This is a genomic window from Longivirga aurantiaca (assembly GCF_042660085.1).
GTDB lineage: Bacteria > Actinomycetota > Actinomycetes > S36-B12 > CAIYMF01 > Longivirga > Longivirga aurantiaca.
Map to the genome: position 1 here is coordinate 223,931 of NZ_JBHSTI010000008.1, position 56,149 is coordinate 280,079.

General features: G+C 71.9%; 55 protein-coding genes (2 of these 55 cut by a window edge). 43 read left to right on the forward strand and 12 right to left on the reverse strand.

Annotation, left to right across the window (positions count from 1 at the left end):
- The 7 genes from arcC to cspE all read left to right on the forward strand — a co-directional run.
- A protein-coding gene (arcC, locus tag ACFQGU_RS04945; RefSeq protein WP_386764317.1) for a carbamate kinase crosses the window boundary here: on the forward strand, positions 1-128 show its 3' end. 838 nt of this gene lie to the left of the window's left edge; the window shows 128 of its 966 coding nt (coding positions 839-966); the start codon falls outside the window, past its left edge; it ends in the stop codon at positions 126-128.
- A 128-nt stretch (positions 129-256) separates the two neighbouring features.
- Entirely contained in the window at positions 257-1,936 is a 1,680-nt protein-coding gene (locus ACFQGU_RS04950; protein ID WP_386764319.1) for an ABC-F family ATP-binding cassette domain-containing protein, read from the forward strand.
- A 251-nt stretch (positions 1,937-2,187) separates the two neighbouring features.
- Positions 2,188-2,631: a 50S ribosomal protein L13 gene (rplM, locus tag ACFQGU_RS04955; protein ID WP_386764321.1), complete on the forward strand. Its 444-nt coding sequence runs from the start codon at positions 2,188-2,190 to the stop codon at positions 2,629-2,631.
- A gap of 44 nt (positions 2,632-2,675) precedes the next feature.
- Positions 2,676-3,179, forward strand: a complete 504-nt coding sequence (gene rpsI / locus ACFQGU_RS04960; protein WP_386764323.1) for a 30S ribosomal protein S9 — start codon at positions 2,676-2,678, stop codon at positions 3,177-3,179.
- A 210-nt stretch (positions 3,180-3,389) separates the two neighbouring features.
- Positions 3,390-4,745: a phosphoglucosamine mutase gene (glmM, locus tag ACFQGU_RS04965; protein WP_386764325.1), complete on the forward strand. Its 1,356-nt coding sequence runs from the start codon at positions 3,390-3,392 to the stop codon at positions 4,743-4,745.
- 104 nt (positions 4,746-4,849) lie between these two features.
- A complete protein-coding gene (gene glmS / locus ACFQGU_RS04970; protein WP_386764327.1) occupies positions 4,850-6,700 on the forward strand; it encodes a glutamine--fructose-6-phosphate transaminase (isomerizing) in 1,851 nt (616 codons plus the stop codon).
- A 229-nt stretch (positions 6,701-6,929) separates the two neighbouring features.
- Entirely contained in the window at positions 6,930-7,133 is a 204-nt protein-coding gene (cspE, locus tag ACFQGU_RS04975) for a transcription antiterminator/RNA stability regulator CspE (protein ID WP_386764329.1), read from the forward strand.
- A gap of 57 nt (positions 7,134-7,190) precedes the next feature.
- Here cspE and ACFQGU_RS04980 read toward each other — a convergent pair whose 3' ends face one another.
- Positions 7,191-7,766: a GNAT family N-acetyltransferase gene (locus ACFQGU_RS04980; RefSeq protein WP_386764331.1), complete on the reverse strand. Its 576-nt coding sequence runs from the start codon at positions 7,764-7,766 to the stop codon at positions 7,191-7,193.
- 37 nt (positions 7,767-7,803) lie between these two features.
- On the opposite strand from ACFQGU_RS04980, the gene ACFQGU_RS04985 reads away from it, so the two are divergent.
- The 10 genes from ACFQGU_RS04985 (at position 7,804) to mmuM (ending at position 15,982) form a co-directional block, all read left to right on the forward strand.
- Positions 7,804-8,175 carry a holo-ACP synthase gene (locus ACFQGU_RS04985; protein ID WP_386764333.1) on the forward strand — a complete coding sequence of 124 codons (372 nt, stop codon included), beginning with the start codon at positions 7,804-7,806 and terminating at the stop codon, positions 8,173-8,175.
- The gene (locus ACFQGU_RS04990; protein WP_386764335.1) at positions 8,172-9,713 is read left to right on the forward strand and encodes an NAD(P)H-hydrate epimerase; all 1,542 of its coding nucleotides are present in this window, start codon (positions 8,172-8,174) and stop codon (positions 9,711-9,713) included. Before ACFQGU_RS04985 ends, ACFQGU_RS04990 begins: the two co-directional genes overlap by 4 nt.
- Before the next feature lie 52 nt (positions 9,714-9,765).
- Positions 9,766-10,929 carry an alanine racemase gene (gene alr, locus ACFQGU_RS04995; protein ID WP_386764337.1) on the forward strand — a complete coding sequence of 388 codons (1,164 nt, stop codon included), beginning with the start codon at positions 9,766-9,768 and terminating at the stop codon, positions 10,927-10,929.
- Positions 10,926-12,041: an alpha/beta fold hydrolase gene (locus ACFQGU_RS05000; protein WP_386764339.1), complete on the forward strand. Its 1,116-nt coding sequence runs from the start codon at positions 10,926-10,928 to the stop codon at positions 12,039-12,041. The genes alr and ACFQGU_RS05000 overlap by 4 nt, the downstream gene beginning before the upstream one ends.
- A gap of 29 nt (positions 12,042-12,070) precedes the next feature.
- Complete coding sequence (gene tsaE / locus ACFQGU_RS05005) at positions 12,071-12,541, forward strand: tRNA (adenosine(37)-N6)-threonylcarbamoyltransferase complex ATPase subunit type 1 TsaE (protein ID WP_386768153.1); 471 nt, start codon at positions 12,071-12,073, stop codon at positions 12,539-12,541.
- Complete coding sequence (gene tsaB / locus ACFQGU_RS05010) at positions 12,541-13,209, forward strand: tRNA (adenosine(37)-N6)-threonylcarbamoyltransferase complex dimerization subunit type 1 TsaB (RefSeq protein ID WP_386764341.1); 669 nt, start codon at positions 12,541-12,543, stop codon at positions 13,207-13,209. The genes tsaE and tsaB overlap by 1 nt, the downstream gene beginning before the upstream one ends.
- On the forward strand, positions 13,206-13,667 hold the full coding sequence (gene rimI / locus ACFQGU_RS05015; protein ID WP_386764343.1) for a ribosomal protein S18-alanine N-acetyltransferase: 462 nt from the start codon (positions 13,206-13,208) through the stop codon (positions 13,665-13,667). Before tsaB ends, rimI begins: the two co-directional genes overlap by 4 nt.
- Positions 13,667-14,719 carry a tRNA (adenosine(37)-N6)-threonylcarbamoyltransferase complex transferase subunit TsaD gene (gene tsaD, locus ACFQGU_RS05020; RefSeq protein WP_386768155.1) on the forward strand — a complete coding sequence of 351 codons (1,053 nt, stop codon included), beginning with the start codon at positions 13,667-13,669 and terminating at the stop codon, positions 14,717-14,719. The genes rimI and tsaD overlap by 1 nt, the downstream gene beginning before the upstream one ends.
- Before the next feature lie 10 nt (positions 14,720-14,729).
- Positions 14,730-14,996, forward strand: coding sequence for a hypothetical protein (locus tag ACFQGU_RS05025; RefSeq protein WP_386764345.1), 267 nt, complete (start codon positions 14,730-14,732; stop codon positions 14,994-14,996).
- A 68-nt stretch (positions 14,997-15,064) separates the two neighbouring features.
- The gene (gene mmuM / locus ACFQGU_RS05030; protein ID WP_386764347.1) at positions 15,065-15,982 is read left to right on the forward strand and encodes a homocysteine S-methyltransferase; all 918 of its coding nucleotides are present in this window, start codon (positions 15,065-15,067) and stop codon (positions 15,980-15,982) included.
- Positions 15,983-16,025: 43 nt separating this feature from the next.
- Here mmuM and ACFQGU_RS05035 read toward each other — a convergent pair whose 3' ends face one another.
- Positions 16,026-17,027 carry an LLM class flavin-dependent oxidoreductase gene (locus ACFQGU_RS05035; RefSeq protein WP_386764349.1) on the reverse strand — a complete coding sequence of 334 codons (1,002 nt, stop codon included), beginning with the start codon at positions 17,025-17,027 and terminating at the stop codon, positions 16,026-16,028.
- A 168-nt stretch (positions 17,028-17,195) separates the two neighbouring features.
- On the opposite strand from ACFQGU_RS05035, the gene ACFQGU_RS05040 reads away from it, so the two are divergent.
- Positions 17,196-17,723 carry a DUF4396 domain-containing protein gene (locus ACFQGU_RS05040; protein ID WP_386764351.1) on the forward strand — a complete coding sequence of 176 codons (528 nt, stop codon included), beginning with the start codon at positions 17,196-17,198 and terminating at the stop codon, positions 17,721-17,723.
- 41 nt (positions 17,724-17,764) lie between these two features.
- Here ACFQGU_RS05040 and ACFQGU_RS05045 read toward each other — a convergent pair whose 3' ends face one another.
- Both ACFQGU_RS05045 and ACFQGU_RS05050 read right to left on the reverse strand, forming a co-directional pair.
- Positions 17,765-18,910 (reverse strand): acyl-CoA dehydrogenase family protein, encoded by a 1,146-nt coding sequence (locus ACFQGU_RS05045; RefSeq protein ID WP_386764353.1) that lies wholly within the window; start codon positions 18,908-18,910, stop codon positions 17,765-17,767.
- Positions 18,911-18,946: 36 nt separating this feature from the next.
- A complete protein-coding gene (locus ACFQGU_RS05050) occupies positions 18,947-20,269 on the reverse strand; it encodes a THUMP-like domain-containing protein (protein WP_386764354.1) in 1,323 nt (440 codons plus the stop codon).
- Between the two features lie 282 nt (positions 20,270-20,551).
- Between ACFQGU_RS05050 and groES the strand changes: the two genes are divergently transcribed.
- Together groES and groL are read left to right on the forward strand one after the other, a co-directional pair.
- On the forward strand, positions 20,552-20,845 hold the full coding sequence (gene groES / locus ACFQGU_RS05055; RefSeq protein ID WP_386764355.1) for a co-chaperone GroES: 294 nt from the start codon (positions 20,552-20,554) through the stop codon (positions 20,843-20,845).
- A 117-nt stretch (positions 20,846-20,962) separates the two neighbouring features.
- A complete protein-coding gene (gene groL, locus ACFQGU_RS05060) occupies positions 20,963-22,600 on the forward strand; it encodes a chaperonin GroEL (protein ID WP_386764357.1) in 1,638 nt (545 codons plus the stop codon).
- Positions 22,601-22,772: 172 nt separating this feature from the next.
- Here the strand turns inward: groL and ACFQGU_RS05065 are convergent, their stop codons facing one another.
- The gene (locus tag ACFQGU_RS05065) at positions 22,773-23,078 is read right to left on the reverse strand and encodes a WhiB family transcriptional regulator (protein ID WP_386764359.1); all 306 of its coding nucleotides are present in this window, start codon (positions 23,076-23,078) and stop codon (positions 22,773-22,775) included.
- A gap of 388 nt (positions 23,079-23,466) precedes the next feature.
- Between ACFQGU_RS05065 and ACFQGU_RS05070 the strand changes: the two genes are divergently transcribed.
- The 7 genes from ACFQGU_RS05070 to ACFQGU_RS05100 all read left to right on the forward strand — a co-directional run bounded on the left by ACFQGU_RS05070 (position 23,467) and on the right by ACFQGU_RS05100 (position 32,561).
- Complete coding sequence (locus ACFQGU_RS05070) at positions 23,467-24,477, forward strand: MerR family transcriptional regulator (protein WP_386764361.1); 1,011 nt, start codon at positions 23,467-23,469, stop codon at positions 24,475-24,477.
- A gap of 113 nt (positions 24,478-24,590) precedes the next feature.
- Positions 24,591-25,496, forward strand: coding sequence for a hypothetical protein (locus tag ACFQGU_RS05075; protein WP_386764362.1), 906 nt, complete (start codon positions 24,591-24,593; stop codon positions 25,494-25,496).
- Positions 25,497-25,703: 207 nt separating this feature from the next.
- Positions 25,704-26,315, forward strand: a complete 612-nt coding sequence (locus ACFQGU_RS05080; protein ID WP_386768157.1) for a response regulator transcription factor — start codon at positions 25,704-25,706, stop codon at positions 26,313-26,315.
- A 118-nt stretch (positions 26,316-26,433) separates the two neighbouring features.
- On the forward strand, positions 26,434-27,945 hold the full coding sequence (gene guaB, locus ACFQGU_RS05085) for an IMP dehydrogenase (RefSeq protein ID WP_386764364.1): 1,512 nt from the start codon (positions 26,434-26,436) through the stop codon (positions 27,943-27,945).
- A 72-nt stretch (positions 27,946-28,017) separates the two neighbouring features.
- Positions 28,018-29,142 carry a GuaB3 family IMP dehydrogenase-related protein gene (locus tag ACFQGU_RS05090; protein ID WP_386764366.1) on the forward strand — a complete coding sequence of 375 codons (1,125 nt, stop codon included), beginning with the start codon at positions 28,018-28,020 and terminating at the stop codon, positions 29,140-29,142.
- A gap of 87 nt (positions 29,143-29,229) precedes the next feature.
- Positions 29,230-30,849 carry a succinic semialdehyde dehydrogenase gene (locus tag ACFQGU_RS05095; protein WP_386764368.1) on the forward strand — a complete coding sequence of 540 codons (1,620 nt, stop codon included), beginning with the start codon at positions 29,230-29,232 and terminating at the stop codon, positions 30,847-30,849.
- Entirely contained in the window at positions 30,846-32,561 is a 1,716-nt protein-coding gene (locus tag ACFQGU_RS05100; protein WP_386764370.1) for a GMC family oxidoreductase N-terminal domain-containing protein, read from the forward strand. The genes ACFQGU_RS05095 and ACFQGU_RS05100 overlap by 4 nt, the downstream gene beginning before the upstream one ends.
- Before the next feature lie 70 nt (positions 32,562-32,631).
- On the opposite strand, the gene ACFQGU_RS05105 is transcribed toward ACFQGU_RS05100, so the two are convergent.
- Together ACFQGU_RS05105 and ACFQGU_RS05110 are read right to left on the reverse strand one after the other, a co-directional pair.
- Positions 32,632-33,186 (reverse strand): dihydrofolate reductase family protein, encoded by a 555-nt coding sequence (locus ACFQGU_RS05105; RefSeq protein ID WP_386764372.1) that lies wholly within the window; start codon positions 33,184-33,186, stop codon positions 32,632-32,634.
- A gap of 73 nt (positions 33,187-33,259) precedes the next feature.
- A complete protein-coding gene (locus ACFQGU_RS05110; RefSeq protein WP_386764374.1) occupies positions 33,260-33,895 on the reverse strand; it encodes a hypothetical protein in 636 nt (211 codons plus the stop codon).
- A gap of 187 nt (positions 33,896-34,082) precedes the next feature.
- Between ACFQGU_RS05110 and ACFQGU_RS05115 the strand changes: the two genes are divergently transcribed.
- Together ACFQGU_RS05115 and ACFQGU_RS05120 are read left to right on the forward strand one after the other, a co-directional pair.
- The gene (locus ACFQGU_RS05115; protein ID WP_386764376.1) at positions 34,083-35,231 is read left to right on the forward strand and encodes a sensor histidine kinase; all 1,149 of its coding nucleotides are present in this window, start codon (positions 34,083-34,085) and stop codon (positions 35,229-35,231) included.
- Positions 35,228-35,869 carry a response regulator gene (locus ACFQGU_RS05120; RefSeq protein WP_386764378.1) on the forward strand — a complete coding sequence of 214 codons (642 nt, stop codon included), beginning with the start codon at positions 35,228-35,230 and terminating at the stop codon, positions 35,867-35,869. The genes ACFQGU_RS05115 and ACFQGU_RS05120 overlap by 4 nt, the downstream gene beginning before the upstream one ends.
- Before the next feature lie 88 nt (positions 35,870-35,957).
- On the opposite strand, the gene ACFQGU_RS05125 is transcribed toward ACFQGU_RS05120, so the two are convergent.
- Positions 35,958-37,703, reverse strand: a complete 1,746-nt coding sequence (locus ACFQGU_RS05125; RefSeq protein ID WP_386768159.1) for an ABC transporter ATP-binding protein — start codon at positions 37,701-37,703, stop codon at positions 35,958-35,960.
- Between the two features lie 32 nt (positions 37,704-37,735).
- Positions 37,736-39,475 (reverse strand): ABC transporter transmembrane domain-containing protein, encoded by a 1,740-nt coding sequence (locus tag ACFQGU_RS05130; RefSeq protein ID WP_386764380.1) that lies wholly within the window; start codon positions 39,473-39,475, stop codon positions 37,736-37,738.
- 150 nt (positions 39,476-39,625) lie between these two features.
- Here ACFQGU_RS05130 and ACFQGU_RS05135 point away from each other — a divergent pair, with 150 nt between their 5' ends.
- The 3 genes from ACFQGU_RS05135 (at position 39,626) to ACFQGU_RS05145 (ending at position 42,293) form a co-directional block, all read left to right on the forward strand.
- Positions 39,626-40,144: a hypothetical protein gene (locus tag ACFQGU_RS05135; RefSeq protein ID WP_386764382.1), complete on the forward strand. Its 519-nt coding sequence runs from the start codon at positions 39,626-39,628 to the stop codon at positions 40,142-40,144.
- 92 nt (positions 40,145-40,236) lie between these two features.
- Positions 40,237-41,811 carry a glutamine-hydrolyzing GMP synthase gene (gene guaA, locus ACFQGU_RS05140; RefSeq protein WP_386764384.1) on the forward strand — a complete coding sequence of 525 codons (1,575 nt, stop codon included), beginning with the start codon at positions 40,237-40,239 and terminating at the stop codon, positions 41,809-41,811.
- Positions 41,812-41,876: 65 nt separating this feature from the next.
- A complete protein-coding gene (locus ACFQGU_RS05145) occupies positions 41,877-42,293 on the forward strand; it encodes a (R)-mandelonitrile lyase (RefSeq protein WP_449280325.1) in 417 nt (138 codons plus the stop codon).
- A 183-nt stretch (positions 42,294-42,476) separates the two neighbouring features.
- On the opposite strand, the gene ACFQGU_RS05150 is transcribed toward ACFQGU_RS05145, so the two are convergent.
- Positions 42,477-42,683, reverse strand: a complete 207-nt coding sequence (locus ACFQGU_RS05150) for a hypothetical protein (protein WP_386764388.1) — start codon at positions 42,681-42,683, stop codon at positions 42,477-42,479.
- Positions 42,684-42,973: 290 nt separating this feature from the next.
- Here ACFQGU_RS05150 and ACFQGU_RS05155 point away from each other — a divergent pair, with 290 nt between their 5' ends.
- From ACFQGU_RS05155 to ACFQGU_RS05165, 3 genes are read left to right on the forward strand one after another with little or no spacing between them, the layout of a single operon-like run.
- Positions 42,974-44,302, forward strand: coding sequence for a fatty acid desaturase (locus tag ACFQGU_RS05155; RefSeq protein WP_386764390.1), 1,329 nt, complete (start codon positions 42,974-42,976; stop codon positions 44,300-44,302).
- Positions 44,303-44,311: 9 nt separating this feature from the next.
- Positions 44,312-45,319: an alpha/beta hydrolase fold domain-containing protein gene (locus ACFQGU_RS05160; protein ID WP_386764392.1), complete on the forward strand. Its 1,008-nt coding sequence runs from the start codon at positions 44,312-44,314 to the stop codon at positions 45,317-45,319.
- Positions 45,303-45,497: a ferredoxin gene (locus ACFQGU_RS05165; RefSeq protein ID WP_386764394.1), complete on the forward strand. Its 195-nt coding sequence runs from the start codon at positions 45,303-45,305 to the stop codon at positions 45,495-45,497. The genes ACFQGU_RS05160 and ACFQGU_RS05165 overlap by 17 nt, the downstream gene beginning before the upstream one ends.
- Before the next feature lie 311 nt (positions 45,498-45,808).
- Here the strand turns inward: ACFQGU_RS05165 and ACFQGU_RS05170 are convergent, their stop codons facing one another.
- A complete protein-coding gene (locus tag ACFQGU_RS05170) occupies positions 45,809-46,264 on the reverse strand; it encodes a hypothetical protein (RefSeq protein ID WP_386764396.1) in 456 nt (151 codons plus the stop codon).
- A gap of 186 nt (positions 46,265-46,450) precedes the next feature.
- Between ACFQGU_RS05170 and ACFQGU_RS05175 the strand changes: the two genes are divergently transcribed.
- Together ACFQGU_RS05175 and ACFQGU_RS05180 are read left to right on the forward strand one after the other, a co-directional pair.
- Positions 46,451-47,413 carry an alpha/beta hydrolase gene (locus ACFQGU_RS05175; RefSeq protein ID WP_386764398.1) on the forward strand — a complete coding sequence of 321 codons (963 nt, stop codon included), beginning with the start codon at positions 46,451-46,453 and terminating at the stop codon, positions 47,411-47,413.
- Positions 47,414-47,683: 270 nt separating this feature from the next.
- A complete protein-coding gene (locus ACFQGU_RS05180) occupies positions 47,684-48,919 on the forward strand; it encodes a substrate-binding domain-containing protein (protein ID WP_386764400.1) in 1,236 nt (411 codons plus the stop codon).
- A 112-nt stretch (positions 48,920-49,031) separates the two neighbouring features.
- On the opposite strand, the gene ACFQGU_RS05185 is transcribed toward ACFQGU_RS05180, so the two are convergent.
- Positions 49,032-49,676: a bifunctional 4-hydroxy-2-oxoglutarate aldolase/2-dehydro-3-deoxy-phosphogluconate aldolase gene (locus ACFQGU_RS05185; RefSeq protein WP_386764402.1), complete on the reverse strand. Its 645-nt coding sequence runs from the start codon at positions 49,674-49,676 to the stop codon at positions 49,032-49,034.
- Between the two features lie 70 nt (positions 49,677-49,746).
- On the opposite strand from ACFQGU_RS05185, the gene ACFQGU_RS05190 reads away from it, so the two are divergent.
- From ACFQGU_RS05190 to ACFQGU_RS05215, 6 genes are all read left to right on the forward strand, one after another.
- Positions 49,747-50,472 carry an SDR family NAD(P)-dependent oxidoreductase gene (locus tag ACFQGU_RS05190; protein WP_386764404.1) on the forward strand — a complete coding sequence of 242 codons (726 nt, stop codon included), beginning with the start codon at positions 49,747-49,749 and terminating at the stop codon, positions 50,470-50,472.
- A gap of 63 nt (positions 50,473-50,535) precedes the next feature.
- Positions 50,536-51,936: a YhfT family protein gene (locus tag ACFQGU_RS05195; protein ID WP_386764406.1), complete on the forward strand. Its 1,401-nt coding sequence runs from the start codon at positions 50,536-50,538 to the stop codon at positions 51,934-51,936.
- A 37-nt stretch (positions 51,937-51,973) separates the two neighbouring features.
- A complete protein-coding gene (locus tag ACFQGU_RS05200; protein WP_386764408.1) occupies positions 51,974-53,698 on the forward strand; it encodes a GMC family oxidoreductase in 1,725 nt (574 codons plus the stop codon).
- Between the two features lie 14 nt (positions 53,699-53,712).
- On the forward strand, positions 53,713-54,150 hold the full coding sequence (locus tag ACFQGU_RS05205; RefSeq protein WP_386764410.1) for a hypothetical protein: 438 nt from the start codon (positions 53,713-53,715) through the stop codon (positions 54,148-54,150).
- Positions 54,147-55,241, forward strand: a complete 1,095-nt coding sequence (locus tag ACFQGU_RS05210; protein ID WP_386764412.1) for an Ldh family oxidoreductase — start codon at positions 54,147-54,149, stop codon at positions 55,239-55,241. Before ACFQGU_RS05205 ends, ACFQGU_RS05210 begins: the two co-directional genes overlap by 4 nt.
- Positions 55,238-56,149 carry the 5' portion of a mandelate racemase/muconate lactonizing enzyme family protein gene (locus ACFQGU_RS05215; RefSeq protein WP_386764414.1) on the forward strand. The gene runs 177 nt beyond the window's last position, so only the first 912 of its 1,089 coding nucleotides appear in the window; its start codon is at positions 55,238-55,240; its stop codon lies off the right edge, out of view. The genes ACFQGU_RS05210 and ACFQGU_RS05215 overlap by 4 nt, the downstream gene beginning before the upstream one ends.

Below are 56,149 nucleotides of genomic sequence, written 5' to 3' on the forward strand. Positions count from 1 at the left end.
GCGAGTTCGCGCGGTCGGCGCCCGGGCGGTTCGCCGCGATCGGGGCGCTCACCGACATCCGCGGGATCCTCGCCGGCACCCACGGGACGAGGATCAGCACCGACACCGACGGCCTCACCCTCCGCTGAGCTCGATTCGGTAGTGGTTTCTCGCGCCCTGCTGCGAGAAACCACTACCGAATCGGCGGCTGGGGGTCTGGGGGCCGCGCAGTAACCGGTTAGGCGGCGGGGCGGCGTACGGGCGAGAATCGCCCCTCGTGGGTCACGTCGAGGTCGCCAAGGTCACGCACACGCTCCCGGACGGGCGCGTGCTGCTCGACGAGGTGAGCTTCCGGGTCGCGGACGGCGCGAAGGTCGCGCTGGTCGGCGCGAACGGCGCCGGCAAGACCACGCTCATGCGCCTCGTGTCCGGCGACCTCGACCCGCAGGAGGGCGCGATCGTCCGCTCGGGCGGTCTCGGCGTCATGCGCCAGTTCATCGGCCAGGTGCGCGACGAGTCGACCGTGCGCGACCTGCTCGTGTCGGTCTCCCCGCCCGCGGTGCAGGCCGCGGCCAAGGAGCTCGAGGCCGCCGAGCTGCGCATGATGGAGGCCGACGACGAGGCCACGCAGATGGCGTATGCGCAGGCCATCTCCGACTGGTCCGATGTCGGCGGCTACGACTCCGAGGTGCTCTGGGACGTCTGCACCGTCGCGGCGCTCGGCATCCCGTTCGACAAGGCGCAGTACCGCGAGACCCGCACGCTGTCGGGCGGCGAGCAGAAGCGGCTCGCGCTCGAGGCGCTGCTGCGCGGCCCCGACGAGGTCCTGCTCCTCGACGAGCCCGACAACTACCTCGACGTGCCGGGCAAGGAGTGGCTCGAGCAGCGCCTCGCCGAGTCGAGCAAGACGGTGCTGTACGTGTCGCACGACCGCGAGCTCCTCGCCCGTACGGCGACGCAGGTCGTCACGGTCGAGCTGGGTGCGGCCGGCAACACGGCCTGGACGCACGGCGGCGGCTTCGCGACGTACCACCAGGCGCGCGCCGACCGCTTCAGCCGGCTCGAGGAGCTGCGCCGCCGCTGGGACGAGGAGCACGCGAAGCTCAAGGCGCTCGTGCTCATGTACAAGACCAAGGCGAAGTACAACGACGGCCTCGCGAGCCGCTACCAGGCCGCCAAGACCCGACTCGCGAAGTTCGAGGAGGCCGGGCCCCCGCAGGAGATCGCGCGCGAGCAGACCGTGAAGATGCGGCTCATCGGCGGTAGGACGGGCAAGCGGGCGGTGATCTGCGAGCAGACCGAGCTCACCGGTCTCATGAAGCCGTTCGACCTCGAGGTGTGGTTCGGCGAGCGCGTCGCCGTCCTCGGCGCCAACGGCTCGGGCAAGTCGCACTTCCTGCGGCTGCTCGCCGCCGGGGGCAGCGATCCGGACGTCGAGCACCGCCCGGTGGGGGAGGTGCCGATCGCACCGGTCGCGCACAGCGGCGTCGTACGCCTCGGGGCACGCGTGCGCCCGGGCTGGTTCGCCCAGACGCACGAGCACCCGGAGCTGATGGGGCGCACGCTGCTCGAGGTGCTGCACCGCGGCGACGCCCACCGGGACGGCATGGGCCGCGAGCTCGCCGCCCGCAAGCTCGACCGCTACGAGCTCGCGCACGCCTCCGAGCAGACCTTCGAGAGCCTGTCCGGCGGCCAGCAGGCGAGGTTCCAGATCCTGCTCCTGGAGCTCTCAGGGGCCACGCTGCTGCTGCTGGACGAGCCCACCGACAACCTGGACCTCGCCAGCGCCGAGGCGCTGGAGGAGGGCCTCCTGGCCTTCGAGGGCACGGTGCTGGCGGTGACGCACGACCGCTGGTTCGCCCGCGGGTTCGACCGGTACGTCGTCTTCTCGGCCGACGGCACCGTGCGCGAGGTGGACGAGCCGGTCTGGGACGAGACCCGGCCGGTCCGCCGCTGAGGCGTCGTCGCAGGTCAGGGGCCTCCCTGGGCCCGGATCGGGCGATTTGGAGGCTCCCGCCGCACCCGGGTACCCTGGACCGCTTGCTGTGCGCGCCCGTACGACGTCCGTGAGGACCCGTCGGGCACAAGTGCAGCCTGGATGTCAGGGATGGCATCCAGTACGGCGCCCCGCCACCCACGGCCGACCGGCCGCGGATGCGGAGCGCGCAGAGTCCACGTCCCGACGAGCGAGAGAACAGGTGCCGCTTCATGCGCACGTACAGCCCCAAGGCCGGTGACCTGAGCCACGAGTGGTTCATCATCGACGCCACCGACGTCGTCCTCGGCCGACTCGCCACCCAGGCAGCGACGCTGCTCCGTGGCAAGCACAAGCCCACCTTCGCCCCGCACGTCGACGGCGGTGACTTCGTCATCATCATCAACGCCGAGAAGGTCGCCCTCACCGGCAACAAGCGCGAGCAGAAGATGGCGTACCGCCACTCGGGTCACCCGGGCGGCCTCACCGCGACCTCGTACGTCCAGCTGCTCGAGAGCAACCCGCGTCGTGCGGTGGAGAAGGCCGTGAAGGGCATGCTCCCGCACAACAAGCTGGGGCGTCAGGTCATCAAGAAGCTCAAGGTCTACGCCGGCCCGGAGCACCCGCACGCTGCGCAGCAGCCGAAGCCGTTCGAGATCTCGCAGGTCGCGCAGTAAGCGCCGCGGAACCCACAACAGACTTTCTAGAAAGGAACCGTGGCGTGAGCGAGACCGTCGCCGAGACCACCGAGAACGAGATCGACGCCGAGGAGCTGACCAGCTACACCTCGGAGACCACCACCAGCGCCGTGGCGGTGACCCACCGCGAGGTGGTCGCCCGCCCCGCCGGCGCCACCGGCCGTCGCAAGGAGGCGATCGCCCGCGTGCGCATCGTCCCCGGCACCGGCCGCTGGACCGTCAACGGCCGCACCCTCGAGGGCTACTTCCCGAACAAGGTGCACCAGCAGCTCGTGAACGAGCCGTTCGCCACGCTCGGCATCAACGACACGTACGACGTCATCGCCCGCATCAGCGGCGGCGGCTCGTCGGGTCAGGCCGGCGCCCTGCGTCTTGGCATCGCCCGTGCGCTGAACGACATCGACGCCGAGGCCTACCGCCCGGCGCTCAAGAAGGCCGGCTTCCTCACCCGTGACGCGCGGGTCAAGGAGCGCAAGCACTACGGCCTCAAGAAGGCCCGCAAGGCGCCGCAGTACAGCAAGCGCTAGCGAGCGAAGAGGACGAGCCCGCTCTTGGCTCGTCCTCTTCCGAGCGGCGCGCAGCTGTTGACGAGGGCCCCCTCGGGCCCGAGGAGAACTCGAAGCGCTAAGCGAGCCGCGGGCAACCGCCCGCACCTGCTCATCGCACGATGCCCCGGGGCTACGCTCCGGGGCATCGGCATGTACGGGCCCCACGTGGGCGGGACGGAAGAGGCACCTGTGGGTCGACTGTTCGGCACGGACGGCGTCCGCGGCCTCGCCAACGCCGATCTCACGGCCGAGATCGCCCTCGACCTCGCCGTGGCTGCCGCGCACGTGCTCGGCGACGCGGGCCAGCTCTCCGACCACGGCGAGGGCCGCCCGGTCGCCGTCGTCGGCAACGACAGCCGCGCGAGCGGCGAGTTCCTCGAGGCCGCGGTCGTCGCGGGCCTGCTGTCGGCAGGTGTCGACGTGTGGCGCGTCGGCGTGCTCCCGACCCCGGCCGTCGCGTACCTGACCGCGGCGCTCGACGCCGACCTCGGCGTGATGCTGTCGGCGTCGCACAACCCCATGCCCGACAACGGCATCAAGTTCCTCGCCCGCGGCGGCCACAAGCTGCCCGACGACGTCGAGGACGCCATCGAGGGACGCATCCGCGAGGACTGGACGCGCCCCACCGGTGCCGGCGTCGGACGCGTGAGCCGCCACGACGAGGGCGCCGAGCTGTACGTCGGCCACCTGCTCTCCACGCTGCCGCACCGCCTGGACGGGCTCACCGTGGTCGTCGACGGCGCGAACGGCGCGGCATCCGTCGTCGGGCCCGAGGCGCTGCGCCATGCGGGCGCGCGCGTGATCGAGATCCACACCTCGCCCGACGGCCTCAACATCAACGACGGCTGCGGCTCCACCCACCTCGGCGACCTGCGCGCGGCCGTGGTCGAGCACGGTGCGGACGCCGGCGTCGCGTTCGACGGCGACGCCGACCGCTGCCTCGCGGTCGACGCGTCCGGCGCGGTCGTCGACGGCGACCACGTGCTCGCGATCCTGTCGATCGCCATGCGCGAGCGAGGCACCCTCGTCGCGGGCACCGTCGTCGCCACCGTCATGGCCAACCTGGGCTTCAGGCTCGCGCTCGAGGACGCCGGCATCGCCGTGATCGAGACCGGCGTGGGCGACCGCTACGTGCTCGAAGCCATGCGCCACGGCGGCTACGTCCTCGGCGGCGAGCAGAGCGGCCACGTGATCATGTCCGAGCACGCGACCACCGGCGACGGCGTGCTCACCGCGCTGCATCTGCTCGCGCGCGTGGCCGAGACCGGCCGCTCGCTCACCGAGCTGGCCGCGGTCGTGCAGAAGCTGCCGCAGGTGCTCATCAACGTGCGCGGCGTCGATCGCACGCGGGCGTCGTCCGAGCCCACCCTGGCGGCCGCGGTCACCGAGGCCGAGGCCGAGCTCGGCAAGACCGGTCGCGTGCTGCTGCGGCCGTCGGGCACCGAGCCCGTCGTACGCGTCATGGTCGAGGCCGCCACGCCCGAGCAGGCCGCAGCCGTCGCCGAGCGCCTCGCCGACGTCGTCCGCGCCACCCTCGCCCAGTAGGCCCCCGCTCGCACTGATCGAACCGTTGCCTCCGGTCCGTGGAGCGACGGTTCGATCAGTTTCAGCGGCGGGGTGGGGGCTTCGGCCCGGGATACGCTGGCGTCATGTGCGGAATCGTCGGGTACGTCGGTGAGAAGCAGGCGCTGTCGGTCGTGGTCGAGGGCCTGCGCAGGCTGGAGTACCGCGGCTACGACTCCGCCGGCGTCGCCGTCGTCGCCGACGGGCGGCTCGACACGCGCAAGAAGGCGGGCAAGCTCGCCAACCTCGAGAGCCTGCTCGGCACCGACCCGCTGCCGCAGTCGACCATCGGCATCGGCCACACCCGCTGGGCCACGCACGGCGGACCGACCGACGCCAACGCGCACCCGCACGTGAGCGAGGACGGCAAGGTCGCCGTGATCCACAACGGCATCATCGAGAACTTCGCCGAGCTGCGCGCCGAGCTCACCGCCGCCGGCGTCACGCTGTCGTCCGAGACCGACACCGAGGTCGTGGCGCACCTGCTCGCCGCCGTGCTGCCCGAGACCGACCACGACCTCGCCGAGGCCATGCGCCGCGTGTGCCGCCGCCTGTCCGGCGCCTTCACGCTCGTCGCCGTCCACTCCGACATCCCGGACGTCGTCGTCGGCGCGCGCCGCAACAGCCCGCTGGTCGTCGGCCGGGGCCAGGGCGAGAACTTCCTCGCCTCCGACGTCGCCGCGTTCATCGCGCACACGCGCTTCGCGACCGAGCTCGGCCAGGACCAGGTGGTCGAGCTGCGTCGCGACACCGTCGTCGTGACGACCTTCGACGGCGACCCCGCGGACGTGACCGAGTACGAGGTGACGTGGGACGCGTCGGCGGCCGAGAAGGGCGGCTACGACACGTTCATGGCCAAGGAGATCGCCGAGCAGCCGAAGGCCGTGAGCGACACGCTCCTCGGCCGCATCGGCACCGACGGCCGGCTCAAGCTCGACGAGATGCGCCTCACCGACGCCGAGCTGCGCGAGGTCGACAAGGTCGTCGTGATCGCGTGCGGCACGGCGTACCACTCGGGCATGGTCGCGAAGTACGCCATCGAGCACTGGACGCGCATCCCCACCGAGGTCGAGCTCGCCAGCGAGTTCCGCTACCGCGACCCGGTCGTCGGGCCGCGTACGCTCGTCATCGCGATCTCGCAGTCGGGCGAGACGATGGACACGATCATGGCGCTGCGGTTCGCGCGCGAGCAGGGCGCGAAGGTGCTCGCCATCTGCAACACCCAGGGCTCGACGATCCCGCGCGAGAGCGACGCCGTGGTCTACACGTACGCCGGCCCCGAGGTGGCGGTCGCCTCCACCAAGGCCTTCCTCACGCAGATCGTGGCGTGCTACCTCGTCGCGCTGTACGTCGCGCAGGTTCGCGGCAACAAGTACGGCGACGAGATCGCGGCTGTGGTGCGCGAGCTGCAGGACATGCCGCGCAAGGTCGACCTCGTCCTCGACACGACCGAGGAGATGAAGCGCATCGCCGACGAGCTGAAGGACGCACCGTCGGTGCTGTTCATCGGTCGCCACGTGGGCTTCCCGGTCGCGCTCGAGGGTGCGCTGAAGCTCAAGGAGCTCGCCTACATGCACGCCGAGGGCTTCGCCGCCGGCGAGCTGAAGCACGGCCCGATCGCGCTGCTCGAGGACGGCGTCCCCGTGATCGTGGTCGTGCCGTCGCCGGCCGGGCGCAGCGTGCTGCACGAGAAGATCATCAGCAACATCCAGGAGGTCCGCGCCCGCGGCGCCCGCACGATCGTGATCGCCGAGGAGGGCGACGAGGCCGTCGTCCCGTACGCCGACACCATCGTCCGTATCCCCGCGTGCCCCACCCTCCTGCAGCCCCTCGTCGCGACCGTGCCGCTGCAGGTGTTCGCGGCCGCGATGGCGACCGCCAAGGGGCTCGATGTCGACCAGCCGCGCAACCTCGCCAAGAGCGTCACGGTCGAGTAGTCGGGTGACCCTGCGCGGGGTCGCCGGGGGTCCGGGAGTCGCACCGCGTCGGGGGTGGTAGCCTGGTCACGGTTACTACAGCGGTTCCACGTACGTTCTTCGGACGCTCGCGGATCTACTTCGCCCGGCGTCCTCGCCTCCCCCTGGATCTCAGGGGTTGAGGACACCTCGGCTAACTCGTGGGCAGCGACTTCGCTCCCGCGCCGTGCTTCCCAGAACAGGAACAATCATGGTCAACGGCACCGTCAAGTGGTTCAACGGCGAGAAGGGCTTCGGCTTCATCGCCCCCGAGGACGGGAGTGCCGACGTGTTCGTGCACTTCTCGGCCATCGCGTCGTCGGGCTACCGCTCGCTCGAGGAGAACCAGAAGGTCACGTTCGACGTCACGCAGGGCCAGAAGGGCCCGCAGGCGGAGAACGTCACGCCTCTCTAGGTCTCACCAGGCCTTCGACGTGGACCGTCCCCTTCGGGGGGCGGTCCACGTCTGCGTCTACGGCCGGTGCGACGCCGACCCGGCGTCGAACCACCAGGCGCAGTACTGCATGAGCAACGTGTCGTGCCAGCCGCGGCGGTCGGTGCTGCGCTCCCGGCCGTGCAGGATGCCGACCGGCTGGAAGCCGCACGCGGTGTAGCAGGCGATCGCCGCGGTGTTGGACGCCGCGGGGTCGATCGTCACGAGGTGGTGGCCGCGGATGTCGACGAGCCAGTCGCGCACGGTCGTGACGACGTCCCGGCCGAGGCCGCGGCGGTGCATGCTCGGCGTCAGGAAGATGTCGATGCCGCTCTCGTCGTAGTCGGGGTCGTCTCCCTCGTACGCCTGCACCATGCCCACCACGGCGCCGGCGGGCCCGGGCCCGGGCGGGCCCAGCAGCTCCACCGCCCAGCGCACGGTGCCTGCCTCGTGGTCGAACGGGAAGCCGTCCTCCGGCGGGTGCCACCACTGCGACACTGCCGGAGTCGCGAGGATCGCGCGCAGCGTGGCCTCGTCGTCCGCCCCGATCGGCCGCAGCCTGACCAGGGACGTGACGAGCGTCGGCACCGCGGACGCGGCGTGGGTGTCGGCCATGGCCACATCCTCACCCGAGGGGTGGCAGGCTGGCGGGGTGATCATCGGGATCGGGATCGACGTCGTCGACGTGCCGCGGTTCGAGGCGACGCTCGCGCGCACGCCCGGGATGGTCGACCGGCTCTTCACGCCCGAGGAGCGCACGACCGACCTCGGGCACCCGCGCACGCCCACCTCGCTCGCCGCGCGGTTCGCGGCCAAGGAGGCCGTGGCCAAGGCGCTCGGCGCACCCACCGGGATGCTGTGGCACGACTGCCAGGTGATCGGCGACTCCGACGGCCGGCCGTGGCTGGCCATCAGCGGCACGGTGCAGGCCGCCGCCGAGGCGCAGGGCATCGAGCGCTGGCACCTGTCGCTCTCGCACGACGGCGACGTCGCCGTCGCGTACGTGATCGCGGAGGCGGGATGACCGGGCACGGGCTGCGTCCCGCGACCGCGGTGCTGACGGTCGCGGCGGTACGCCGTGCCGAGGCGGCGGCGATGGCGGAGCTGCCCGAGGGCGCGCTCATGCAGCGCGCCGCGACGGCGCTGGCGGTCGTTGCCGGCTCGATGCTGCGGGAGATCTGCGGCCGCGTCACGGGATCGCGGGTCGTGCTCCTCGTCGGCGCCGGCGACAACGGCGGCGACGCGCTGTACGCAGGCGCGCGCCTCGCCGCGCGCGGTGCCCGCGTCGACGCGCTTCTCGTCGCCGACCGTCATCACGTCGGGGGCGCGGACGCCCTGCGACGCAACGGTGGTCGCGTGCAGGTGGTGGCGCTCGGAGACCTCGTGGCAGCAGAGCTCGTCGCTCGTGCCGACCTCGTCGTCGACGGCATCCTCGGCATCGGCGGACGCGGTGCGCTGCGGGAGCCGGCCGCGTGGCTCGCGGCCGTGGCGCGCGAGACCGACGTCGCCGTCCTCGCGGTCGACCTGCCGAGCGGCGTCGACGCCGACACGGGGGCCGTGGCCGATGCCGATGCCGTGGTGCACGCCGACCGCACGGTGGCCTTCGGGTGCCTCAAGGCCGGGCTGCTTCTCGGCGACGGCGCGCTGCGCACGGGCGAGCTCGCGGTGGTCGACATCGGTCTGTCCTTCGACGACGTCGCCACGAGCGAGCTCGTCGTCCGGATCGACGACGACTCGGCCGCCCCTCTGCTGGCCGGCCCTGGTGCGCGCGACGACAAGTACACGCGCGGCGTCGTGGGAGTGAGCGCGGGCTCGGAGGCGTACCCCGGTGCCGCGGTGCTCGCGACGGCCGGTGCGCGGCACGGCCTCGCCGGATACGTGCGGTACGCCGGCCACGCGCACGAGCAGGTCGTGGCGCACTGGCCCGACGTCGTCGCCCGGCCGGGCAGGGTGGCCGACGCGGGGCGGACGCAGTGCTGGGTGGTCGGCTCCGGACGTGGCCTCGACGAGGACGCGCGCGGCGCCGTCCTCGACGCCGCGGCGCTCGACGTGCCGCTCCTGCTCGACGCCGACGCCCTCACGCTCATGGCGGACGACGCCGACGTGCGCGCCGCTGTCGTCGCCCGCAGCGGCGTCACCGTGCTGACGCCGCACGCGGGGGAGTTCGCGCGGCTCGCGGGCGTGCCGGTCGGCGAGGATCGTGTCGCCGCCGTGCGGTCGCTCGCCGCAGACCTCGGCGCCGTCGTGCTGCTCAAGGGCTCGGCGACGGTCGTCGCCGCGCCTGACGGGCACGCGTACGTCGCGGCATCGGCGCCCCCCGAGCTCGCGACGGCCGGATCGGGCGACGTGCTCGCCGGGCTGCTCGGCTCGCTGCTCGCCCACCACGAGGCCCATGCGCCGCTCGACCCCGCGCGGGCCGCTCTGCTGGCTGCCGTCGCCGCGCACGTGCACGGAGCAGCAGGAGCGGTCGCGGCGGACGACGGCCGCACGGTGACCGCGCTGGACGTGGCCGCCGCACTGCCAGCGGCGGTCGCGCGCGTGCGGCGTTCCTCACCGGAGTGACGGCCGGCAGCCGGATGAGCGGCCTCGGCGGGCGGTGGGGGAGACTGTGGGAGTGAGCGTCGACCAGCAGGCCGGATGGACTCCGCGCGCCCTCGCGCGCGGTGCGGTGGCCACCGTCGACCTCGACGCGCTGCGTCACAACCTGCGGGTCGTGGGCGAACGAGTGGGCACCGACGTCATGGCCGTGGTGAAGGCCGACGCGTACGGCCACGGCCTGGTCGAGTGCGCTCGCGCCGCGCAGGAGGCCGGGGCCACCTGGCTCGGCGTGGCGCTCCCGACCGAGGCGGTCCGCCTGCGCGAGGCCGGCGTCACCGGCCGCGTGCTCACGTGGCTCGAGGTGCCGGGCTCCCCGTTCGACGACTGCGTCGCGCGCGACATCGACGTCACCGTCTCCGCACCGTGGGCGCTCGACTCCGTGCTCGCAGCGGCCAGGCGCCTCGGCGTGACCGCGCGCGTGCAGCTCAAGCTCGACAGCGGCCTGTCGCGCAACGGCTCGACCATGGCCGACTGGCCTGCGCTCGTCGCAGCGGCGCGGGCGGCCGAGGTCGACGGCGCGCTCGCCGTGACCGGCATCTGGACCCACTTCGCCTGCGCCGACGAGCCGGACCACCCGAGCGTCCGCCGCCAGCTGGACCAGTTCGACGAGGCGCTGGGCCTCGCCGACGTCGCCGGCCTGCGCCCCGAGGTGAGGCACGCGGCCAACTCCGCCGCGGCTCTGGCGATCCCCGCCGCGCGCTACGACCTCGTGCGCATCGGCATCGCGATGTACGGCCTCTCGCCGGGGCCCGAGGTCGGCACCGGCACAGAGCTCGGCCTCCGCCCCGTGATGTCGCTGCGCGCCCGCCTGGCGTCGGTGAAGCGGGTGCCGAGCGGGTCCGGCGTCTCATACGGGCACCTGTACTCGACGGCGCACGAGACCACGCTCGGCGTGGTGCCCGTGGGCTACGCCGACGGCATCCCGCGCAACGCGTCGAACCTCGGGCCGCTCCTCGCCGCAGGCACCGAGCGCACGGTGGCCGGGCGCGTGTGCATGGACCAGGTGGTGGTCGACCTCGGCGACGACGACGCCGTCGTCGGTGACGAGGTGGTGATCTTCGGCTCGGAGGGCCCCTCAGCCGACGTCTGGGCCTCGGTCTGCGGCACCATCGGGTACGAGATCGTCACGCGGATCGGACCGCGTGTGCCGCGGGAGCACCTGGGGGTGAGCGAGCAGTGAGCGGGACCGATCCGCTGCGAGACCTGAGCCCGGGGCGTGTGGCCGGGGTGGTCGGCGCGCTGGGCGCCGCCGCTGCCGTGGGTGCCGCCGTCGGCGTCGCGGCCGAGCGCATGCTCGTACGCCGGGCCCTGCGGCCCGACCCGGAGCGCGACGAGCCGTTCGGCGGGCTGCGTGGCCGCGTCGTGCCGGTGATCGCCACCGACGGCACACCGCTGCACGTCGAGGTCGAGGAGCCCCCGGAGGGCTCGCTGGCCGATCGGCTGGGCGACGGTCTCACCATCGTGTTCTCGCACGGCTATGCGCTCGAGGAGGACTCCTGGCACTACCAGCGCCGCGACCTGCGCGCGCTCGGGCGCCTCGTGCTCTGGGACCAGCGCAGCCACGGCCGCAGCGGCCGCGGCTCGGCCGAGAACGCCACGATCGACCAGCTCGGGCGCGACCTCGAGTCGGTGATCGCCGCCGCGGCGCCCACCGGACCGCTCGTGCTCATCGGGCACTCGATGGGCGGCATGACCGTGATGTCGTACGCCGCGCACCACCCCGAGATGTTCGGCGACCGCGTGCGCGGGGTCGGCCTCATCGCCACGAGCAGCGGCGGTCTGGCCGAGGTGCCGCTCGGGCTGCCCGCGCCCCTCGCCAAGGCGTTCCACAACGTCGCACCGCAGGTGGCCGGCGTGCTCGCGCGCCGCAAGGACCTCGTCGAGCGCGGTCGCCGCGCCGGCAGCGACGTCGCCTACCTGCTCACCAAGGTCTACTCGTTCGGGTCGAACGTGCCGCCGTCGCTCACGCAGTTCGTGCACCGCATGCTGTCGGCGACACCGATCGACGTGGTGGCGGAGTTCCTGCCCACGCTCGAGGCGCACGACAAGAAGACCGCGCTCGACGCCATCGGCCGTGTCGACACCCTCGTGCTCGTGGGCGCGTCCGACCTGCTGACGCCGAGCGCGCACAGCGACGAGATCGTGCGGCACGTGCCCGGCGCCGAGCTCGTGCTGATCCCCGACAGCGGCCACATGGTGATGCTCGAGAAGTACCCCGAGGTCAACCAGCACATCCGTGAGCTCGTCGGCCGCGTCCGCGCGGGCCTCGCGCACACGGAGGAGACGGCGTGACCTCGGTCGCCGTGCCCGACCGCGATGCCATGCACCGGTTGGGTGCGCTCCTCGCGTCCCTGCTGCGGGCGGGCGACCTCGTCGTCCTCTCGGGCGGTCTCGGCGCAGGCAAGACGACGCTCGCGCAGGGCGTCGGCCGCGGCCTCGGCGTACGCGGCGACGTCACGTCGCCCACGTTCGTGATCGCGCGCGTGCACCCGTCCACCGTCGGCGGGCCCGCGCTGGTGCATGTCGACGCCTACCGCCTCTCGTCGCTCGACGAGGTGGACGACCTCGACCTCGACGCGTCGCTCGAGGACTCCGTCACCGTGGTCGAGTGGGGCGAGGGCAAGGTCGAGGGCCTCGCCGAGGACCGGCTGCTCGTGCACATCGCGCGGCCCGTCGGGGGCGACGTTCCGAGCGGGTCGGACGTCGACGAGCCCCGCACGGTGACCGTGACGACGACCGGTGCCCGCTGGGACGGCGTCGACCTCGACGTGCTCGCGACGGCGGTGGCCTGATGCTGCTGCTCGTGATGGACACGTCGTCCGCCGTGATCACCGCGGCGGTGCACGACGGCGACAGCGTGGTCGGGGCCGCGGTCGAGCACGGCGCCCAGTCGCACGGTGAGCTGCTCGCACCGGTGATCGCCCGCGCGCTGGCCGAGGCGGGGGCGCGCCCGTCCGACCTCACGCGCGTCTGCACCGGCGTCGGTCCGGGACCGTTCACCGGTCTGCGCGTGGGGATCGTGACCGCGCGGGTCATGGCCGAGGCGCTCTCGATCCCGGTTCACGGCATCTGCTCGCTCGACGTGCTCGCGTTCCAGGCCGCGGCCGAGTCGGGCTTCACGCTCGGCGGGTTCGCCGTCGCGACCGACGCGCGCCGCAAGGAGGTCTACCTCCGCACGTACGACCGCGGCGGACGTCCGGCGTCCGACCCCCTGGTCGTGAAGCCGGGCGATGTCGACACCGCGCTGGCGGAGGGACCTGTCGCAGGCCCTGGCGCCTGGCTGTACCCCGAGGTCTTCGCCGACGCGCGCGAGCCGCGCGAGCTCGACGGCGCCGCGATGGCCGAGCTCGTCGCGGCCCGCATCGAGCTCGGCTCCCCGCTTCTCGACCCCGAGCCGCTCTACCTCCGGCGCCCTGACGCCGTCGCGAACACCGGCCGCAAGCGGGTGACGCAGCCGTGAGCCTGCGACCGATGCGGTGGTGGGACGTCGCCGCCTGCGCCGCGCTCGAGCGCGAGCTGTTCGAGCACGCGCCCTGGAGCGAGGAGCAGTTCTGGGGCGAGCTGGCGCACGTGCCCGAGACCCGCTGGTTCGCCGTGCACGAGGACGACGCCGGGATCGACGGCTACGTCTGCCTCGCAGCCGTGCCGCCCGAGGGCGACGTGCAGACGATCGCGGTCGCGCCGCGCTCGCAGGGCCGGGGGCTCGGACGCTCGCTGCTCGAGGCGCTGCTCGGCGAGGCCGAGCGTCGCGGCTGCACGCAGGTGTTCCTCGAGGTGCTCGACACGAACGAGCCCGCGATCGCGCTGTACGAGAAGCACGGCTTCGAGCGCCAGGGCCGGCGACGCGACTACTACGGCCCCGGCGTCGACGCGCTCGTGATGCGCCGGCGGTTCCGCGACGCGGAGGTGCCGGCGTGATGCGCGACGAGCCGCTGGTGCTCGGCATCGAGACCTCGTGCGACGAGACGGGCATCGGCGTCGTACGCGGCACGACCCTGCTGGCCGACGCGGTCGCCAGCAGCGTGGAGGAGCACGTGCGGTTCGGCGGCGTGGTGCCCGAGGTGGCGAGCCGTGCGCACCTCGAGGCGATGGTGCCGACGATCCGTCGGGCGTGCGCCGATGCCGGCATCGCGCTGTCGGACGTCGACGCGTTCGCCGTCACCGCCGGCCCCGGTCTCGCGGGTGCGCTGCTCGTCGGCGTCGCGGCGGCGAAGGCGCTCGCGCTGTCGTTGGACAAGCCCATCTACGGGATCAACCATCTTGCGGCGCACGTGTGCGTCGACCAGCTGCAGCACGGTCTGCTGCCCGAGCCGACGATGGCGCTGCTGGTGTCAGGCGGCCACTCGTCTCTGCTTCTCGTGCCGGACGTGACCAGCGACGTACAGCCGCTCGGCGCGACGATCGACGACGCTGCGGGCGAGGCGTTCGACAAGGTGGCGCGTGTGCTCGGGCTGCCGTTCCCCGGCGGCCCGCACATCGACCGAGCGGCGGCCGACGGCTCGGTCGTCATCGACTTCCCGCGCGGCCTCACCTCCGGGCGCGACATGCAGCGGCACCGCTTCGACTTCTCCTTCAGCGGGCTCAAGACCGCGGTCGCCCGATGGGTCGAGGCCCGCGAGGCGAGCGGCGAGCCCGTGCCCGTCGCCGACGTCGCGGCGTCGTTCCAGGAGGCTGTCGTCGACGTCCTGACGCGCAAGGCGCTGCTGGCGTGCGCGGAGAACGGCGTCGAGCACCTCGTGCTCGGCGGGGGCGTCGCGGCGAACTCACGGCTGCGGGTGCTGGCGCAGGAGCGCTGCGACGCAGCCGGTGTGACGCTGCGCGTCCCCCGTCCGGCGCTGTGCACCGACAACGGCGCCATGGTCGCCGCGCTGGGCTCGGAGATGGTGCGGAGGGGGCGGTCGCCGGGCCGGTTCGACCTCCCGGCAGACTCGTCGATGCCGGTCACGCAGGTGAGCACGGCACCGGCGTAGGGAGGGCTCGATGATCGTCCGCATGTGGGAGGCCACGGTCGTCCCCGGCCAGTACGACGCCGCGGTCGAGTGGGTGCGTCACGACCTCGTGAAGCGCGCGCTGTTCACCGCCGGCTGCATGGCGGCCGAGATCCTCGTGCACGAGGGCACCCCGGAGTCCGTCGTCCTGCTGACCCGCTGGGACGTCGCGCCGGTGTTCGAGGAGGGCCCGCCCGACGACCTCTTCGTCCGCGCCCGCGCCCAGCACTTCCAGACCCTGCGCCCCGAGATCACCTGACCCTGAGGCCCGGACGCTGCCTGGGATCGGCGCGCCTCCGCATGCGGGCCTCGGGATAGCGTGCTCGCATGACCGCGTTCGACGACCTGCTCGCTGCCGGGCCCGCCGCCATCGACGGCGGGCTCGCCTCCGAGCTCGAGGCGCGCGGCCACGACCTCACGGGGATCCTGTGGTCCGCGCGGCTGCTGCGCGACGACCCCGACGCCATCCGCGACGTGCACCGGTCGTACTACGAGGCCGGCGCGACCGTCGGGATCTCGGCGTCGTACCAGGCCTCCCGCTCGGGTTTCGCCCGTCAGGGTCTCGACGCCACCGACGCCGACAGGCTGCTCGCGCTGTCGGTGAAGCTGCTGCGCGAGGCGCGCGACGCCTCGATCGGCGACCACCCGATGCTGGTCGCCGCATCCGTCGGCCCGTACGGCGCGACCCTGCACGACGGCAGCGAGTACCGCGGCCATTACGGCGTCCCGCACGCCCGGCTCGTGGACTTCCACGTCGAGCGCCTGCGCGTGCTGCTCGACGCCGAGCCCGACCTGCTCGCGATCGAGACGGTGCCCGACGTCGCCGAGGCCTGGGCGTTGATCGCCGCGCTCGACGAGGTGGGCAGCGACGTCCCCGCCTGGCTGTCGTTCTCGTGCGCCGACGACTCCACCACGTGCGCCGGGCAGCCGATCGAGGACGCCGTGGCGGTCGTGGCGTCGTCGTCGCGCCTGTCGGCGATCGGCGTCAACTGCACCAAGCCCGAGCACGTCGGCGGCCTCGTGGCGCGCATCCGCGCATCCGCTCCGCAGCTGCCGCTCGTCGTCTACCCGAACGCCGGCCGCGTGTGGGACGGCGAGGCCTCGATCTGGCTCGGCGACGGCACCGACGTTCTGCCGGACCCTGCGGTGCGCTCGTGGTTCGACGCCGGCGTCGGCCTCGTCGGCGGGTGCTGCGGCCTCGGCCCGGCCGCCATCGAGCGCGTCGCGGCGGTCGCGGCGAGCTGACCGACCCCGGGCGGCCGGCACGCGTCGTGCCCCGCCGATCGCGTCAGGCGCTCGCGGCCGTCAGGCTCATCGCGTCGGCGAGGATGTCGAGCGAGCGCAGGCGCGAGGCCACGCTGCTCGCCTGGTGCACCACCATGAGCTCGTCGGCGTCGGCGTGCTCGCGGAACTGCTCGAGGTAGTCGCGCACGACCTCGCGCGTGCCGATCGCGGCGTAGGTGAGCATCTCGTCGATGTGCGCCATCTGCGGCGACGCGAGGACCAGGTCGATCTCGTCCTCGGTGAGCGGCGCGCGCCCGCGCCCGAAGAACGTCTGCACGCGCATCCGGCGTACCGCCTGCAGCTCGGCGTCGGCCTGCGCCTGGGTGTCGGCCGCGATCACGGTGACGCCGGCGACGACGTACGGCGAGTCGAGCTGCTCCGACGGCTGGAACGTCGATCGGTAGATCGCGACCGCCTGCTGCAGCGAGTGCGGCGCGAAGTGCGACGCGAAGCCGAAGGGAAGCCCGAGGTGCGCCGCGAGCTGGGCGCCGAACAGCGACGAGCCGAGGATGTAGAGCGGCACGTCGGTGCCGCGGCCGGGGGTGGCGTTGACACCGGGGATGCGGGTGCGGTCGGTGAGATAGCCCTGCAGCTCGACGACGTCCTGCGGGAACGTCTCGGCCGCGGCGGGGGAGCGGCGCAGCGCACGCAGGGTCTCCTGGTCGGTGCCGGGCGCGCGGCCGAGGCCGAGGTCGATGCGGCCGGGGTGCAGCGTGGCGAGGGTGCCGAACTGCTCGGCGATCACGAGCGGCGAGTGGTTGGGCAGCATGACGCCGCCCGCGCCGAGCCGGATCGAGTCGGTGTGCGCGGCGACATGCGCGATGAGCACGCTCGTGGCCGAGGACGCGATCGACGCCATGTTGTGGTGCTCGGCGTACCAGATCCGGTGGTAGCCGAGCCGCTCCGCACGGCGCGCGAGGGCGACGCAGCCGTCGAGGCCGTCACGGACGGACTCGCCCGGTGCGACCACCGCGAGGTCGAGCACGGAGAGCGGTACGGCGGACAACGGCGGCCTCTCGTCGGGGCGGGTGCCTCACGAGCATCGCACTTCATGCCGCTGTCGTGGCGGCCGGGCCGGCGCGCCTCGCAGCCGCGGGAATGGATGGTGGGGAGGCGTCGTTGCAGCGAATATACCCCATGGGGGTATATTCGCTGCAACGTACCGGAGGTCCTCATGGCACTCGACGCACTGACCCGCACGGCCGTCACGGCGACCCTGCACTGCCTCACCGGCTGCGCGATCGGCGAGGTGCTCGGTCTGGTCCTCGCCACCTGGTGGGGCTGGGCGACGGCGCCGAGCATCGCCCTGGCCGTGGGCCTCGCGTTCGTGTTCGGCTACGCCTTCACCCTTGTCCCCGTGCTCCGCTCGGGGATGTCGGTGCGGCGCGCGGTCGGTGTCGCGCTCGCCGCGGACACGGTCTCCATCGTCACGATGGAGGTCATCGACAACGGCGTGATGCTCGCGGTGCCGGGGGCGATGGACTCCGGTCTGGGTGACCCACTCTTCTGGGGCGCCCTCGTCTTCGCGCTGGTGGTCGCCTTCGTCCTCACCGTGCCGGTGAACCGGTGGCTCATCGCGCGGGGCAAGGGCCACGCCGTCGTCCACGGCATGCACCAGGGGCACCGGGAGAACTCCGCGCACGACGACCACTCCGCGCACGACGACCACTCCGCGCACGACGACCACTCCGCGCACGTCTGACCGGTCTCACCGGGGTTCGCCGCGTACGGCGGACCGCGCGGCTAGAGGCCCAGGTCGCGGCCGATGAGCTCCTTCATGATCTCGTTCGATCCGGCCCAGATCTTGGTGACGCGGGCGTCGCGCCAGGCGCGGGCGACGCGGTACTCGTTCATGAAGCCGTAGCCGCCGTAGAGCTGCACGCACGCGTCGAGCACGTCGTTCTGCACCTGGGCCGACCACCACTTGGCCTTCGCGGCGTCCACAGCGCTGAGCTCGCCGTCGCAGAACGCGAGCACGCACTGGTCGACGAACGCCTGCGACACCTCGATCTGCGTCGTCAGCTCGGCGAGCAGGAACTTGTTGTGCTGGAACGAGCCGATCGACTGGCCGAACGCCTTGCGCTGCTTCACGTACTCGAGGGTCTCCTCGAGGATCGCGGCGGCGTGCGCGATGTTCGACACCGCGGCGCCGAGCCGCTCCTGCGGCAGGCGCTCCATCATCGAGATGAAGCCGCGGTCGACCTCTCCGATGCGGTTGGCGTCGGGCACGCGGACGTCGGTGAAGAAGAGCTCGGCGGTGTCGGACTCGGTCTGGCCGACCTTGTCGAGCTTGCGGCCGCGGGTGAAGCCCTCCATGCCGGTCTCGATGCCGAACAGGGTGATGCCCTTCGCGCCCTGGCCCGGCGACGTGCGCGCGGCGACCACGACGAGGTCGGCGCTGTATCCGTTGGTGATGAAGGTCTTCGAGCCGTTCACGATCCAGTCGTCGCCGTCGCGGACCGCCGTGGTCTTGAGCGCCGCGAGGTCGGAGCCGCCGCTCGGCTCGGTCATGCCGATCGCGGTCACGATCTCGCCGGTGCAGAAGCCGGGCAGCCAGCGCTGCTTCTGCTCCTCGGTGCAGAGGTCGCGGAGGTACGGCGCGACCACGTCGCCGTGGATGCCGAGGCACGACGACACCGCGGCCGAGACGCGCGACATCTCCTCGCCGAGGACGGCGTTGAACCGGTAGTCGCCGGCCTCGCTGCCGCCGTACTCCTCGGGGATCTCGAGGCCGAGGAAGCCCTGCTTGCCGGCCTCGATCCAGACGTCCCGGGGGATGGCCTTGGCCTCGATGAACTCCTCGAGGCGCGGGGTCACCTCGCGCTCGAGGAAGGCGCGAGCCGAGGCCCGGAAGGCCTCGTGGTCCTCGTCGAAGATCCTGCGCTTCACGTCGTCCTCCGGGCTGTGGGCTGCGTCGATCCGATGCTACTGGCCGGTAGCATCCCCCGCTCGACCGAGGCCCGCCGGCACTCGGGTGCGTGCCACGTACGCCCAGGGGTCGTCGCCGACGCGGGCGAGGAGCACCACGGCCGTGCCGTCGGCGGGCGGCAGGCGCAGCCGTCGGCGTACGTCGTCGACGTCGAGCGAGGTGGCGCGCTTCTTGACCACGACCGTGCCGACGCCGTCCGCGACGAGGAGCGTCCGGAGGCGGTCGAGGTCGTAGGGGAGCGCGTGGCGCACGGCGAAGCGTGCGGACAGCGCGCCGAGGTCGGTGTCGTGGTCGGTGCTCACGTAGGCGACGTGCGGGTCGAGCAGCCGTCCGGCGAGCCGGTCGACGACCTCCCCGACGAGCCCGGCACGGATGACGGCGTCGTCCGGCTCGTGCAGCCACGCGCCGACCGGGCCGACGGGCGGCGGCGTCTCGGCGTCGAGGTCCTGCGCCGACTCGAGGATGACGACGTCGTCGCCGCGCACGACGCGGGCGCGGCGACGAGCCCGCCCGTCAGCGAGTGCGGGCCAGGCGATCTCGGCCTCGACCAGCTGGCCGTCGACCGACGTCCAGGTGGTGCACCCGCCGTCCGGCGTCATCGCGTGCGGCACACCGGGTGCGACCTTCGCGGCCGTGCGCGGCACGCGGGCCGCGACGGCCTCCACCCACGACCATGGCGGCGACCACTGCTGCGGCTCGGTCACCCGGGCGCTGCGTCCGCCGCGGCTGCGGGAGGTGTCGCGCCGCGCGGGATCGACGTACGCCGCGTCCGCGTGCCTCAGCGCTGCGGTGAGGACGACGTCGTCCGTGACGTCGCCGTCGAGCACCTCGATGTGCGCGGCGAGGCCGAGGGCCGCGACGTTGGCGCGGGCGAGGGCGGCGACGCCCGGGTCGCGCTCGACGGCGGTGACGGCCAGGCCCGCGCGGGCGAGGGCGAGGGAGTCCAGACCGAGCCCGCAGCCGAGGTCGGCCACGTGGGTGGCGCCGGCCGCGGCGAACGACGCCGCGCGCAGGTCGGCCACGACGGTGCGGGTGGCCTGCTCGGCGCCGTCCTCGGTGAGGAGCAGGTGCCCGACGACGTCGCCGAGCCGCGGCCGGGCGCGGCGGCGCAGGCGCACCTGGGTGAGGACGGCGGCGATCTGCGCGGGGCCGGCGTCGGGGGTCGTCCGGCGCAGGGCGGCCGAGGCGCGCAGCGGGTCGACCGCGCCGGCCTCCCCGGCCGCCGCACGCTCGTGGGCGTCGTCGTCGTACGCCGTGGCCGCGGCGAGCGCGGCGCGTCCGGCGTCCGACGTCAGCCAGGCGACGGTCTCAAGGTCCACGCCGGACACCCTCTCAGGTGTCGCGCGGTGCCCGGTGAGGGCCGACTTCGTTGCGTTCTGAGCCGCGAAGGGCCCCGTCATCGCGAACGGGAGGGGGCTGGGGGTTGGCACTCGGGTTGACCGAGTGCCAGCACCTTCCTAGAGTGGTCCCGTTGGCACTCTCCCCCCGAGAGTGCCACGCGACCGGCACCGGAGCGGCACCCGCGACGACGCCTCGGACACCCCGGTCATCGCACTGACAGCGCACCACGACTCACATTCACTGCACGTGGAGGACAGACCGTGTCGGTCAGCATCAAGCCGCTCGAGGACCGCATCCTCGTCAAGAGCATCGAAGCCGAGCAGACGACGGCTTCCGGCCTCGTCATCCCGGACACCGCCAAGGAGAAGCCCCAGGAGGGCGAGGTCCTGGCCGTCGGCCCCGGTCGCTTCGAGGACGGGCAGCGCCTGCCCCTCGACGTGAAGGTCGGCGACAAGGTCATCTACTCGAAGTACGGCGGCACCGAGGTCAAGTACGACGGCCAGGAGTACCTCCTGCTGTCGGCTCGCGACGTGCTCGCGATCGTCGAGAAGTGATCGTCGCTCCTACAGCGACCAGCACCTGACGTGATCCGCCCCGGCGGCCTCCGGGCCCCGGGGCGGACCCGTCCCGAAACGCCACAGCACGACTAGACGAAGGAACGGCACACACCCATGGCCAAGACCCTGGAGTTCGACGAGAACGCCCGCCGCGGGCTCGAGAACGGCGTCAACGCGCTCGCCGACCTGGTCAAGGTGACGCTCGGCCCGAAGGGCCGCAACGTCGTCATCGACAAGAAGTGGGGCGCCCCCACGATCACCAACGACGGTGTGACCATCGCGCGTGAGGTGGAGCTCGAGGACCCGTACGAGAACCTCGGGGCCCAGCTCGCCAAGGAGGTCGCCACCAAGACCAACGACGTCGCGGGCGACGGCACCACCACCGCCACCGTCCTGGCGCAGGCCATGGTCCGCGAGGGCCTCAAGGTCGTGACCGCCGGCGGCGCGCCGATGGACATCAAGCGCGGCATCGACAAGGCCGTGACGGCCGTCAACGACCGCCTGCTCGAGGTCGCCCGCCCGGTCGCCGGCAAGGACGAGATCGCGGACGTCGCGACCATCTCCTCGCAGGACCGCGCCATCGGCGAGCTCATCGCCGACGCGTTCGACAAGGTCGGCAAGGACGGCGTCATCTCGGTGGAGGAGTCGAGCAGCACCGCGCTCGAGCTCGACTTCACCGAGGGCATGCAGTTCGACAAGGGCTACATCTCGCCCTACTTCGTGACCGACGCCGAGCGCATGGAGGCCGTGGTCGAGGACGGCTACGTCCTGCTCGTCCAGGGCAAGATCTCCAGCGTCTCCGAGCTGCTCCCGCTGCTCGAGAAGGTCGTGCAGGCCGCCAAGCCGCTGTTCATCATCGCCGAGGACGTCGAGGGTGAGGCTCTGTCGACCCTGGTCGTCAACCGCATCCGCGGCACGTTCTCGTCGGTGGCGGTCAAGGCCCCCGCGTTCGGCGACCGCCGCAAGGCGATCCTGCAGGACATCGCGACCCTCACCGGCGCCCAGGTCGTCTCCCCCGAGGTGGGCCTGAAGCTCGACCAGGTCGGCCTCGAGGTGCTCGGCACCGCTCGTCGCATCGTCGTCACCAAGGACGACTCGACGATCGTCGACGGCGGCGGCGACCACCAGGTCGTGACCGACCGCGTCAACCAGATCCGCGCGGAGATCGAGAACACCGACAGCGACTGGGACCGCGAGAAGCTCAACGAGCGCCTCGCCAAGCTCGCCGGCGGCGTCTGCGTCATCAAGGTCGGGGCGCACACCGAGGTCGAGCTCAAGGAGAAGAAGCACCGCATCGAGGACGCCGTGTCCGCGACGCGTGCCGCGATCGAGGAGGGCATCGTCGCCGGTGGCGGCTCGGCCCTCGTCCACGCGTCCGCCGTGCTCGAGGGCAACCTCGGGCTCGAGGGCGACGAGGGCACCGGCGTCGGGATCGTGCGTCGCGCGATCATCGAGCCGCTGCGCTGGATCGCCGAGAACGCCGGCGAGCAGGGCTACGTCGTCACGACCAAGGTCAAGGAGCTCCCGGTGGGCCACGGCTACAACGCCGCCACCGACGAGTACGTCGACCTCATCGCGGCCGGCGTCATCGACCCGGTCAAGGTCACGCGCTCGGCGCTCTCGAACGCCGCGTCCATCGCGTCGCTGCTCCTCACCACCGAGGTGCTCGTCGTGGAGAAGAAGGACGACGACGACGCCGCCGGCCACGGCGGCCACGGCCACTCGCACGGCCCCGGCGGCCACAGCCACTGATCGTCCGGCTGCCAGCACCACGACACGAGAAAGGCCCCGCCGCGAGGCGGGGCCTTTCTCGTCGTTGCGGCGGACCCGGAGGTCCGCCGCCGGGCCGGGTGCGCGCACGCACGGCCCTGGTCGGGTGAGGCGCCCGCGAGGGGGGTCAGAGGCGCCGCGCCCGACAGGTCGGTCAGGCAGGGCGGGCGTAGGAGCCCGAGAGCCGCTGCTTGAGGTAGATCGCCTCGCGCTCGTCCTCGGACAGGCCGCCCCAGACGCCGTACGGCTCACGCACCGAGAGGGCGTGCGCCGCGCACATGGCAGCCACAGGGCACCGGGCGCACACGCTCTTGGCCGCGAGCTCGCGGGAGAGCCGTGACGGGCCGCGCTCGCCCTCGGGGTGGAAGAACAGGTCGCTGTCCTCGCCGCGGCAGGCGGCGTCGAGCTGCCAGTCCCAGAGGTCCGCGTTCGGGCCGGGGAGCCGGGAAACATCCGCCATGGTCATGCTCCTTCTGTGCGTCTGCTCAGAACCTACAACCGCTTCAGAAGTTGGTCAACACTCTATGTTGAACAACTTACGAAGCGATGCAGTGACCTCCGCCACGTTTCGCGGGCCGACCCCTGCACCGGTACTTCGCCGCCGGGCGCGGTCCTGGATGCCTGCCTCGCGGAGGAGTGCGTCACGACCGTCCCGATGCTGGCTCAACGCTGTGACCTGGGGTGTTCGTTCCCCACCGCGGGCATCCGGCCGGACAGCGGACGGGCGTCGGAGGCGCCGGGGCGGCCGGCCGCCCCGACGGACCGGGACCGTCGGTCCCGGTCCGTGGCGCGGTGCTGGCGCGTTTCGGCTGGCCCCTGGCCTGGTTGCCCCCCACAATCAGCAGGTCATGGTCCTGTCCGAGCGCGCTCCCGGCGCACCGGACGCCTCGGCACCCGGCCTCACGGTCGCGGCTGTCGCGCGGCGTCTCGGTGTCGCACCGGCGACCCTGCGCACCTGGGACCGCCGCTACGGCCTCGGCCCCACCGAGCGCACGGCGGGCAGCCACCGGCGGTACTCCACCATCGACGTCGCCCGCCTCGACCTCATGCGCCGGCTCGTCAACACCGGCGTCCCCCCGGCCGACGCCGCCCGTGCCGCGCTCGTCGCGGACGTCGAGCCCGCGCGTGCGGCCTCGCTCGACGGCACCGCGACACACGTCGAGCTGCTCACCCCCGACCTCGCCGACCTCGACCCGCTCTTCGACGAGCGGGCGCCCGCCGGCGGCGGCAATGTCATCCCGCTGCCCGACGGCTCCCCGCAGGTCCGCGGCCTCGCCCGTGCGGCGATGAGCCTCGACTCGATCGCCTGCGTCGAGATCGTGCGCGACACCATCGAGCGGCGCGGAGTCGTCTGGACCTGGGACCAGCTCGTGGTGCCGGTGCTGGTCGGCGTCGGCCGGCGGTGGGAGGCGACGGGCACGGGCATCGAGGTCGAGCACCTCCTGTCGGAGTCGGTCACGGCCGCGCTCACCGGCGTCGTCTCGCGCCTTCGGGCCCCGGTGAACCCCCGCCCGGTGCTGCTGGCCTGCGCGCCCAGCGAGATGCACTCGCTGCCGCTGTTCGCCGTGTCGGCGGCGCTGTCCGAGCGCCACATCGGTGCCCGCGTGCTCGGTGCGCGCGTTCCGCGCGAGGCGCTCGTCGCGGCGGTCCGCCGCACCGGCCCGAGCGCGGTGCTGGTCTGGGCCTACACCGATGCGACCGGTGCCCGGGAGGCGCTCGAGGAGCTGCCCTCGATGCGGCCGTCGCCGTCGGTCATCGCCGCCGGGCCGGGCTGGACCGAGCCCCTGCCCGCCGGGGTGGCGCACGTGTCCGACCTCGTCGGCGCGGTGGCGCGCATCGCGCACGCCGTCGGCCTCTGACCCCGCCGTCCCGCTGCCCCCGTACGGGATGGCCGACCGACGCCGAGGCAGGACGGGCCGCTAACCTCCGTGCCACGGCCGGAACCGGCCAGGTCACCCCAGGGAGTGCACGCGTGGACGACGAGCTCGCCGAGCTGCTCGCCACGGGTGAGCGCGCGGCCTTCCACGGCCGTCCGTCCTCAGGGGTCGCTCCGCTGCAGCGCGCGGTCGAGCTCGCCCACGGCGGCGGCCGCGACGCCGAGGCCACCGCGGCCGTGTGGCTGCTCGGCGTGTGCCTCGCCTCTGCCGGCAGGTACGGCGCCGCCTCGTCGGTGCTCGAGCCGCTGGCGATCTCGCTGCCCGAGGAGCCCGAGCGGCTGATCTTCTCCTCGCTCGCGGCGTCGAGCATGGCCAGCATCTCCCGCCAGCTCGGCCGGCACGCCGAGGGCCGGGTGCGCGACGAGGTGGCGCTCGACCTCGCCGGCGACGCCCCCGAGGCCCGCTTCGACGCGCTGCTCGGGCTCGCGGCCGACGCCGTCGGCCTGGGCGAGGACGACGAGGCGGCGTTCCGTCTCGCCGAGGCGAGCGACCTCGTCGTCGGCAGGGCCGACTGGTGGCGTCAGCGTGTCCGGGTCCACTGGGTGGCTGCGGAGGTGGCGCTGCTGCGCGACGAGCCCGCCGACGCCGTCGTCTCGGCCGCGAGCGCCATCACGCTGGCCGAGGCCTCCGGGGCGCCCCGGCACGTGGCCAAGGGCCTGCTGTTCCAGGGTGTGGCCGAGGTGCAGTGCGGCGATCTCGAGCTGTCGGCGGGCACGCTCCGACGCGCGGCCGGCCTGGCCGAGAGCCTGGGCACCCTGCCGCTCGTCTGGCCCGCCCGGGCGGTCCTCGGGGCGCTCCTCACCGAGGCGGCGCCCGCCGAGGCCGCCGCGTCCCTGGCCGCCGCCCGCGCCGCGGTGCGTCAGATCGCCGACGACCTGCCTCCCGCACTGGCCACCGACTGGCTCGTACGGCCCGACATCGCGGCCCTCCTCGAGGGCTGAGCGCGGCTCTGCGCCGTGCTCGGGCCGTGCGTCGGGCCGCCGTCCCGGGGAGGTCGTGACCACGCTCCGTCAGCGTTCCCGGCCCCGGAGGCGCCCCCACTACGGCGAAAGCCGTACACCGTGGGCTCAGGTTCACCCGTTCGTGTGCCGATCACCTCTGTGAAGCGCCCCCGAACGGGGGTGCCCGACGAGGGAGTGCGCGACAACATGACCACCGTTCTCGTCTGCGACGACGCACCGCTGGCCCGCGAGGCCATCCGGCGTGCGGTCGGCGCCGTGCCCGGTGTCGAGCGTGTGACTGCCGCAGGCAGTGGCGAGGAAGTGCTGGCCCGCTTCCCCATCGAGCGCCCCGACCTCGTGCTCATGGATGTCCGGATGCCCGGTATCGGCGGCGTCGAGGCGTCCCGCCGGCTCGTCGCAGCGCACCCCGACGCCACCGTCGTCATGCTCACCATGGGGGAGGACCCCGACGGCGTCGCCCGGGCCATCTCCTCGGGCGCCCGCGGCTACGTCGCCAAGGACGCCTCCCGCGAGGAGGTCGCGGCCACCGTCGCGATGGCTCTCGCCTCCAGCAAGAACGGCGCCGACGGCCGTGCCCAGCGGGTGCGTCCCTCCGGCTCCCCGCCCGCGCTCACCGAGCGCGAGCAGCAGGTGCTCGACGGCATGTCCCGCGGCAAGTCCAACGCGGAGATCGGCCGCGAGCTGTACCTGTCCGAGGACACCGTGAAGACCCACGCCCGCCGGCTGTTCCGCAAGCTCGCCGCCGCCGACCGCGCCCAGGCCGTTGCCCTCGGCTTCCGCTGGGGCTTCCTCCGCTAGCCAGCACCCTCCCGACGACAGCGGCGCGATCCCCGTGGGGATCGCGCCGGTCGCGTTTCCGGGCACCGGACGCGCGCGGGTACCCTGGGGGTCACCGCCTGCGACCCGGAAGGTCCACGTGTCCGACACCTACGGCATCCCCGAGAAGTTCGCTGCGCTCGGGCTCACGTACGACGACGTCCTGCTGCTTCCGGGCGAGACCGACGTCGTCCCTGCCGAGGTCGACACGACCTCGCGGCTCACCCGCGAGATCTCGCTGCGCGTGCCGCTCGTCTCCGCCGCCATGGACACCGTCACCGAGGCGCGGATGGCGATCGCGATGGCCCGCCAGGGCGGGCTCGGCGTGCTCCACCGCAACCTGTCGATCGAGGACCAGGCCTACCAGGTCGACCTCGTGAAGCGGACGCAGACCGGGATGATCTCCAACCCGATCACGATCCACCCGAAGGCGACGCTCGAGGAGCTCGACGAGCGCTGCGGGCAGTACCGCGTCTCGGGCCTCCCGGTCGTCGACGAGGACCACGTCCTGCTCGGGATCGTGACCAACCGAGACCTGCGCTTCACCCCGGTCGCCGAGTGGTCGCACACGCTGGTCTCCGACGTCATGACGCCGATGCCGCTCGTCACCGGGCACGAGGGCATCGCCCGCGACGAGGCCACCCTCCTCCTGCGCCAGCACAAGCGCGAGCGGCTCCCGATCATCGACGACCGCGGGCGCCTCACCGGGCTCATCACCGTGAAGGACTTCGTGAAGTCCGAGCAGTACCCGAACGCCAGCAAGGACGGCGACGGCCGCCTCATGGTGGGCGCGGCCATCGGCTACTTCGGCGACGCCTGGGAGCGCGCGACCACGCTTGTCGAGGCCGGCGTCGACGTGCTGGTCGCCGACACCGCCCACGGCCACGTGCGGCTGCTCCTCGACATGGTCCGCCGGCTCAAGACCGACCCCGCCACCCGCCACGTGCAGGTCATCGGCGGCAATGTCGCGACGCGCGCCGGGGCGCAGGCCTTCGTCGACGCCGGCGCGGACGCCGTGAAGGTCGGCGTCGGCCCGGGCTCGATCTGCACCACGCGCGTCGTCACCGGCGTCGGCGCACCCCAGATCACCGCGGTCTACCAGGCCTCGCTCGCAGCCGCCCCCGCCGGTGTCCCCGTCATCGCCGACGGCGGCCTGCAGTACTCCGGCGACATCGCCAAGGCGATCGTGGCCGGCGCCGAGTCGGTCATGGTCGGCTCGATGCTCGCCGGCTGCGACGAGAGCCCCGGCGACGTCATCTTCGTCAACGGCAAGCAGTACAAGAGCTACCGCGGCATGGGGTCGCTCGGCGCGATGTCCTCGCGCGGCAAGAAGTCGTACTCGAAGGACCGCTACTTCCAGGCCGAGGTCGACAGCGACGACAAGATCGTGCCCGAGGGCGTCGAGGGTCGCGTGGCCTACCGCGGCCCGCTCTCCGCCGTGGCGCACCAGCTCGTGGGCGGCCTGCGCCAGTCGATGTTCTACGTCGGCGCGCGCACGGTGCCCGAGCTGCAGGCCAAGGGCCAGTTCATCCGGATCACCGCGGCGAGCCTCAAGGAGAGCCACCCGCACGACATCCAGATGACCGCCGAGGCCCCCAACTACAGCGGCTGACCGCGGCGCCCGCCGCGCCCGCCCCCCAGGTACAGACGCGCCCGCCCACCTGCCAGTGAACGGAAGTCACCCGTGACCGAGATCGAGATCGGCCGCTCCAAGCGCGCGCGTCCGGCGTACAACCTCGACGACATCGCGATCGTGCCGAGCCGGCGCACCCGCGACCCCGAGGCGGTGTCGGTGGCCTGGCGCATCGACGCGTACACGTTCGACACCCCGGTGCTGGCCGCGCCCATGGACTCCGTCGTCTCGCCCGCGACGGCGATCGAGATCGGCCGCCTCGGCGGTCTCGGCGTGCTCGACCTCGACGGCCTCTGGACCCGGTACGACGACCCCGCGCCGCTGCTGGCCGAGATCGCCGAGCTCCCCGAGGCGGGCGTCACCAAGCGCCTGCAGGAGATGTACTCCGCGCCGATCCGCGAGGAGCTGATCGCGACGCGCATCGCCGAGATCCGCGCCGGCGGCGTCACCGTCGCGGCCGCGCTCTCGCCCGTGCGCACGGCGCAGTTCGCCAAGGCCGTCGTCGACGCCGGCGTCGACATCTTCGTCATCCGCGGCACCACCGTGAGCGCCGAGCACGTGCCCGCGCCCGAGTCGACGCGCGAGCCGCTCAACCTCAAGCAGTTCATCTACGAGCTCGACGTGCCCGTGATCGTCGGCGGCTGCTCGACGTACCAGGCTGCGCTGCACCTGATGCGCACGGGCGCAGCCGGCGTGCTGGTCGGCTTCGGCGGCGGCGCGGCCCACACGACCCGCGACGTGCTCGGGGTCCGCGTGCCCATGGCGTCGGCGATCGCCGACGTCGCGGCTGCGCGCCGCGACTACATGGACGAGTCCGGCGGCCGGTACGTGCACGTCATCGCCGACGGCGGCATGGGGCGCTCGGGCGACCTGCCCAAGGCGATCGCCTGCGGGGCGGATGCGGTCATGGTCGGCTCGCCTCTCGCGCGCGCCACCGAGGCCCCCGGGCACGGGGCGCACTGGGGGATCGAGGCCACCCACGCCGAGCTCCCGCGCGGTGAGCGCGTGCAGCTCGGCACGGTCGGCCCGCTCGCGCAGATCCTGCACGGGCCGTCGTCCCAGCCCGACGGCACGATGAACCTGGTCGGCGCGCTGCGCCGCGCGATGGCCACCACGGGCTACTCCGACCTCAAGGAGTTCCAGCGCGTCGAGGTCGTCGTCAACGCAGCCCGCTGACGCCAGCGCCGGGTGCCGTCAGGTGCGCGGTGGAGCACGATCGCTCCCTGGCTACCGACCGGTAACCGCAGCGGCTACCCTCGCGGCATGAGCGCCGAGGCTGACGTCCGAACCCTGCCCGACACCGTCCCTCCGCAGGTCCCGATCAGGGTGCAGAACCCGGCTGCGCTCGACGACGCGCTCGTGCGCCGGCTGCTGCGGCACGCGGTGGTGGGCGCTCGACCGGTGCTTCACGACACCGTCGCGCCGTTCACCGGTGAGCGTGCGACGACGCTGCCGATCTCGACCGAGGCCGACGTCGAGCACGCCTTCGCGATGTCGCGCCGGGCGCAGCGGGCCTGGGCCCAGCGCACCCCGCGCGAGCGCGCCCGCGTGCTCCTGCGCTTCCACGACCTCGTGCTCGCGCAGCAGGCCGAGGTGATGGACGTCGCGCAGATCGAGACGGGCAAGGCACGGCGCGACGCCTACGAGGAGCTCGCCGACTGCGCCCTCACCTCGCGCCACTACGCGCGCGTCGGGCCGCGCATGCTGTCGTCGGAGCGCCACCTCGGCGTGTTCCCGGTGCTGACCCGGGCCACGCTGCACCACCACGCCAAGGGCGTCGTCGGCATCATCTCGCCCTGGAACTACCCGATCAGCCTCGCCGTCACCGACGCGCTGCCGGCGCTGCTCGCGGGTAACGGCGTCGTCCTGCGGCCCGACCTGCAGACCACCGTCACGGCGCTGCGGATGGTCGACCTCCTCGTCGAGGCCGGCCTGCCCGAGGGGCTCATGAACGTCGTCATCGGCGACGGACCGCACATCGGCCCGCACGTGGTCGAGCGAGCCGACTACGTGATGTTCACCGGGTCCACCCGCGTGGGCCGCGACATCGCGCGGCGGTGCGGCGAGCGCCTCATCGCCTGCTCGCTCGAGCTCGGCGGCAAGAACGCCGTGGTCGTGCGCGCGGATGCCGACCTCGAGCGCTCCGCCGAGATCGCCGAGCGCGCCTCGTTCGCCAACGCCGGCCAGCTCTGCATCGGCACCGAGCGGGTGCTCGTGCACGAGTCGATCGTCGACGACTTCCTGCGGCTGTTCCTCGCCCGCGTCGAGGCGCTGCGCCTGGTGCCGTACGTCGGCTGGGGCGCGGGCATGGGGTCGCTCGTCTCTGCGCGGCAGCTCGAGAAGGTGAGCCACCACGTCGACGACGCGGTCGCGAAGGGGGCGCGGGTGCTCACCGGCGGCCAGCCCCTCCCGGACGTCGGGCCGTTCTACTACGCGCCGACGGTGCTGGCCGACGTCACCGCCGAGATGGCAGTCTGCCGCGAGGAGACGTTCGGGCCGGTGGCGAGCGTCTACACGTTCCGCACCGACGACGACGCCGTCGCGATGGCCAACGACACCGAGTACGGACTCAACGGCGCAGTGCTCACGCGCGACACCCGGGCCGGCCTTGCGCTGGCTCGCCGTATCCATGCGGGCACGGTCAACGTCAACGAGGCCTACGGCGCCACCTGGGGCTCGATCAGCGCGCCTATGGGTGGGATGAAGGACTCGGGCCTCGGTCGGCGGCACGGCGTCGAGGGCCTGATGAAGTACACCGAGCCGCAGACCGTCGCGGTCCAGAGCCTCATCGGCTTCGGGTCCCCGTTCGGCCGCACCGACGAGCAGTGGGCCGGCCTCATGACCACCGCCTTCAAGGCCCTGAAGACGCTGAGGGTGAAGTGAGCACGCACTACGACGTCCTGGTCGTCGGCTCCGGCTTCGGTGGCTCGGTCACCGCCCTGCGCCTGACCGAGAAGGGCTACAACGTCGGGGTCCTCGAGGCCGGGCGCCGCTTCGCCGACGAGGACTTCGCCAAGACCTCCTGGCGGGTGCGCAAGTTCCTGTGGGCGCCGAAGCTGGGTCTCTACGGCATCCAGCGCATCCACCTGCTGCCCGACGTGCTCGTGCTCTGCGGCGCCGGCGTCGGCGGCGGCTCGCTCGTCTACGCCAACACGCTCTACGTGCCACCGAAGGAGTTCTTCCAGGACCCGCAGTGGGCGGGGATCACCGACTGGCAGTCCGAGCTCCTGCCGTACTACGACCAGGCGTCGCGCATGCTCGGCGTCACCGACGTCCCCTATCCGACGCCGCTCGACCACGTCTTCAAGTCGGTGGCCGAGGACATGGGCGTGGGGCACACCTTCAAGCTCACGCCGGTCGGCGTGTACTTCGGCGAGGGCCCCGGCGTCACCAAGCCCGATCCGTTCTTCGGAGGCGTCGGCCCGGAGCGCTCGGGCTGCCAGCAGTGCGGCTCGTGCATGACGGGCTGCCGGCACAACGCGAAGAACACGATGCCCAAGAACTACCTGGGGCTCGCCGAGGCCGCGGGCGCCACCGTGCACCCGCTGACCACGGTGCTCTCGATCCGTCCGCGGCCGCAGGGCGGCTACTGGGTCGAGACCACGCGCACCGGCCCGATCGGCAAGCGGCGTACCTTCACCGCCGACCAGGTCGTGGTCGCGGCGGGCACGTACAACACGCAGAAGCTGCTGCACCGCATGAAGGACTCGGGCTTCCTGCCGCGGCTGTCGAACCGTCTCGGTGTCATGTCGCGCACCAACAGCGAGTCGATCGTGGGCGCGGTGGCGCGCAGCAACGACACCGACTTCACGCCCGGCGTCGCGATCACGTCGTCGTTCTTCCCGGACGAGCGCACCCACGTGGAGCCCGTGCGCTACGGCAAGGGCAGCAACCTCATGGGGATGCTCGGCACGATCCTGACCGACGGCAAGGTCGGCACCCCGCGCTGGAAGGTGTGGGTGCACGACATGGCCGCGAGCCCGCGCGACGCCGTGCGCTCGCTGTCGGTGCGCCGCTGGTCGGAGAAGGGTGCGATCGCTCTCGTGATGCAGTCGGTCGACAACTCGATCACGGTCAGCACGATCAAGACCCGGCTCGGACGCCGCAAGCTCACCTCGCGCCAGGGCGACGGCGAGCCGAACCCCACCTGGATCCCGGCGGCGAACGACGCCGCGCGGCGGATCGCCGAGAAGATCGACGGCTTCCCGATGGGGCAGCTCGGCGACCTGCTCGACGCGCCGATGACCGCGCACTTCGTGGGCGGCGCGTGCATCGGTGCCGATGCCGACCACGGCGTGATCGACGGCTACCACCGTGTCTTCGGCCACGAGGGTCTGCACGTGGTCGACGGCGCGGCCATCTCGGCCAACCTCGGCGTCAACCCGTCGCTCACCATCACCGCGCAGGCCGAGCGCGCGATGGCGCTGTGGCCCAACAAGGGCGACGCGGACCAGCGACCGCCGCTCGGCTCGGAGTACGTGCCGGTGCCCGCGGTCTCACCGCGCGGACCCGTCGTACCCGCGCACGCACCGGCCGCCCTGCGCCTGCCGATCGTCGACATCCGCCACGCCGACCGCGCCGTCCCCACCGACTGAGGTCCTCGAGTTACTGCCCGAATGGTCGCTGAGCGACGCCGCTCAACGACCATTCGGGCAGTAGCTCGGGTCAGTGCTGGACGGCGTAGCGCAGGAGCACGAAGCCTTCGTCGTAGGTGCGCTGCTCGAGCAGGGTGAGCCGGTGGCGTACGCCGTCCGGCAGGGCCGCGAGACCGCCGCCGACGATTGCCGGCACGAGGAAGAGCCGCACCTCGTCGACCAGACCGGCGCGCCAGGCCTCGGCGGCGAGGGTGGGGCCGCCGATCTCGACGTCGTGCGGGGCCGCCTCGACGAGCGCGCGCACCGCTTCGACGTCGAAGGCCCGCACCAGGCGGGTGCGTGGCGCGCTGACCTCGGCGAGCGTGGTCGAGAAGACGACCTTCTCGACGCCGGACCAGATCCGCGCGAAGTCGGCCTCGGGGTCGTCGCCCTCGGTCGGCGCGGTCTCCCAGTACGTCATGACCTCGTAGGTGCGGCGGCCGAGCAGCTGCGTGCCGACGCCGCGCTCGAGGTCGTTCACCGCCTGGTGCACCTCGGCGGTCGGGAAGGCGAACTCGAACGAGCCCTCGGTGTCGGCGACGTAGCCGTCGACGGAGCAGATCGCGGTGACCAGGAGGCGTCCCATCCGACGAGCGTGCCAGGTGGTGCGTCCGCCTCCAAGCGCTCCGGGCGGCTGCCGGACCCGTGCCGCTGACGCGTCACACGACCTGGGACGCGGCGGCTCGCGGCTCGACTGCCGTCCGCACGGACGACCCGGTCAGAGCGAGGAGGGCGGCCAGTGCGAACAGGACGCCGATGAGCACCTCGTACACCGGGCCGTCGAAGGGGAGCGGCACGAGCGTGATGGCGCCCGCGGCGGCCAGTGTGAGCCAGCTGCTCCGTCGCACGGTGCGGGTACGGGCCACCGCAGCCGCAAGGACGAGCAGGGTCGCGTTCGCGATCCAGGCCAGGAGGGCCCCTGTGTCCAGGCGCGTGCCCTGGGACGTGGCGCTGTCGAGCACCGCCGGGGCCAGCTTGGCGACGGTGTCGCTGATGAAGAGGTCGCACCAGATCCAGCCGATGTTGAGGGCGAGGCCACCGATGGCGAGCGCGTACGCCGTCATCAGGAACCGGCCACCGCGCTCGGAGCAGAGCGCGACGAGGCCGGTGATGCCGAGCACCATGCCGACCGCACCGAGCAGGCGCAGGGCGCTGGCCAGCACGAACGCTGTCGTCGTCGTCTGCACGGACAGCGGTTGTCCGCCGGCCGTGACCAACGCGAGCCCTGAGCCCAGCGCGAGCAGCGCGCCCCCGGCGACGCCGACGACGAGCCCGAAGCGGATGAAGCGGTCCATGGTCCCTCCACTCGACGTCGCGGTGGGGAGGGTCTCGCCCGGCGATCCGCGGCGCCATCTCGACGCTAGGGATCAGGCGGGGGCTGCCGCGCCTGCCGCGAGGCCCGTCTTCGGTGCCGAGCGGCGCACACGCGCCTCTCCCGATCGGCAGAGGACGCGAGACCCATCGCGGGGCTAGCCTTCCGGCGTGCTGGCGGATCCCCGTGAGACCTGGCGGCGTCGCGGCGCCTGGGCGCTCGACGTCGTGATCGCCCTGGGGCTGGGTGCGCTCGGGGCGTCGGACGGGCTCCACTCGGGCGACTTCCCCTACAACGGTGCAGCGACTGCGGCACTCATGGGTCTCGCGGGCGCGGTGCTGGTCCTGCGCCGCGTTCTGCCCCTCACCAGCTTCACCATCTCGCTCGGCGCGATGACCCTCATCGCACTCCTCTACGGCACCTACCAGTCCGGTGCGTCGGTCCTCATCGCCGTCGTGGCGGTGTTCTCGGCGGCGTCGTACGGGGCCAACCTGCCGTACGTCATCGCGGTGTGCTTCGGCTTCGACGCCGCCCTCAGCGTGAGCGCGCCGACCGCGGGGGTGCTTCCGACCGTGGTCTTCACGACCCTGCTGCTCGCGGTCGTCGCGGCCGCCGGTGTGGGTGCCCGACGGCTGCGCGATCTGCTCACGGAGGCCCGCAGCCAGGCGGCGGCGAGCGGGCTGCGCGCCGAGCAGGAGCGGGCGGAGGCAGCGACCGCGGAGCGGTCGCGCATCGCTCGCGAGCTGCACGACATCCTCGCTCACGGGCTCGGCGTCGTCGTGCTGCAGACGGGTGCGGCCGATCACGCGCTCGACTTCGACCCGGCTCTCGCCCGTGCCTCGGTGCGTGCTGCACGCAGCACCGCCGAGCAGGCGATCGCGCAGCTGGAGACGCTCGTCGCCGTCGTTCGCGAGGAGCGGCCGTCCGCCACCTCGCCGCAGCCGACGATCTCCGACGTGCCGTCGCTCGCCGTGGATGCATCGATGCCCGGGTTCGAGGTCCGGTGCGACGTCCGCGGCGACTCGAGTCGGGCGCCGGCGCAGATCCAGGCATCGGCCTACCGCATCGCGCAGGAGGGGATCACCAACGCCCTCAAGCACTCAGGCGGCACGACCTGCTCGGTGTCGGTCGACTGCACCCCGGTCGCTGTCAGGGTCGAGGTGGTGGACGACGGGCCCGGGCGCGAGGGGGGTGCCGGCCTGAGGATGGGGCTGGCGGGCATCCAGGAACGGGTCGCCGTGTTCGGCGGACGGATGACTGCCGGGCCCGCTCCGGCCGGCGGGTGGGCCCTGCTCGCCGAGATCCCCGTGCCCGCATGACCGTGTCGGTGGTGCTCGCCGACGACCAGTCCGTGGTCCGCGCAGGCCTCACGACCATCCTCGCTCCGCACGACGACCTCGCCGTGGTCGCAGAGGCGGCGGACGGCTACGAGGCGATCGAGGCTGTGCTGAGGCTCGACCCGGACGTCGTGCTGATGGACGTGCGCATGCCGCGGCTCGACGGCGTGGCGGCGACCCGCGAGCTCGTCGACCGGGGGGTGCGGACCCGGATCTGCGTGCTCACGACGTACGGGCTGGAGGACGTCGTCCACGACGCCCTGGCCGCCGGTGCCAGCGGCTTCCTCCTCAAGACGGACCCGCCCGAGCGCATCGTGTCCGCGCTCCGGCGCCTGGCCGAGGGCGAGCCGGTGCTCTCGCCGGCGACGGTCGAGCAGATCGTGGCCAAGTACGTCTCCGCCCCGCGGCCCGCCCCGGTCGACCTCGTCGAGGTACTCACCCAGCGCGAGCGCTCGGTCTACCTGCTGGTCGCCCGTGGCCTCACCAACCGCGAGATCGCCGGTGAGCTCTCGCTGGGCGAGGGCACGGTGAAGTCGCATGTCGCGCACCTGCTCACCAAGCTGGGCCTTCGCGACCGCATCCAGGTCGTCATCCACGCACATCGTCACGGTCTCGTCTGAGCGGTGCTCCGCCCCGGAACCGGGCCCAGTGGGTAGCACCCCGGGCCTCTTGCGCCCAGGGGCACCCTCATGAGAACACTGACGAGGGTCAGTCGGCGTCCTGCCAGCTGCGCCACAGCGCCGCGTAGGCGCCGTCGGCCGCGACGAGCTCGTCGTGGCTGCCCAGCTCGGTGATGCGACCGCCGTCGACCACCGCGATGCGGTCGGCGTCGTACGCCGTGTGCAGCCGGTGCGCGATCGCGATGACCGTACGGCCCTCGAGCACGGCGTCGAGCGAGCGCTCGAGGTGGCGAGCGGCGCGCGGGTCGAGCAGCGACGTCGCCTCGTCGAGGACGAGCGTGTGCGGGTCGGCCAGGATCAGCCGCGCGAGCGCGAGCTGCTGCGACTGCCCGGGTGCGAGACCGTGCCCGCCGGTGCCGACACGGGTGCCGAGGCCGTCGGGGAGCTCGGCCACCCACGGCGTCGCGTCGACGGCGTCGAGCGCGGCGAGCAGCGCCTCGTCGTCGGCGTCGGGACGTGCCAGCAGGAGGTTGTCGCGCACGGTGCCCACGAACACGTGGTGCTCCTGGTTCACGAGCGCCACCTGGGTGCGCACCGCCTCGGCGGTCATCATCGACAGCGCGGCGCCGCCCATCTCCACCGTTCCGGTCCGCGGGGCGTAGATGCCTGCGAGCAGACGGCCGAGCGTGGACTTGCCTGCGCCCGAAGGCCCAACGAGCGCAAGGCGTTCGCCGGGTGCGACGTCGAGGTCGATGCCGTGCAGCACGTCGCGGCCGGCGCGGTAGCCGAAGCGCACGTCGTCGACGACGAGCCGGTCGTCGACGGGCGAGAGCGACGGGTCGGTCTCGGGGTCGGGCACCTCCTGCACGCCGACCAGGCGCGCGAGCGACGCCTGGCCCACCTGCAGCTCGTCGTACCACATGAGAATCAGGTCGATCGGCTCGACGAGCATCTGCGTGAGCAGCAGGGCGGTGGTGAGCTGGCCGATCGAGATCGTGCCCTGCGACACGAGCCACCCGCCGTACGCCAGCACCCCGACGAGCGGGATGACGTACCCCGCCTCGATCACCGGGAACCAGCACGTGCGCAGCCAGAGCGTGTAGCGCTCCCAGGAGATCCAGCGCGCGATCCGCGCGTCGGTGATCGCGGTGCGCTGCGGCCCGAGGCGGTAGAGCTCGGTGGTCTGGCCGGCATCGACCGTCTCGGCGATCGACGCGCTGACGGAGGCGTACGTCGCCGACTCGGCGCGGTACGACTGAGGCGCCCGCTTGAAGTACCACCGCGACGACACCACGAGCAGCGGCACCGAGACCAGCCAGACCACCGCGAGCTGCGGGGCGGTGATGACGAGCGCGCCTCCCACGAACAGGCCGGTGATGCAGGCGATCACGATCTCGGGCACGGCGTCGCGCACCGCGTGGTTGAGACGGTCGACGTCGGTCGTGGTGCGCGACACGAGATCGCCCGTGCCGGCCCGCTCGACCACGCCGGTGGGCAGATTCACGGCGCGCGCGAGGAAGTCCTCGCGCAGGTCGGCGAGCACCTCCTCGCCGAGGATCCCCGCGCGCAGCCGCGTGATGCGGGTGAACACGGTCTGGATCACGAGCGCCACGAGGAAGACTCCCGCGGCGAGGTCGACGCGGGCGGTCGAGAGGTCGGTGGACAGGCCCTCGACGAGGCCGCCGAGCACGATCGGCCCGACGAGCGCCGCACCCGCTGCCACCGTGTGCGCGGCGATCACGATCCCGAACGCGCGGCGGTGACGGCGGAACAGCGAGCGCACGTAGCGACGCAGGGTGGCCTCGCCCGCGATGGGCAGCGACGTGCCCGTCATGGTGCTCGCGGCGACGGCGTCCTCGGGCGGCCTCACGGCGCGGTCACCTCCTCGCGCGTGACGACTGCGCGGTAGCGCGGATCGCTGTGCAGCAGCTCGCGGTGCCTGCCCTCGGCGACGACCTCGCCGTCGAGCACGAGCACCACGTGCTCGGCGATGTCGAGGACGAGCGGCGACGACGTGAGCACGACGGTCGTGCGCCCCGCGCGCACCTCGCGCAGCGCCACGGCGATCCGCGCCTCGGTGTGCGCATCGACCGCGCTCGTCGGCTCGTCGAGGACCAGCACCGGGGGGTCGACGACGAGCGAGCGGGCGAGCGCGAGCCGCTGCCGCTGGCCGCCGGACAGCGACCGCCCGCGCTCGGTCACCCGCGCCTGCATCGGGTCGGACACCTCGGGGCTCGAGTCGACGAGCGCGTCGAGCACGTCGTAGGCCGACGCCGCCTCCACCGCCTGCTGCACGCCGACGCGGCCCGAGCGGGGCAGATCGAGGAGCTGCGCGAGCGTGCCCGACATCAGCACCGGGTCCTTGTCCTGGGTCACGACGGCGGCGCGGATGTCGGCACGCGCGAGCTCGCCGAGCGGCACGCCGTCGAGGGTCACGGCGTCGGCGCCCTCGCCGAGGCCCGCGAGCCGCAGCGCGATCGAGTCGGCCACCGACTGCTCGGCGCAGACCACCGCCGTGAGCAGGCCCGGCTGCACGGTCAGCCCGGATGCCGGGTCGTGCAGCACCGCGGCGGCTGCGCGCGCAGCCGGCATCGGGAGGCCCGTCTCGTCCGGCACGGGGATGCGCAGCAGGTGCACGACGCGCCCCGCGCCGACGTACGCCGAGGTCCAGCGGTGGGCGGCCTCGACGAAGGTCCGAAGCGGGATGAGCAGGAACGCCGACCATCCGTAGAACGCGACGAGCTCGCCGATCTCGAGCGTGCCCGACACCACGAGGCGGGCGGAGAGCCACGTGACAGCGACGACGAAGAAGCCGGGCAGCGCGACCTGCAGAGCGTCCATGGTCGAGCGCACGCGGGCCACCTGCACGGCCGAGGTGCGCACCTCCTGGGACGCCTCGTGGAACCGGCGTACGAACAGCTCCTCGCCACCGATGCCGCGCAGCACGCGCAGCCCTGCCACGGTGTCGGACGCGAGCTCGGTGGCCAGGCCGAACTTCTCGCGGCGGTCGGACTCCCGCCTCTCGAGCGGCTTCAGGAGCGGCGCCACCGACAGGCCGAGGATCGGCACACCGATCACCACGACGAGGCCGAGCGCGGGGGACGACCGGAACAGCACGATGGCCACGCCGACGAACGCGACGACGGCGCCGGCGAATCGTGCGAACACGTCGAAGCCGCTGCCGATCTTCTCGACGTCGGACGACGTGACCGCCACGACCTCGCCGGTCGCGACGTCGCGCGTGATGCGCGAGCCGAGCCGCGCGGTGTGCCGCACGACCAGCTGCTGCACGCGGCTGGCGGCTGCGATCCAGTTGGTCACGGCCATCCGATGGCGCAGGATCCCCGCCGCAGCCTGAACCGCCCCGAGCAGCGCGAGCGCGGCGGCGGCCCGCAGCACGTCGGACTGCCGCCCCTCGGACGCCGCCTGCACGCCGGCGCCGAGGGCCGCGGGCACGACGGCCTGCGCGGCGAACCAGGTGACGGCCCACACGACGCCGAGCGCGAGCGTGCGCCACTGCCCCCGCGCGGTCCACAGGAGGTACCTGGTGGCCGAGCGCAGGTCCGGGATCCCGGGGTCGGGGTGGGGCAGGCGTCGCATCGACATGGCCCAGCGAGACTAGGCCCGTCCGGGTGCCGAGGTCGCCGAGGTTTGCCCCACGCGGACGTGATCTTGGCTAGCGTCTGTCCCGCCGGTGATGCTCCGGCTCCCGGCCGCAGGCCGGCCGACGACTTCCCAGGGACACGGAGACTTGCGATGAGCGACCCCAACCAGCCGGCCGAGGGCGACCCGTTCGCCCCGCCGCCCGAAGGCGCCGCTGCCCAGGTGCCCGGCATCCCGAACGACCCGCCGGCGTACGGCACTCCGGCCACGCCGCCGCCTCCGCCGCCCCCGCCGCTTCCGGTCTATGGGTCGACTCCGCCATTGACGGGATACAACTCGCCCGCATCGCAGCCGTACCCCCCGGCGGCCGGCTACGGGGTCCCCAAGTCCTCGGGCAAGGCCGTCGCCGTCATGGTGCTCGGCATCGTGGGTCTGGTACTGCTTTGTGGGTACGGAATCGGCATCGTGCCGGCGATCGTTTCGCTCGCCCTGGCACCCGGTGCCAAGCGTGAGATCGCAGCCTCCGGAGGTGCTCTCACGGGTGAGGGAATGGTGAAGGCCGGGGTTGTCTGCTCCTGGATCGCAGTTGGCCTCAGCATCGCCATCATCGGATTCATCATCATCGCCTTTGCGATCGGCGCCGCTGGTTCTGCAGCATCGGTCGGCGGCTGACGCCGGCAGCACAGGCGCGGTTCGGGCGGGCGGCCGCCCCCGACTACGATCGGGGGCACCGCCCGCTCCGTCGTCCGAAGGGCCCCATCCCGGTGACCGCCCCCTCGCACCGCCCGGTACTCGTCGTCGACTTCGGGGCGCAGTACGCCCAGCTCATCGCCCGCCGGGTGCGGGAGGCGAACGTCTACAGCGAGATCGTCCCGTCCTCGATGCCGGTGGCCGAGATGCTCGCCAAGGACCCCGCCGCCGTGATCCTGTCCGGCGGCCCGTCGTCGGTGTACGCCGAGGGCGCACCCCAGGTCGACCCGGCCCTGTTCGGCACGGGCGTGCCGACGTTCGGCATCTGCTACGGCTTCCAGGCCATGGCGCAGGCGCTCGGCGGCGAGGTCGCGCAGACCGGTCTGTCGGAGTTCGGCGGCACCCGGATCACCGTCACCTCGGAGGGCTCGACGCTCTTCGCGGGCACCCCCGAGAAGCAGACCGTGTGGATGTCCCACGGCGACGCCGTGCACCGCGCACCCGACGGCTTCACCGTCGTCGCCGTGTCGGACGGCGCACCCGTCGCCGGGTTCGAGGACACCTCGCGAGGCCTCGCGGGCGTGCAGTTCCACCCCGAGGTCATGCACAGCGAGCACGGCCAGAAGGTGCTCGAGCACTTCCTCTACGACATCGCGAAGCTCGAGCCCACGTGGACGGCGTCCAACGTGATCGACGAGCAGGTCGCGGCGATCCGCGCGCAGGTCGGCGACGGGCTCGTCATCTGCGGCCTGTCCGGCGGCGTCGACTCGGCTGTCGCGGCTGCCCTCGTGCACAAGGCCGTCGGCGACAACCTCACCTGCGTCTTCGTCGACCACGGGCTCCTGCGCAAGGGGGAGCGCGAGCAGGTCGAGAAGGACTACGTCGCCGCCACGGGCATCCGCCTCAAGGTCGTCGACGCGGTCGACCGGTTCCTCGACGAGCTCGACGGCGTCGTCGACCCCGAGGAGAAGCGCAAGACGATCGGCCGCCTGTTCATCCGCGTGTTCGAGGACGCCGCCCGCGAGGTGGTGGAGGAGGCCGGTGCCCACGGGCAGCAGGTCGACTACCTCGTGCAGGGCACGCTCTACCCGGACGTCGTCGAGTCGGGCGGCGGCACCGGCACGGCCAACATCAAGAGCCACCACAACGTCGGCGGGCTTCCCGACGACCTGCAGTTCTCGCTCGTGGAGCCGCTGCGCACCCTCTTCAAGGACGAGGTCCGCGCCGTCGGAGCCGAGCTCGGCCTGCCGCCGGAGATGGTCTGGCGCCACCCGTTCCCGGGTCCGGGCCTCGCGATCCGCATCGTCGGCGCCGTCTCGCGCGACCGCCTCGCGGTGCTGCGGGAGGCCGACGCGATCGTGCGCGAGGAGACCGCCGCGGCCGGCGTCGACCGCGACATCTGGCAGCTCCCGGTCGTGCTGCTCGCCGACGTCCGCTCGGTCGGCGTCCAGGGCGACGGCCGCACGTACGGCCACCCGATCGTGCTGCGGCCGGTGTCGAGCGAGGACGCCATGACGGCCGACTGGTCGCGCCTGCCGTACGACCTGCTCGCACGGATCTCGACCCGCATCACCAACGAGGTGCGCGAGGTCAACCGCGTCGTCCTCGACATCACGAGCAAGCCTCCGGGCACCATCGAGTGGGAATGAGCCACCAGCGACGACCTGGCACGGCAGTCTGAGATCCCGCCCGCCCAGTAAGGAGATCGCCGACCATGACGGCAGAGCCCAACCAGCCCAGCTATCCCGGTGCTTCGGTCAAGGGACCCGCGGAGAGGTTCGCGGGCGACGCCTGGTTCGACGTGATCGTCAGGGCTGAGGGACCCTCCAGGCTGCGTTTGATGTCGGTGCACTTCGCTCCTGGCGCCCGTACGGCCTGGCACTCCCACGCCGTGGGCCAGACCCTGTACGTCACCGAGGGCGTGGCTCTGACGCAGGAGCGGGGCGGCGAGGTCGTCACCGTCCACCCCGGGCAGGCCGTCACCTGTGGTCCGGGCGTCGAGCACTGGCACGGCGCGCATCCTGATCACCTCATGACGCACCTGTCGATCTGGGAGGCGCCGGAACCTGGCTCGGACGTCGCGGAGAGCACGTGGCTCGAGCACGTCGCTGACGACGGAGCCGGTCGCTGACGGTCGCGGCCCCAGCCGGCCCGAGGCATCAGGGCGCGTGACGGCAGCGCCGACGGGGCGCGTCGCACGAGCCTCTCGATCATCACGCTGCGTCGACCATCCTCTACGTCGGCTCGACGCTGCGTGGCTGCGCGCCCGCGCATCGCTGCGCGAGCTCGGTGACGTACGCCGGGTTGGCACCCCTCACGGCCTCAGTCGCCATCGCCCCGTCCTCGGCCCGACGTCGGGCAGGTCGGTCAGGGTCCCGTGCTCGATGCGCGACGCCGACCGGGCGGGCCCGACGGCGTCGAGCGCCGCAGAAGCCTTGCGGTAGCCCTGTACGCGCCAGGTGTCGGCCCGCTCGCGTTCGAGCAGGAGTGCGACGCGTCCTCGCGCCTCGACGAGGTCCACCCCGCGACGGCACGACGACTGCAGGGGTGGTTGACGGCCCGAGCACCGCGACCCGTCTGATTTACGTTGGCGAGCAGCCTAATGTGTCGTGACGCCACCTGTTATTCTGCTTGAAGTCAACATAAGGAGTGTCGATGACCTCTGGGAGAGCCCCCCGCGCCGGCTCCGGGGAACCCCTACCGCGGGACTACAGCCTTACCGGTGAGCGGGCGCAGCAGGCCGTCAGCCTGGGACTGGCCGACGCAGAGTGGTACCGGCCGCCGATCGACCCGGCTCGGCTCCGGGAACTCATGACGCGTCGCAACGGACCTGCGATTCGAGACACGACGCTGTGGCTTCTGCTGCTGGTCGGGGCTGGGTTCCTGGCGTTTGGCGCGCTCGGCAGCTGGTGGGCGATTCCGGCCTTCGCGGCCTACGGCGCCCTCTACGGGGGAGCGGCCGACCCCAGGTGGCACGAGAACGGCCATGGCACCGCGTTCAAGACGCGCTGGCCGAACGACGTCGTCTACCTCGTGGCCTCGTTCATGCTGTTGCGCGAGCCCACGCTGTGGCGGTGGTCCCACGTGCGTCACCACTCCGACACCATCATCGTCGGGCGCGACCCCGAGATCAGCTTCCCCCGGCCGTTCCGGTTTCGCAGCGTCCTGCCGAACTACCTGAACCTGATCAGCGGCCCGCACATGCTCCTGCGCATGGCGCAGCACGCTGCTGGGAAGATCGATGAGGACACCCGCGAGTTCGTGCCCGAGGCAGAGTTCCCGAGGGTGATCCGAGAGGCCCGCGCCTTCGTCCTCATCCTCGGGGCGGTCGTCGTGTGGTGCGTGGTCGCCGGGTCCATCGTGCCGCTCCTCTTCATCGGCCTGCCCTCGTTCTACGGCGTGTGGATGGTGTGGTTCTTCGCGATCACCCAGCACGCGGGCTTGAACGAGGACGTCCTCGACCACAGGTACAGCACCCGCACCGTCTACATGAACCCGGTGTTCCGCTTCCTGTACCTGAACATGAACTACCACCTGGAGCACCACCTCTTCCCCTCGGTGCCCTACCACGCTCTGCCGAAGCTGCATGAAGAGGTGAAGCAGTACCTGCCTGCGCCAAAGGCGTCGGTCCTCGACGCCTACAAGGAGATCGTCCACGCGCTACGCATGCAACGACGGAACCCCGACTGGGAGATCCCCGGGCGTGAGGTGCCCGACAGCGCCGCCTTCCGCCTCACGGCTACGAAGATCCCAGCCAGCAGCTTGGCGACCAGCATGGCCGTCGCGGCGGGTCTCGAGGAGCGCACCGATCTCGGTCCCCTGGACCTCGTCCAGCCCGGCCAGGTCAAGCGGATCGACGTAGGCGGTCACACGTACGCCCTGTTCCGCACGCGTCGGGACATCTACGCACTCAGCGACGGCCTCTGCACGCACGGTCAGACGCACCTTGCCGAGGGCCATCTCGACGACTGCGTGATCGAGTGTCCCAAGCACAACGGACGTTTCAACGTGCTGACCGGGGAGCCGGTGCGACGACCGGCGCGGGTCCCGCTGGTCACGTACGCCGTAGAGATCGTCGACGGCCGGCTGCTGGTCGCGCTGGGCGACAACCCGGACGTCACGAGCGACGCCGGCACGTGAGGCGCTGACATGGCCCTGCATCCCCAAGCCGCAGCGCTGCTGGAGTCGATGGCTCAGGCCGGGCGTCCACCTCTACGGCAGCAGACAGTCGCGGAGGCGCGTCGCGGGGCGTACGCCTTCGTCGAGCTGTTCGGTCCGCCGGAGGACGTGGCGCGTGTGGAGCACTGGTTCATCCCGGGACCTAGCGCGGACCTCCCGCTGCGCGTCTACTGGCCAGACTCTGCGGTCGGCGAAGCTGCGCCCGTCCTCGTCTACTTCCACGGCAGCGGCTTCGTCATCAGCAACATCGGCATCTTCGATGCGCCCAGCCGAGCCTTGGCCAATCGGACCGGCTGCGTCGTCGTGGCGGTCAACTACCAGAAGGCGCCAGAGCACAAGTTCCCCGAGCCGTTCGATGACGCCTACGCAGCCACCTGCTGGGTGTCTGAGCACGCCGCCGAGCTCGGTGTCGACCCGGCGCGGCTGGCTGTCGTCGGTGACAGCGCCGGCGGGACGTTGGCCGCGGCAGTCTGCCTCAAGGCCCGCGACGAGGCGGGGCCAGGGATAACCAGCCAGGTTCTGGTCCACGCCCCGATGCAGTTCGGCGTGGAGACGGAGTCGATGATCGCCAACGCGAGAGGGCTGCTGCTCGAGGCCGAGGACATGACCTGGTTCGCAGACCACTACCTCGCTACGGAGTCCGACGCCACTCATCCCTACGCCGCGCCCATGTCGGCCGAGAGCCTGGCGGGGCTGCCTCCCGCGCTGGTGGCGACCGCCGAGTACGACCCCTTGCGCGACGATGGTGACGCGTATGCGCATCGGCTTCGCCGCGACGGGGTACCGGTCACCTACGTCTGCTACACCGGCATGATCCATGCCTTCTACGGGATGAGCCGTCGGCTTGACGCCGCGGAGGACCTCTTCGAGCGGATGTCCGCGCACGTGTGGAGCCACTTCCCCACCGCGGAGTCCAACCGCACCGGACAGGCGGCTACAGACGTGAAAGGGCATCTATCCGATGAAGTTGAGCGCTGACTACGACGAGTGCGAGGCCTACGGCATGTGTGTGATTGCCGCCGCAGACCTCTTCAGGCTCAACGAGGAGAACTTCGTCGAGATCCTCGACGAGACACCCAGCGAGGACCGCCGCGCCGCGGCTGAGGAGGCAGTGCGGAACTGCCCCATGCAGGTGCTCTCGCTCACCGTGGACTAGGAGCCTCACGCCGGACCTCTGACGGCGTGGCCGGTCCAGTCAGCAGTACGAGGACCGAATCGATGGCGCGGACGGGGCGTCGGTGAGTGAGGCGCGTCGCTCCGGATCCCCCGGTCGGCAACGGGCCGTTCCACGTTCGCCTGCGGTCGGTCCAAGATCCGTCGACACGGCGTTGGCCGCGCCGGATGTGCTGGCAGGTGTAGGGCTGGTGCCGGAGGTGCCGCCGGCCCGGGAGAAGGGCCATAGAACCGGACAAGCGTCGTTCTCGGGTCGGCAGCCCTCCCTTCCTTTCGCTCCCCGACGGAGGACGCCTACTCGGTGGCCGACCAGGGGTCGTTGGGAGTCGTGGTAGCTACGTAGCCGAAGTCGCCGTCGGGCGGGCCCGAGTGGCGCAGGCGCAGGCGCTGGGAGGTCAGCGGCAGGTAGCGGTGCTCGGCGCCTCGGTTGACCATGACGTCTCCGGCTTCGGCCACGACCGCGATCACGCCGTCCGGCGTCGCGAACTCGAACCGGCCTGTGCCGGACAGGAAGGTGTGCACCTCGTCGACAGCGTTGGTGTGCCATGCGCAGTGCGCCTGGTGCTCCTCGCCAACCGCCGGCGGCTCCGCGTCGAACGTGCCGCGCAGCTGCCGCTCGCCTTCGGCAAGGAAGGTGTCGATCAGAGCGCGTTCGGCGTCCGATCCCTCGTCACCGACGGTGTGCCACTCGACCCTGGCGCCTGCCAAGCGCTGTACGGCGGTGGCCGTGTCCAGTCCGATGTACCTCACGGCTGCTTCCCTCCGATGAACGCGACGGTTGCAGGTTGATGGCCTGCTGCACTCCCGTACTATGCACATCACGCAGTTACTCTGCAACCTATGCACAGTGTGCAGAGCTAGCCCCCGGAGGGTAGGACGTCGCCCGGCTCCGCCGGCCCGCCGATCCTGCTCGTGCGATCGACGAGGTGAGGGCCGATGTACGACGTGGATCCCGAGGTCGCTGCCGGGCTCATCGCCATGTTCGGGCCGGAGCCCGCGGCTCCGGTGCCGGTTGATGATTGGGCCACGCGCCGGCACAACACCCACGCGATGTTCTCGGAGCTGCGCACGAAGTACGCGCCAGCCGTCGACGTCGAGACGCAGGACGTCACGATGACGGTGGCCGAGGGCGCCTCGGTCGGCCTGCGAATCTACCGTCCCCACACTCGCGACTCGGACGGCGTGCTGCTGTACCTGCACGGCGGAGGCATGATCATGTGCAACCTCGAGACCCACGACGCGATCTGCCGCGAGTACGCCGTACGCACAGGGATGTGCGTCGTCGCCGTCGACTACCGACTCGCTCCGGAGCACCCGTTCCCCGTTCCCGTCGACGACTGCATGGCGGCGCTTCGCTGGGTCGCCGGCCAGCGCGATCAGGGATGGGCCCCTCATCGGATCGTCGTGGGCGGGGAGAGCGCCGGCGGTGGCCTGGCGGCAGCGGTGGCACTGCGCGCGCGAGACGAGGGCGGTCCGGAGATCGCCGGCCTCCTTCTCGTGTACCCCATGCTCGACGACCGCACGTGCGAACGCGACGCCGGCCTGGATGCCGTCGCGACCTGGACGTACGACGACCACCTCACCGCGTGGCGTGCGTACGTCGGCACCGACGGTGCCGCGTCGGGCTACGCGGCGCCGCTGCGAGCGGAGACCGTCGTCGGCCTGCCGCCGACGTACCTCGAGGTCGGCGAGCTGGACATCTTCCGGGCGGAGATCACCGCGTTCGCCGGCCGCCTGCTCGAGTCCGGGGTCCGACTGGAGTTCCACCTCCACCCGGCAGTGCCGCATGCGTTCGAGCTGTTCGCCCCCGCGGCCGCCGTCTCAGAGCGGGCGATGGCGGACCGCGTGCGCGCCATTAAGTCGTTACAAAACAAAAAGCGTGCAGGACTAGACAAATAGAGGGCTCAAGACGGCATACTTCGTGTGGTCGAGGACTGAGAGGCCCCGCGGATCCCCGCGGACCATCGATGTCACGGCAGGCGCCCTGATCAACATGTTATGACATCGTGATGTCTACCTCGAGCAATCGCCCGTAGGATGCAGCGATGCACATAGTGCAGAGGCTCTGCACATGTAAGAACGTCGCCTGTGCCACGGCACCGGCAGGCGACTCCCCCCAGGTATCGAGCTGTTCTCGTCTCGGCGGGACAGGCAACCAGAAGGAGACCAGTGACCACGACGACCAGGAGCCCGCGACGCCGGGCCATGTATCTCGTTCCCGCGGCCGCCGCGATGCTGCTGACGGCCGCCTGCGGGAGCTCGACCGGCGGGGACGCGACTGCGACGTCCGCATCCGGGTCCGCATCCGGTTCGGCCGGCACGACGACCGAGCCGTACTGCGCGGAGGACGCGGCGACCGCCCTGCCCGCCCTTCAGCCTGAGGGCATCGTCGGGCAGGGCCCGAACGGTGAGCCTGCGGCGTCGCCCGACGACGTGCAGATCAGCGACGAGGACGCGGCGACGATCAAGGCGGGCAAGAACGGCACCCCGTTCAAGGTCGCCCTCGTGTTCCAGTTCAGCGGTGACTGGCCCAACGGCCAGACCAAGGGGCTGACCGACGAGTTCAGCAAGTACGGCGTCGAGATCATCAGCAACACCGAGGCCAACTTCAAGGTCGACAAGCAGATCGCCAACATCGAGAACGCCATCCAGCTGCAGCCGGACGGCATCGTCTCGATCCCCGTCGACGACGTCGCCACCGCGCCCGCGTACAAGAAGATCTCGGAGGCCGGCATCAAGCTGGTCTTCATGGACAACGCCGCGAAGGGCCTCACCGCTCCGGACGACTACGTGTCCGTGGTCTCGGCCGACTCGCAGGGCAACGGCCAGGTCGCCGCGAAGAAGCTCTCCTGCTACATCCCCGAGGGCGGCACCGTCGGCATCGTCGACTTCGGCATCACGTTCTTCGTCACGAACCAGCGCACCAAGGGCGCCCGTGACTGGTTCGCCGCGAACCGTCCCGACATCAAGCTCAAGGACGCCAACTTCACCGACCCGAACCAGGCCGGCGACGTCGCGGCGAACTTCCTCACGGCCAACCCCGACGTCAACGGCGTCTGGGCAGTGTGGGACGGCCCGGCGCAGGGTGTCATTGCTGCGCTGCGCGCCCAGGGCAAGAACCTCCCCGTCACCACGATCGACCTGGGCGACCAGGCCGCGACGGACCTCGCCAGCAGCGAGTACCTGAAGGGTGTCGGCGCCCAGCGTCCGTACAGCCAGGGCGTGGCCGAGGCTCGAGCGATGATGCTCGCGCTCATCGGCAAGGACGTCCCGGCGTGGATCGGCGTCCCGGCGCTCCCGGTGATCCAGAACAGCCTCCGCCAGGGCTACGAGGACTCCTGGGCCAAGCCGCTGCCGGAGAAGCCCGAGGCAGCATGCAAGGCGAACGAGCCGAAGTGCGCGTGATCGCACGCGGGTGAACGCACGGCTGTGGCCGGAGCCCTCGGGGGTTCCGGCCACAGCCATGCCGTCGGCCGCGCGCCGCGGCATAGCAGTGCCGCCCGCGAGGCCGAGCGGGTCAGGCTCCGTCCACTGCCGCGCGGAACGACCGGGCCCGTTCCTGGATCTCGTCGTACTGCTCGGTCTCCACCAGGCGGGCCGACGCCAGGTCGGATCCGGCGAAGAGCGCCACCGCCCCCGCGGCGAGGAAGCCCCCTGCGGTCTCAGGGGTCACGCCGCCCGAGGGCACCAGCCCGATATGGGGGAACGGTCCGCGCAGGTCCTTGATGTGGCCCGGGCCACCAGTCGCGGCGGGGAAGACCTTCACGAGCGCGGATCCCAGCTCATGCGCTGCCCACACCTCACTGGGTGTGTAGGCGCCGAGCATGAACGGAACCCCGCGGGCACGGCAGGCCTCGGCGATCCCGGGAAGGACGGCCGGTGTGACGACGAACTGGGCGCCGGCGTCGATCGCGTCGTGCGCCTGCGCTGCTGTCAGGACCGTGCCGGCGCCCACGATCGCGTCGCCTCCCGCCCCTGCGGCGATGACGCCGAGCACGTCCGGGGTCGTGAAGGTGAACTCGACCAGGTGCACTCCGCCCGCGGCGAGGCTGTCGGCCAGGCGGCGCGGGTCGGGGACGCGGTCCGCGCGGATGACTGCCGCGATGCGGTCCGCGCGCAGGACATCGAGGGCATGCATGCGTACTCCCTTGTATATGGACACCGACTTATCATAACGTCATGATGTCGTGCGCGGTCATGCGGATGCGCGCCCTGAACGAATCGAGATTCACGTGACCCGACTTCGCGATCGAACCGTCCTGGTCACCGGGGCGACCGGTGGGATGGGCAGCGGCACGGTGCGCGCTCTCGCCCGGGAGGGGGCCCATGTCGGGGTGGCGGACATCGGCGTCGAGGCGGCGTCGCGGCTGGCAGCGGAGGTCGGCGGCACCCCGCTGCTCCTCGACGTCACGAGTCCGGCGAGCGTCACGGCCGCCGTCGAGGCGCTGGTGGCCGAGCGAGGCGGGATCGACGTCTTGGTGAACTTCGCCGGGATCGTCGACCCGCGCCGCATGGACGAGATCGACCCGGAGTCCTGGAGCCGCGTCTTCGACGTGAACGTCCGCGGTACGTGGCTGATGTGCAACGCCGTCCTCCCGCACATGCCTCGCGGCGGGGCCATCGTGAACATCGGCTCCCGCGCCGGGCTGGTGGGCGGCACCACGAGCGGAGCGAGCTACGCCGCCTCGAAGGCAGCGGTCATCTGCTTCACCAAGTCGATGGCGAAGTTCGCCGCCCCGATGGGCATCCGGGCCAACGTGATCAACCCCGGGTGCATCGAGACCCCCATGCTCGATCACTTCGCGCCGGACGTCGTGGCCGCGATGCCCGGTCAGGCCGCTCTCGGCCGGCTCGGCACACCGGCCGAGATCGCCGAGAGCGTCATCTTCCTCGCCACGGACGCCTCGTCGTTCATGACCGGTGCACAGCTCAACGTCAACGGCGGCAGCCACATGTAGGCCTCGCCCGCCGTCCCCGACGAAGGTCCGATCGACAAGCCGTCCCCAGAGAAGGAGGCCCCCGTGCTGGGAGCCGATGTGATCGTGCCCATCCCGCTCATCCCCGGGGTGCCCGTCCTCGCGGCCATGGGGGCGCTCTCGACCCTTCTGGTCAATCGGAACGTGAGCGTGTTCCATGACGGGCTGCGACCCCTCATGCCGTCGCTGCGCTCTGGTGAGATGACCCGGGACCAGGTCGCCAAGATCTCGTTCAGCCTCGCCCTCGCCTTCATCTGGGCCTTCGGCCTCCCCTACTCCGTGGGCTTCGTCATCCCGCTCATCTACCTGGTGTACATCGCGACCGACTACATCGGTGTGCGGCTGCCCGCGACCTATGACGTCAGGTGGTGGCAGAGCAGGACGAACCTCCTGGGCGTCATCGGGTCGCTGGTCCTGGGTGCCGCCTGGGGCGGTGGCGTCGCGGCCTTCCTGCACTACCTGGCCGTCGGGATGTCCAACCTGCCTGTTCCGATGGCGGCAGGCACGGCGCTGTTCACCACCCCGGTGGCTCAGGCCTTCTTCCTGTTCCCCGTACTGACCGTGGTGTACCACTACGGCTTCAGGCCGGCGCTGGTGGCGTTCGTCGTGTCCACCCTCGCCTGGTTCTCGGCGAGCCAGTTCGGCTGGGCGCTGCCGTCCGTGTGGGCTTTCGGCGCAGCGCTTCTCGTGATGGCCGTGCTCCTCGTCCGGGAGGCGCGTCGCTCGGGGCCGGCAGCGGCCCAGGTGCCACCGGGCTGGCTCATCGAGGACGAATCCGCCGCGCCCGACTGGGCCTCGGCGGATTCCGACGACGAGGCCGAGGACCAGCTCTTCCGGGACAACGTGCGCCGCATCAAGGGCAACCTCCCGCTGATCACCCTGCTCGCGGGTCTCGGTGGGGCGGCCTACCACTGGGGCCTCGTGGCGATGGACCCGTTCTCGTCGAACCTGTACGCCGTAGGGCTCGCTCTCCCTGCCGCGCTGGTCATGCTCATGTGGGCCTTCGCCTTCATCCCCATGAAGTTCACGACCGCAGTGGTCACGGGGACCATGGCGACCGGCACGTTCCTCGAGCCTGTCGTCGCCCTCCTGATGCCCAACGTCTGGGCGGCTGCGATCGGCGTCGCACTGCTCCGCGTCGTCGAGGTCTTCCTGCTCCTCGCCGTCGTCGGCTGGATCGAGCGGTGGCCCAGCATCCGCGAGGTCGCCGACGTGATGCGTACGGCGATCTTCCAGATCATGGAGATCGGGTTCCTCGTGGGCGGCGCGCTGGCAGCCGCGGCGTGGGCGGGCACGTGGGGCGTGGGCGTCGTCGTCGCCGCGTGGTTCGTGAACATCAAGGCGAAGTCGCCCGTCATGCCCATGTCCCTCGGCGCGATCGCAGCCCTCGGCGTCGGCCTGGTGGTGAACGTGCTCGCCCTGCTGGGCCTGAACCTCACCCTCTGAGGCCTGCACCTGCGGAGGCCCGAGCCCGTCGTCCCCGTTGACGACGGGCCTCGCCGCGCCTACCATGGTGCAACGGGCGCAGACCCTATGCAACATACGCAATGCGCTCCAGCGCACACTCGTCAGGGAGCCTGTTATGAGCGTGTCGCACGACCCGGTGGACGTCCTCATCGTCGGCGCGGGCGCCTCGGGCTCCACAGCCGCCAAGCACCTGGCCGAGCAGGGGCGGAGCGTCGTCGTTCTCGACCAGGGCCACTGGACGGACGTGGGCGACCTCCCCGGCGACAAGCCGGAGTACGAGCTGCTGTGGAACAACCACCGGTTCCACCCGGACCCCAACATGCGCGACCGCCGCGAGGACTACCCGACGAACCTCGAGGACTCCGAGCAGCCCGTGTACATGTACAACGGCGCGGGCGGCAGCACCGTCTACTTCGCCGGGGTCTGGAGCCGGCCGCTCCCGTCCGACTTCCGCGTGCGCACTCTCGACGGCGTCGCCGACGACTGGCCCATCAGCTACGAGGACCTGATCCCCTTCTTCGCGGCGACCGACTACGACATGGGCGTCTCCGGGCTCGCGGGCAACACTGCCTATCCGCCGGGGGCGGAGCCGCCGTTGCCGATGCACCCGATCAACCAGACCGGACGCCGCATGGCGGAGGGGCTGAACAGTCTCGGCTGGCACTGGTGGCCCGGGTACTCGGCCATCCCGTCCCGGGCGCACAACCGCCAGGCCCAGTGTGTTCGTCTCGGGGTGTGCCGGACCGGTTGCGTCGCCGGCGCGAAGGGTTCCGCGGACATCACTCTTCTTCCCGATGCCCTGGCACACGGTGCGCGCATCGAGACAGGAGCACGTGTCGCACGCATCACGCTGGACGAGATGGGCCGCGCGAACGGCGCCGTCTATCTCCAGGACGGCACGGAGAAGTTCCAGGCGGCACGTGTGGTCATCGTCGCCGCCAACGGGATCGGTACGCCGCGCCTGCTGCTGATGAGCGAGTCGAACCGCTTTCCGCACGGTCTGGCCAACAGCTCGGACCTCGTAGGTCGGCGTCTCATGCTCCACCCGTTCGGTTCGGCGATAGGTATCTACGACGAGGACCTGGAGGACTGGCTCGGTCCGGCCGGCACGCAGATCGAGTGCATGGAGTTCTACGAGACCGACGTCACCCGCGGCTTCGTGCGCGGCAGCAAGTGGCATGTCATGGGCACGGGTGGACCGCTCGAGATGGCCACCCGCTGGCATATCGGGGAAGGCGTCCGCGACGAGGACTTCTGGGGCGAGCAGTTCACGCGCAAGATGAAGCAGGCCGTCGGCCACTCCATCGACTGGATCGTCCACGCCGAGGACCTGCCCGAAGAGCACAACCGGGTCACGCTCGATCCCACGCTCACCGACAGCGACGGGCTGCCGGCGCCGAAGATCACCTACATGACGTCGGACAACACCCACCAGATCCTGGACTTCGGGCTGAACCGCGCGGTGGAGGCGCACTACGCCGCGGGGGCGACGAAGGCGTGGATCACCTTCCGGAACTTCTCCTCGGGACACAACCTCGGGACGACGAAGATGGGTGACGATCCGGAGACCTCGGTGGTGGACCGTTGGGGTCGGACCCATGACGTCCCGAACCTCTACGTCATCGACGGTTCGGTCTTCACCACGTCGACCGCCACCAATCCGACCTCCACGATCTGTGCGCTGGCCAAGCGGACGGCGACGTTCATCGCGAACAACCGTGACCAGGTGGTGGCGTGGTGAGCGTGGATGTGTCCGTGCAGGGTTCGGTCCCGCTCACCGCGGAGCAGCGGGCCCGGTTGTCCGCGCTGGCCGACGTCCTGATCCGCGGCGGTGCCGGTCTGCCCTCGGCCAGCGAGGCGGAGGTGCACTCGGTGTGGATCGACCGGGTGTTCGTGGCGCGCCCGGACATGGAGGTCGTGGTGCGCGGGGTGCTGGACGTGGCTGGGGATGCCGAGTCGGTCGTGGCCGGTCTGCGGGCCTCGGACGCGGAGCGGTTCTCGGCGTTCGCGTTCGCTGTCGCGGGGGCGTGGCTGATCAATCCGCGGGTGCGTCGTGAGCTGGGCTACCCGGGCCCGGTGCCGATGCGTCAGCCCGCCCTGCCCGACGAGGCCGACGCCTATCTCGAGGACGGCATCCTCGACGTCGTCATCGCCCGAGGCCCCATCTACCGCCCCACCCCGGACGCACAGTGAGCTCGGTCCCTGTCTCCGATGTCCTCGCCTGGAGCAGCGCAGTTCTCGTCGAGGCTGGGCTCGCTCCCGTCGACGCGGGATGGGTGGCGGAGAGCCTCGTCTTCGCCGACCTGCGAGGGGTGAGCACACACGGTGTGATGCGGCTCCCGACCTACGTCGCTCGCATCCGAGCGGGCGGTATCGCCGCGCGGCATTCGATCACCGTCGAGGCTGACCTGGGAGCGCTGGTGATCCTTGACGGCGGCGCCGGTGCCGGCGCGAGCCTCGGAGTGCACTCCGCCGATCTCGCCGTGGAACGCGCCCGCACCTACGGCATCGGCGCCGTGATCACCAAGAACGCCAACCACTTCGGCGCCTGCGCGTTCTACACCAACAGGATCGCCGACGCCGGGCTGCTGGGCCTGGTCGCGTGCAACACGGAATCCGTGATGTGTGCGCCGTTCGGTGGCGCACCCGTGCTGGGCACCAACCCGCTGGCGCTCGCCGTGCCGATGCCCGCGTCGGAACGCCCCCAGCTCGACATGGCCACCACCACGACGAGCCAGGGCCGGCTGCTGATCGCGGAGCAGGCCGGGGAGCCGATACCGGTGGGGTGGGCCGTCGACGCGGGGGGACAACCCACGACCTCCGCGAGCGAAGGCCTCCGCGGTGCGCTCCTGCCGATGGGCGGGCCGAAGGGGTTCGGGCTCGCCTTCGCCGTGGACGCACTCCTCGCGCTGGCCGGCGCCAACGTGAGCACGAGGGTGTCCGCTCTGGGCGGCGATCCCTCCGAGGCCCAGAGGCTGGGGCACATCGCCATCGCCATCCGCGCGGACGGTGCGCAGCCGCTCGACGACTACCGCAGCGCCATGAGCGGGCTTGTCGGTTCCATCCACGCCAGCTCGGTCGGGCTGGACGTGCCAGCGGCGGTCGCGCCGGGGGAGCCCGAGGTGGAGCGCGAGCGCGCGGCCGACGGGCGCATCTCGCTCTCGCCGCATGTCGTCGCGGAGCTCGCCGAGCTCGCCGAGAGCGCGGGGATCGCCCTGCCGTCCGCGCTCGCCGCACTCACGCGACCGATCACCACTCGCGAATCTGGAGAGACGAGCACATGACCACGATCGCCTCCGTGCGCTCCGACTACTACCTGGTCCCGCTGGACGTCGTTCTGAGCGACAGCACCCACGGCAGCATCCCGCACTTCGAGCTGGTGACCGTCCGGGTCACAGACAGCGACGGAGCGGAGGGGATCGGCTACACGTACGCCGTGAACTCGGGCGGGGCTGCCTTCAAGACCCTGATCGACCACTACCTGACACCCGTGGTCCTCGGCGCCGACGTCGACGCGAGCGAGCGCGTCTGGCAGGACATGTGGTGGGCCGTCCACTACTCCGGACGTGGCGGTCACGCGACCTCGGCGATCTCGGCCGTGGACATCGCGATCTGGGACCTGCGCGCCAAACGCGCAGGCCAGCCGCTGTGGCGCTACTTCGGCGGCTTCGACCCGAAGGTGCCGGTGTACGCCGGGGGCATCGACCTGGACTTCTCGGTCGAGGAGCTGCTCGAGCAGGCCGACCGTTTCCAGGAGCTCGGGTTCCGAGCCATCAAGATGAAGGTCGGCCGAGCGAGCCTGCGGGAGGACGTCGAGAGGGTCCGCCGGATGCGCGAGCACCTCGGCGACGACTTCCCGCTCATGGTCGACGCCAACATGAAGTGGAGCGTCGACCAGGCCGTGCGTGCTGCCCAGGCCCTCGCCGAGTTCAACCTGCTGTGGATCGAGGAGCCGACCATCCCCGATGACGTCGCGGGCCATGTGCGGGTCGTGCGCGAGGGGCGCACCCCGGTCGCCACCGGCGAGAACATGCACACGCTGTACGAGTTCAGCAACCTCATCGTCGCGGGCGGGCTGACGTACCCGGAACCGGACGTCACCAACTGCGGCGGCATGACCGTGTTCCGCAAGATCGCGGCGGTGGCGGAGGCGCACAATCTCCCCGTGACGTCCCATGGTGTGCACGATCTG

Bases quoted from the DNA above. Each gene is read 5' to 3' on its own strand.
- rplM (WP_386764321.1), top strand. From the start codon at position 2,188: ATGCGCACGTACAGCCCCAAGGCCGGTGACCTGAGCCACGAGTGGTTC.
- glmS (WP_386764327.1), top strand. From the start codon at position 4,850: ATGTGCGGAATCGTCGGGTACGTCGGTGAGAAGCAGGCGCTGTCGGTC.
- cspE (WP_386764329.1), top strand. From the start codon at position 6,930: ATGGTCAACGGCACCGTCAAGTGGTTCAACGGCGAGAAGGGCTTCGGC.
- ACFQGU_RS04980 (WP_386764331.1), bottom strand. From the start codon at position 7,766: ATGGCCGACACCCACGCCGCGTCCGCGGTGCCGACGCTCGTCACGTCC.
- ACFQGU_RS04990 (WP_386764335.1), top strand. From the start codon at position 8,172: ATGACCGGGCACGGGCTGCGTCCCGCGACCGCGGTGCTGACGGTCGCG.
- tsaE (WP_386768153.1), top strand. From the start codon at position 12,071: ATGCACCGGTTGGGTGCGCTCCTCGCGTCCCTGCTGCGGGCGGGCGAC.
- tsaB (WP_386764341.1), top strand. From the start codon at position 12,541: ATGCTGCTGCTCGTGATGGACACGTCGTCCGCCGTGATCACCGCGGCG.
- tsaD (WP_386768155.1), top strand. From the start codon at position 13,667: ATGCGCGACGAGCCGCTGGTGCTCGGCATCGAGACCTCGTGCGACGAG.
- ACFQGU_RS05025 (WP_386764345.1), top strand. From the start codon at position 14,730: ATGATCGTCCGCATGTGGGAGGCCACGGTCGTCCCCGGCCAGTACGAC.
- mmuM (WP_386764347.1), top strand. From the start codon at position 15,065: ATGACCGCGTTCGACGACCTGCTCGCTGCCGGGCCCGCCGCCATCGAC.
- ACFQGU_RS05040 (WP_386764351.1), top strand. From the start codon at position 17,196: ATGGCACTCGACGCACTGACCCGCACGGCCGTCACGGCGACCCTGCAC.
- groL (WP_386764357.1), top strand. From the start codon at position 20,963: ATGGCCAAGACCCTGGAGTTCGACGAGAACGCCCGCCGCGGGCTCGAG.
- ACFQGU_RS05065 (WP_386764359.1), bottom strand. From the start codon at position 23,078: ATGGCGGATGTTTCCCGGCTCCCCGGCCCGAACGCGGACCTCTGGGAC.
- ACFQGU_RS05070 (WP_386764361.1), top strand. From the start codon at position 23,467: ATGGTCCTGTCCGAGCGCGCTCCCGGCGCACCGGACGCCTCGGCACCC.
- ACFQGU_RS05080 (WP_386768157.1), top strand. From the start codon at position 25,704: ATGACCACCGTTCTCGTCTGCGACGACGCACCGCTGGCCCGCGAGGCC.
- ACFQGU_RS05095 (WP_386764368.1), top strand. From the start codon at position 29,230: ATGAGCGCCGAGGCTGACGTCCGAACCCTGCCCGACACCGTCCCTCCG.
- ACFQGU_RS05105 (WP_386764372.1), bottom strand. From the start codon at position 33,186: ATGGGACGCCTCCTGGTCACCGCGATCTGCTCCGTCGACGGCTACGTC.
- ACFQGU_RS05110 (WP_386764374.1), bottom strand. From the start codon at position 33,895: ATGGACCGCTTCATCCGCTTCGGGCTCGTCGTCGGCGTCGCCGGGGGC.
- ACFQGU_RS05120 (WP_386764378.1), top strand. From the start codon at position 35,228: ATGACCGTGTCGGTGGTGCTCGCCGACGACCAGTCCGTGGTCCGCGCA.
- ACFQGU_RS05125 (WP_386768159.1), bottom strand. From the start codon at position 37,703: ATGACGGGCACGTCGCTGCCCATCGCGGGCGAGGCCACCCTGCGTCGC.
- ACFQGU_RS05130 (WP_386764380.1), bottom strand. From the start codon at position 39,475: ATGTCGATGCGACGCCTGCCCCACCCCGACCCCGGGATCCCGGACCTG.
- ACFQGU_RS05135 (WP_386764382.1), top strand. From the start codon at position 39,626: ATGAGCGACCCCAACCAGCCGGCCGAGGGCGACCCGTTCGCCCCGCCG.
- ACFQGU_RS05145 (WP_449280325.1), top strand. From the start codon at position 41,877: ATGACGGCAGAGCCCAACCAGCCCAGCTATCCCGGTGCTTCGGTCAAG.
- ACFQGU_RS05155 (WP_386764390.1), top strand. From the start codon at position 42,974: ATGACGCGTCGCAACGGACCTGCGATTCGAGACACGACGCTGTGGCTT.
- ACFQGU_RS05160 (WP_386764392.1), top strand. From the start codon at position 44,312: ATGGCCCTGCATCCCCAAGCCGCAGCGCTGCTGGAGTCGATGGCTCAG.
- ACFQGU_RS05165 (WP_386764394.1), top strand. From the start codon at position 45,303: ATGAAGTTGAGCGCTGACTACGACGAGTGCGAGGCCTACGGCATGTGT.
- ACFQGU_RS05175 (WP_386764398.1), top strand. From the start codon at position 46,451: ATGTACGACGTGGATCCCGAGGTCGCTGCCGGGCTCATCGCCATGTTC.